This window comes from Bacteroidota bacterium, from assembly GCA_036522515.1.
Classification (GTDB): domain Bacteria; phylum Bacteroidota; class Ignavibacteria; order UBA10030; family SZUA-254; genus VBOC01.
The window spans coordinates 1-57671 of record DATDFQ010000007.1; the positions used below are offsets into that span (position 1 = coordinate 1).

Below are 57671 nucleotides of genomic sequence, written 5' to 3' on the forward strand. Positions count from 1 at the left end.
CGGTATCGCATGAGTAAACCCCAGCTTGATGAGGTCCTGGCTCTCCACGAACGCTTCGATGAATCGGACGGGATTGTCCCCGGTGATGTAGTCATCCACCGACTCAGGAAACAGCATCCTTTGGCCCCGATCACTTCCTTCAACAAAGCCCATTGAGACTCCTTACGAATCGGTTTGAAAACGGAGTTTGGACACAGCTATGACTACAAATATAATACACTAACGAGCTTTTGCGAGGGGTACAGATAGATTTTTTCTCGCACGACCTCACCCCCCGAGCCCCTTCGACGGAGGAACACCCGGAGGGGTTTTCACACAGTCTGTCTGCGTGGGAACGCATACCGCGGCGCTCCGCGCCGCAACTGGTAGAATTAAACGAATATGAGAATCGCCCGACATAATCCCATATTTCTTTTCCTGTCCCTCTTTCTGATCTCAGCCCAGGGCCTGGCCCAGGACATCTCCTTTACCGCCTCCGTCGATAACACCCGGATCTCACTCGGCGAGCAATTCGAAATCACCTTCTCCCTCGGCGGCACCAGCGCGGGAAGCAATTTCCAGCCGCCCCCGTTCAACGATTTCCTCGTCGTCGGAGGCCCGAATCAATCGACGAGCATGCAATTCATAAACGGTTCGGTGTCGTCCTCGGTCTCCTGGAGCTACGTCCTCCAGCCCAAAGCGGAAGGGAAGTTCGCGATCGGTCCTGCCATGATCGAATACGGAGGGAAGAAACTCCAGACGAAGCCTATCGGGATGGAAGTCGTCAAAGGATCCGCACAGCCGGCCTCGCCGGGGGGGCAACAGCAGGCGCAGCAGCAGGGAAACGCCGACATCGACAAGCAGATCGGCGACAATCTTCTGCTCAAGGTCGTGCTGGACAAGTCGCGCGTCTATCAGGGGGAGCAGATTACCGCGACGTACAAGATCTACACCCGTGTGAACATCTCCAGTTACAATCTCTCAAAGGGATCGTCCCTCACAGGTTTCTGGAGCGAGGACCTCGAAGTTCCCAAGCAAGTCCAGCTTTCATCCGAAGTCGTGAACGGGAAACAGTACCGGGTCGGGATCCTGCGGCGGGCGGCGCTGTTCCCGCAGCGGAGCGGCACCCTCCAGGTCGATCCGATGGAAGTGCTGTGCGCCGTGCAGGTGCAAACCCGAAGACGCTCGAACGACATCTTCGATCAGTTCTTCAACGATCCCTTCTTCGGGAATGTGCAGACCGTGAATCACAAAGTCCGGAGCGAACCCGTCTCCGTTACGGTGCTTCCGCTTCCCTCCGCGAACGTGCCGAGCGGGTTCAACGGCGCTGTCGGAAAATTCACCATTGAGTCGTGGCTGGACAAGAAGCAGACAAAAGCGAACGAGCCCGTGACCCTCAAGGTGAAGATCAGCGGGCGCGGCAACCTGAAGCTCCTCGAGCCGCCCACAGTGACAGTTCCGCCTGATATCGAGCGCTATGACCCCAAGATTTCCGACAACATCGCGCATCAGGGGGATGAGATCGCCGGGAGCCGCACGTTCGAGTATCTCCTTCTGCCGAGGCGAGCGGGCGAGCTGAAGATTCCTTCATTTTCATATGCCTACTTCGATATAGAGAAGAAGAACTACGTTCCGTTCAAGAGTCCCGACTTTGTTCTCTCGGTCGAGAAGGGAAGTGAAATCGCTGGCGGCCCGGCGACCGGAATCTCGAAGGAAGACGTCAAGTTGCTCGGAGAAGATATCCGGTTCATCAAGAGCGACGATCTTTCCTTGCGCCGCAAGGGTGAGACCTTCGCGGGCTCCCCGCTCTTTTTCGCTCTTTCCTTCAGCTCGCTTGCCAGTTTTGTCGGGTTTATTTTCTTCGTGAAGCGCCGGGAGAGGGTCTTGGGGGATGTCGCAGGGCTCCGGAATCGCAAGGCGCGGAAGATGGCGCAACGGCGGCTCCAGGAGGCGAAGAAATTCCTCCATCAGAAGAAGGAGGAACAGTTCTACAGCGAAGTTTCCCGCGCGCTGTGGGGATACATCGGCGACAAGCTCGGGATTCCGCCTTCGGACCATTCGGTCGAGATCGTTAAGACGGCGCTTGAATCCCGCGGCGTCTCGACGGAGGCGGCGGGAAAACTCGGCGCCGCCATTGAACAGTGTGAGTTTGCGCGTTTCTCTCCTTCATCGGGCGGCGGGAAGATGGACGGGGTCTATCACGAAGCGCTCGGGATTATCTCCGAGATCGAGGACCAGCTTCGATGAAACTGTTGACAGCCTGCTTTGTGTTCCTCGTTGTGCAGACCGGCCTCTCTCAGGAAGCACGTCTTGAGTTCAACCAGGCGAATCAGCTCTACCGGGATGCGCAATATGAAAAGGCGGCTCAGCTCTATGAGCGGGTCTCGACGAACGGCTACGAAAGCCCTTCGCTCTATTACAACCTCGGCAATTGTTATTTCAAACTTCACAATTTGCCGGCCGCGATCCTCTCCTACGAGCGCGCCAGGCGGCTTGCTCCCCGCGACGAGGATATCGCGTATAACCTTCGCCTGGCAAACTTGCGTGTGGTCGATAAGATTGATCCGCTCCCGCAGCTATTTCTTCTTGACTGGTGGAACGGTTTCCTGGGTCTCTATTCTTCCGACGGATGGGCGTTGATCGTGATCGTCTGCGCCTGGGGCGCGGCTCTGGCCGGCGTGGCCTTCTTTCTCTTCAGGAGCGGGGTGATCCAGCGGATCGCTTTCGCCGTTGCGGCGATCGCTGTCATTAGCTGCGCCGTCAGCGTCACCGGCCTCTTTCAGCAACTGAAGAAGGAGGGTCGCGAGCGCGCTGCGGTTGTGTTTTCACCCTCTGTTTCCGTCAAGAGCGCCCCCGACAACCAGAGCACAGACCTCTTCGTTCTCCACGAAGGCGTGAAAGTGGAATTGCTCGACGCGGTGGGCGATTGGAGGCAGATCCGCCTGCCTGACGGGAAGGTTGGATGGCTTGCAGGGGAGAGCATTCAGACCATCTAGTCTGGTACCGGCTCAGTTTCGTTTCTTTCTCGTTCCGCGAGCTGAAGGTCGCAGTTATCGATCCCTCGGGCCCGGTAGCCGCAGCCTTCAGGCTGCGTTTGTTTGGTTCGGCAATAAAATTCAATCCCCACTTCACGTCTTTGACATTCCCGCCCTAAAGACGTACTTTCCATACTACCATAAGTTTATCTCTGGAGGTGCTCCATGTCCCAAGCAAAGCTTCCCGCGCCACGCTCCCTCTTCGTTGTAATCATCTTTCGCAGGGACGCGTTCTCGTAGACAGCTTCCGGGCAACAAGCTCATGGGCCATACTCCCCGGGTAACGTACTTTCACTTTCTCTTAGCCCCTAGCGGTAAATTCATGCAACTCGAGAAATAGAATGCGTTTCGGCCAAGTTATCCCAAAGGTATTGGTGTGCTGGTGCTTGTGTTTGACCCCTGTATGCGCCCAGTGGGTGCGAACCAACGGCCCCCCGGGGTATTCCGGAGACATCCATTCACTTGCGACCGATGGCTCCACCGTGCTCGCCGGGTCCAATGGACTCTTTCTTTCAACTGACGATGGCTTGACTTGGAAGCCCGTCAACGCGGGCCTGCCGAATGGCACCGCTTACGCTGTTGCTGTCAGTGGCAATCGCCTCTTCGCGGGTGTCTCCTCCAATGGAGTGTATATTTCTACAGACAACGGTGTGAGCTGGGTAGCAAACAACTCGGGCCTGCCAAGTTTTGTATCAATTTATGCGCTTACTTTCCACGACGGCAGTATCTTTGCCGGCACTGATCACGGGGTGTTCCGATCGACCAACGTTGGTGCTAGCTGGACAGGGGCAGGATTGCAGGGGAGTCCCGGCTCGTTTACGTATATTTGGGCCCTAGCATTCATTGAGAACACTTGGTTTGCGGGAACTCAGGCCGGAGTATTCCGATCTATCGATAGCGGTGCGACCTGGACGCCCGCAGACACAGCCTCCCTCAAAAGAGAGGTCTATGCTCTCTCGGCAAGAGGCACTCAACTCTTTGCCGGAACCGGCGAGGATGGTGTCTATCTATCCAGCAATAACGGCGACAGTTGGACTGTGGCCAACACGGGCTTGACGACTCCGTACATTAGGGCGCTCACGGTCGTCGGCACGAACCTCTTCGCCGGGACCAGCGGCCCGGGAGTCTTCATCTCGTCAAACGATGGAGCCAAGTGGACCCAGGTTGAGTCGGGCCTGATCACTCCGGTAATCATATTTGCTCTGGCGGCAAATGACAGCGCCTTGTTTGCTGCAACGAGCGGAGCAGGGATCTTCCGTTCAAAGAATAACGGGATGGACTGGATGCAGGTTGGGCCATCCGAATCCTTCACTACCAGCCTCCTCCCCCATGCCAGCGAGATGTTTGCTGCCACCGACCATGGAGTCTTTTCGTCGAGCGATAGGGGTGAACACTGGTCTCAAACCAGGCTTTGGAACACCTTCGTATATGATCTGGCTGCCGGTGATAGTGGCATCTTTGCGGGGACAGGCGGGAGCGGCGTCTACTTCTCCAGCGACGAAGGGACGAACTGGTCTCAGGCCAATGCTGGCTCGGGGATGAGTTATGTGTACTCAATTAGGGTGCGTGGAATCGACGTCTTCGCAGGGGCCTATGGCAGCGTATTTGTTTCCACTGACAATGGGAGGGCCTGGATACCTCGGCTGTCCTCCACCATTCACACCTTCGCATTCGATGGTGGAAATCTACTGGCAGGTGGCGAACTATTGACCAGCGGGGGCGGGCTATTTTTCTCCAGCGACAACGGCGTCACCTGGGTGTCCAGTAGTACCGGTCTGTATCAGTACACTGATGTCTGGGATCTTGTGGTCGGAGACAGCGACATTTTTGCGGCAACCGGCTCACCACCCACCTTCCAGGGATCCAATGGAGTATTCCATTCCACCGACAACGGCTTAACATGGGTCCCGGTTTTCTCCGGTTTGCCGAACAGCCCGGTCTACACACTTGCATCTGAGGGTGCAAATCTCTTCGCAGGAACTCTAAATGCCGGAGTCTTTCTGTCAACAAACAGGGGTGCAAGCTGGAATCCGATCAACACCGGGCTCACGCATCTCGGAATCTGGGATCTTGCCGTTATAGATAGCGACCTCTTCGCCGCGACTCCTTCTGATGGCGTTTGGCGTAGACCGCTTTCGGACATTGTCCTCTCGGTTCCGGCAATTTACAAGGGAGTGCCATCCCAGTTCGTCCTCGAACAGAACTATCCGAACCCGTTTAACCCGAGTACCAGATTCCGGTTCTCACTCCCTCACTCCGAATTTGTGACACTGAGCGTCGTCAATCTTCTCGGAGAACGCGTTGCCACCCCTGTCATTGGCAGACTCTCAGCCGGAGCCCATGAAGTCGAATGGAACGCCGAGGGTTTGACAAGCGGCGTCTACTTCTATAGGCTACAGGCTGGTCCTTTTCTTCAATCGAAGAAATTGATATTGCTCAAATAGATCCGGGACCCGACGTAAAACGCGGAAGTAGGGTGCTCAGGGGAATGGGCGAAAACGGAACAGCTCTCTGAAAAAAATCTGTCCAAACTTGCTCGATTCATCTGAATGAGACTATTGCTTCCCGGTCTATTACTCGCCGTTTCAGGGTCTGTGACCTTCACGCAACCCACTCCTCAACCCACCCCAGTTCCGGGCACGAACCGTATCGAATATGATTCGGTCTCCGCGACGTGCAGTTTTAGTGTCAACGGATCCGTTCTCTACAAGTATGAAATCAGAAGCGGGACAGCCAACGGCGGCACCTTTTCCGTACTCCGTGCTGTCGACGGACTCGGCGGGGCCTTCACACCGAGCTTAGGAGGCGGAATTGCGGCAATCCTTCACGGTGAGAAGAAATTTCCCTGGAATCCGGACGGGGATATTGTTTACGCGTGCAGGGCTGTGCACGTTGAGGGAACAACCCTCCACGCGCTTTGGACGATGGTTGCGAATAACGATTCGCTGCGCTATGAATATTCCTTCAACATCTCCGGCAGGACATTAATCATCCGTGTCGAGGAGGATAGTCTGTTCCGGAACGCAGCGGAATTGAATCTCGGCAGGGCAGAGGCGATGGAGCCTGTCACGATCGGAGTTCCTTACCTTACGCTCTGCAATATCCTGCAATCCAACAATGGCTCCTTCACGTCCATGCTTATCGATTGGGAATCGACATCCGCTTCGACGCTGGAACCCCTTTATGATCCTGTCTCAAGGACGACTGGTTATTTCGCTTCCCTGGCCCGATATCTCGAGCGAACCGATCGTCTGAGGAACCGAATGCGGGAGGTAATCTATCTTACTGTTTCACCAGATTTACAGGATGTCTTGCCGAATATACCGAATCCCCCGGCCCTAAGGAAGAAGGATTCGGCTCAGCGCGTCATTTGGTACTATCCCCAGCCCATGAATCTATGCGGGCAGTATCTGGATAGTCTCTACAGTAATGGGATTCGCAATCTCTGGCTCCAGATCCATGATTGGCAAAAATGGGGGTCCGACCGGGGATTGCCGGATGTTGTCCCCGCACGTTGTAATCACTGCGATTGGCCCGATACCAATTGTGCCTACACGCCCACCACGCTTCAAGGGGACAGCCTCCTCAAAGAGATCAGCTCACGGGCTGCCAGGTACGGGTATCTGCTGGGGCTTCATGAGAATTATGTCGATTATCATGCCCCGGTCTCTTCGGCTCCAAACAAGTACTATGACCGGAAGGACGAGGCATTGCGGGGCGACGGTTCGCCTGTTCTCAACTGGGTCAATCGATGCGGCGACACCGCGCATGTCTTGAAGCCGACGCGGGCCGCCTTCTACGTTGACCTCGTCGCTCCCGAGATCCACACCCGATATCAAACGACCGCATCATATCTCGATGTTCACTCCGCGGCCAATCCCTCGGATTTTGTCGATTATGATGTTTCATCGCCCGGAGCAGGTTCATTCCACGAAACGCTCGTTCGCTACCGGGAACTTCCCGCGCGCCTTCGGTCGATACACCAGGGACCGGTTCAGGGGGAGGGGCATCATCATTTCCTCTACACGGGATACTTCGACGACATCGAAGCGCGATTGACGATGGCGGAAACCACGACACATGGCTATACAGCTCCTCTCCTTGTGGATTTCGACCTTTTGAAGTTGCACTCAAAGACGCTCGTGCACGGCCTTGGGAACTGGGAACAGTATTATAACAAGGATTTTTATGGATGGTCTATCGGGCCGTTTTCGCGAGATTCCGTGCTCAGCTACATTGCGACCGAACTGGCCTATGGGCATGGGGGTTTCCTTCCTCCCACATACGAGCCCTATAACTTTATCGAAGCCGCAACGTTGACACAGCGATACCTCTATGAGATGCAGTTGGCATATGCGGACGCAACGCCCGTGAGGATCCTCTACAACGATAATGATTCTCTCAAGACTGCGTCGCAATACATCCGGGATCATCCACGGACGTATGGAGAGATCAACAACCCGGAGTTTATGAGCCAGGTCCGGATCGAGTACGACAATGGCGTCGTTATCTGTGTGAACAGGAATCTCTTCAGGAGGTGGTCGGTCTCGGCCGGCAGGATGGATGGATGGTTCGATTATCACGCCCTGGTCTCGGGTCGAGATACATTGGCCGTGGGGTCGTCATCCCAGAACCGCTTCACGTTGCCTGTCATGAACGGTTGGGTCTGTTACATCCCCTCCGGGCTGGTCCCGAATATCAGGCGGTGATTTGCTGGTGAATTCGGGGATTCGAAGAGCCTGATTGCTGTTCAGCTAACGACTCTCTCTACCATTCCGGGAATTCTCAGAGCGAGGGCAGGAACACGAGGTGGCCGAAATTCCCCGGTTCGTGAAAGCTTTGAGAGGTCTCGCTCCAGCTGCTCCGCTCAATTAACCGGTACTCCTGCCTGTGCGCGTTGAACCCCCAGATGGCTCCCGGTTTGGGTGCGGATACACCCAAGGTCACGAAGGGCAGGGCGATCTCAACGCTCCATCCTCCCGGGATGACTGCGGTTGCGACTTTCCACGCCGCGTTCCAAGATGCCGGATTGGGATGTGGACGCCCCACGGTACCAACCTCGTCAAATCTCGTGCCGTCCACATTCGTGATGAGGTGAAAGTACGATGAATGCGTATGATGCACATCGAGGAATATTTCGACGCAATCATCCCACCAGATTGGGCCGTCTCGTACGTGACAGTGAGTTTGGATTCCCTCGAGATCAGACTCCAGACAGACAAATGCGATGTACAGGTTCTTCCGGTCGTACGCGACCATACACCTGGTCTGCTGCGTGGCTTTACCCCGATGATCCAGGAGAGAAAACCCGGTGGCAGCCTCGGCTTTCCTCCAACACTCCTCGTCCAGAATTCCGTCGATCACCGGCTTTGTCGCACAAAGGCGACAGGAAAGCCGCGGAAGCATCTCTTCATCCGGAGGGTGGGATGCTGTTTGGCGGAGGAAGAGGGTTGGTACGAGTATGAGAATGGGGATGCGCATGTCTGATCAATGATACAAAAAAAGCTCCACTCTTTCCGACGAGGGACCACCAAGGAATAATTCACGGCATTTGCTATTGGATGCGCAAAATCTATATTTCGAATAGCTGCTTTCGGAAGGGAAATCACGATGAGACGCTTCTCCCGGTTTCTTTTCTTCATTGTCTGCGCGAATCTTGCGTCGTGTACGCTTCCCGATCAGGTTGATCAGGCGGTAGCCAACGACCCACCAGTCGTCACATTGACCGTCGATCGAACAACTCTGCAAGTGGGGGACACCTTGCGACTGGCGCTCCATGTTGCGGACCCAACATTAAAGAGCGGTATGGTGGATTTTAAGGATGGCAATGTAGTGGGATGGGAGAATCTTAACCGTGTTCTGGATACTACGCTTCTTCATTGCTTCAAATCGGTGGGATCGTATGATATCACAGGCGTTTTTACCGATGGTAACAAGAAAACGACGGAACGCCTCGGTGTCCAAGTCTCACACTCTTCTCCCACAGTGACGATTTTTCCGAATAGAACGGCGCTTAGCATTGGCGATACGTTGAAGGTGACGATCCACGCGGCGGATGTTACATTGTCAGATGGAAACGTCGCCTTTGGAGATGGAACGATGATCACATTTTCAAATCTGAGTCGTGTTGTCGATACAACCGTCGATCATGTGTATTCATATCAGGGGGCGTATGTGGTGACTGCGACATTTAGCAACGGATATAATTCGAGAAGCGCGTCGTTCTCCATTGCGCCAAGCGGCCATTATTTTTCACTTTCCCTTTCGGTTGGAATGATGTGGCGATTCTCTTATAGGTTTTCCTCCGACGTCCCTCCTTCAGCCGTATCAGATAGCCAGGGCGGGACTCATGTGTGGAGAACAATTTCTTCCGTCGTACTCGGTCAGGATACCTCCTTCACGGTACAACAAATCAGAAATGACACACGGCATCTGCTCTTCCCCTCGAACAACCAATATGTCGACACGACGTACAACATTTCTGATACCTTGGAATTCCCCATCTTAGTATCTCACGGCTATATACAATTCAATTGGCCCCTGCACTACGGCATGAGAACGGATACCGTCCCCAACCATGCGTTTGTGCCTCGTTATCCTTATTATGCGACGCAGATTGGCGGAGGTGCAACCGCGACCTACGATGATAAGGTGGGGCCCCTTGAATACTCCTATGACTTCTCGACGATACACAGCATATCCTCAAGCGAACACATGACTTTAGTTGCGTTCACCAAGCCTTAATCCACCGATCGCAAAATCGTTATCATGCGGCCCATCCTCTCTCTCTCGAGAGGAGTCCAAGGGTGCAAAGGACCCCAGGGTTTGCCACCAGGGAGTCAATATGCCAACGAGGACCGAACCATCTTGTTTGACTGATTGACTTTGGAGGCCCATTTTCGTAGATTTGATGATGGTTTTTGCCAAAATCGCGCAAAAAGTGCCCATCTACTGCCGATAGAGGCGTGCGGCAAGTGAAAAACCACCCTTGACGGAAACAAACTCCTCACACCAAAGGGTTTTCCCCTCACAGTTGACGGATTACTGGTAGCTGATGACAATTCTAGTGACCGGCGGCTGCGGCTTCATCGGCAGTAACTTCGTCCAGTACATGCTGGAAACGCACGCCGGCGAGTCTGTTGTTAATCTCGACAAACTCACCTACGCGGGAAATCTCGAGAACCTTCAGAGCATCCAAGGCCATCCAAGGTATCATTTCATCAAGGGAGATATCTGTGACCGGTCGGTGGTCGAATCGGCCATTCGGAAGCATGCGGTCGATGCGATCATCAATTTTGCCGCAGAATCGCATGTCGATCGAAGCATCGTCGGGCCCGCGGTGTTTATCGAGACAAACGTGGCGGGAACCGGCGTTCTCCTGGACGTTGCGCGGGAGTGCGGCATCAAACGGTTTGTTCAGATCTCCACCGACGAAGTTTACGGGTCTCTCGGAACGGAGGGGGAGTTCACCGAAACTTCTCCCCTCCAGCCCAATAGCCCGTACGCTGCCTCCAAAGCATCCGCCGACCTGCTTGCTTTTGCATATTATCACACTCATGGACTCCCTGTCGTTGTTACCCGGTGTTCTAATAATTACGGTCCCTTTCAATTTCCGGAAAAACTGATCCCGCTTCTGATTGCGCGTGCGTTCGACGGAAAGCCGGTGCCTGTTTACGGGGATGGGTTGAATGTCCGGGACTGGCTCCATGTGAAGGATCATTGCTCCGCGATCGATCTCGTGCTCAGGAAGGGAATCGCCGGTCAGGTCTATAACGTCGGAGGCAACAACGAGCGGCAGAACATTGAAGTGGTCCGGTTGGTGTTAAAAGCGCTCGGAAAACCCGAATCTCTGATTTCGTTCGTCAAGGACCGATTGGGGCACGACAGGCGGTACGCAATCGACGCCTCCAGGATCACCCGGGAGCTCGGATGGCGGCCGAAGATCTCATTCGAACAGGGCCTGGGTGATACTGTACAATGGTATCTTCGAAATGAATCATGGTGGAGAAGGATCATCAGCGGCGAGTATCAACACTACTACAAGACGATGTATGAGCAAGGATAGACGGGAGGATTTTCCAGCAACGCCGGCCCGGTTCCCGTTCCATGCATCGAGGTTCTGGTCGATGTTGGTCCTGCTCCTGATCATCGCGGCGGGTTTCTCCCCCGGTCAGACCCAACGCAGCGCAAAAAAACCTGACACGATAGATCTGCTCCCGGAGGCGGAGAAGAGCCCGCTGAGCATTATGCAGCCTGCCGGGGTCGCTCTCGAGTCCACGGTCAAGCCGGAGGATTACTATCTGGGACCGTCTGATATCATCGCCGTGAACATATGGATGAGCCCCCCGTTGAGTTTCCCCCTCACCGTGACGCCCGAGGGAACATTGATTATTCCGTCGGTGGGCGAGGTCATGGTGGCGAATCTCACCCTCGCGCATGCAAAGGAAAGAATCCTCGCGGAGATAAGAAAAAAATACTTGAGGGCCGACATCACGGCCACACTGGTCAAACCGCGGCCGATTATCGTGAGTATCGTGGGAAACGTTCTGCATCCCGGATTGCTTTCTCTCACCGGCGCCGATCGCGCCGACAAGGCGATCGAGGAGGCAAATAAGCTTTCGAGGCTTGAGTCACAGGATGACTTAAGGCCGATCCTGAACGCCATGTCGACACGATATGTCGTCCTGAAACACCGGGACGGTTCACAGGACAGGGCGGACATTCCAAAGTATCAGGCCACGCATGAGAATCGGTGGAACGCATACCTCCGGGAGGGAGATCTGATCGTCGTTCCGAAGAAGAGTTTTATCACCGGAACGATCGCAGTCTACGGCCAGATCAATTCACCCGGACGATTTGAATTCGTTGAGGGAGACAGTGTCCTCGACGCGATTCGCTTCGGCCATGGAGTCACCGAGCGTGCGATTGGGGAGAAAGCGATACTTTCCCGTTTCAATGAGGATGGAAAAACGATCTCCACGCGGATCATCAATGTTTCAGAGATCATGGCCGGCCGCGAGCCGAACTTTTCGCTCCAGCCGGGCGACCGCATCGTCATCCAGCAGAAGGCTGACACGAGGGGGGATTATAATGTCGATATCGGAGGGGAAGTGATACAACCCGGTACCTATCCGATTACGATCGATGCGACGCATCTCTCTGAAGTGATCCGGCAGGCGGGTGGATTCACCGACGCGGCGGCGCTGAATTCCGCCCAGGTGTTGCGTCAATCGCAGCATCCCGAAAATAATGACTATGAGCGTCTCCAGAGTCTCCGGGGGGAGCCGGCCGGCAACGACAGCGGAGGGTACACGGTAGAAACCGACCTTCGGATCAGCCGGGCACCGGTAAGCGTCGATTTTGAGAAGCTATTTCTCCAAAAAGATTCCACTCAGGATATCATACTGCAGGCGGAGGATCAAATATTTGTTCCTTCGCGTCAGAAAACCGTGTATGTGTTCGGGCAGGTTGCGCTCCCCGGCCATATCCCTTTTGTTCGGGGCAGAGAGTCGAAATACTACGTCGAGAAGGCGGGGGGCTTTACGGGCCGGGCAAATTCGGGGAGCCTGAAAGTCATCAAGGCCAAGACGAAGCAATGGCTGGAGCCCGGTTCCACGACGATCGAGGAGGGAGACCTTGTTTGGGTTCCGCAAGAGCCTGACAGACCTTTCTCCTACTATATGACGATCGCCAGCCAGTCGGCTGCCATTCTGAGCGTAATTATCGGCGTCGCGTTCATTGTCCAACAGGCCAATAAATAGGTCTTGACGAATGGGAGATGTTCATTCACATATCGAAGAGAGTGCGGTGCGAGAAGGATCATCGGTGAACAATAACGGGACGGTCAAGACTCTCGGCGAGACATTCCTTGATTTCTTCGTTGTTGTCTCAAAGAGACGGAGGTTTATATCCTGGTTCGTCCTCTCCGCGACACTCGCCGCCACCCTGTTCGCACTTCTCTCCCCCAAATGGTATAAGTCCACGGCATCCGTCTTTCCGGCGGAGCAATCAAGCATTCTGACCGGACTCGAGGGAGTCTCCTCGCTCTTTAAATCACTCTCACCGAGCAGAGCGCTGAGTTCCCTGACGGGAAGCTCGGAGGCAGATCGATACCTTGCAATTCTGAAGAGCGATCGGGTCGCTGACGCGATGATCAAGAAATTCGATCTTGAGCACGTCTACGATTACGCAGGCTCGTCTTACCCCCTGGAAAAATCAAGGAAAGAGCTCTCGGGCAACACGCAGATAGAGTTGCAGGACGAAGGGAATCTCACGGTCGCGGTTTATGACAAAGACCCCCGGCAGGCGGCGGCGATGGCGAATTATTACATCGGCCTCCTGAACGAAACGAACTCCGAGCTTCACGTTCAGAATGCCAGAAGCAACCGCGAGTACATCGAACAACGGTACAACAAGAACCTTTCAGACCTCCGGGATGCGGAAGAAGCCATGAAACAGTTTCAGGTCCGGCATGGAGTGTTTGCCGTGCCGGAGCAGGCTGAGGCCACGATCAAAGCAGGGGCTGAGTTGTATGCCATGCTTGCCGAAAAGGAGATCGGTCTTGCCGCCTTGAAGAGGAGCCTTTCGGAGTCTCATCCAACCGTGGCCGCTGCCGAGGTTGAGGTCCAGGAGATCAGGAGAAAGCTGGACGACATGAACTCCGGTGCCGGCAAGCAGAATGATGACGTCAAGATTCTTGTGCCCTTTAAGCAGGCCCCCGACCTCGGAATCCAGTACGTCAGGCTTTATCGAAACCTTGAAATCCAGAATAAGATACTTGAGTTTCTCACGCCGCTCTATGAGCAGGCAAGAATTGAGGAACGGCGCAGCACACCATCCGTCGTCGTACTTGACACCGCCAGTGTGCCGGAAAGAAAGGCGAAGCCAAAAGTGGCTCTCTACGGTCTTCTGGCCTTTGTCGTTTCGCTTCTCCTGGCGCTCTTCATCGCCCTTGTAGCGGAAAGCTTGACCCGGCTCCGTGATGCGCACCCCGAGAAAATGGAAGCCGTTCGGGGCGCGTTATGGTCTGATTGGTTCGGCCTGCGGCCCGGCGGTTCATCAGGCAAGGGCTTCCTCCGGAGAGACCGGAACCAAAATTGAACCATGCCGGGGCTGGCCTCACGTCTCAAACGAAATTCCATCCTTTCCCTCCTGTCATCGGGCACGAGACTTGTCGCAAATTCCCTCATGTTTATCGGCATCGCCCGATTCTACGGGCCCGAAGTGTTCGGGAGTTTTTCTGCTGCATATATTCTCGCCTCGATATTCATCGTCGTCGGCGATTTCGGTTTCGATAATCTTCTCACGATCGAAGTTTCACGAAGCCCGGAACGGGTTGCGGAATCCGTCCGGGAGTATTTTTCGATAAAGTTGTTGTTTTGCCTGTTCGGACTTGCCGCGATCTGGTCGCTTCCTCTCTTCGAGCAGCTCAGCCCGGTCACAGAGACCCTGCTCTTCCTCCTGAGTTTCAGCGTGGTGTTCACCTCGCTGACAAATTTTTTCTTCGCCTTGTTCAAGGGGATCGAACAATTCCAACACGAATTCAGAATATCGTCCATTGTGAATGTGGCCCTGCTCATCGCACTGGTTGTCATCGGACTCCTCCGGTTGTCGTTTTTCTACGTGGGCCTGGCGTTCGTGGCAAGCCGGGGCTTGGCGTTGCTGCTGGCGGTCCTAAAGGCCCGGAGCACCATCGAACTTTCCCCTTTTCACTTTACCCTCGAGGGGTGGAGAAAACGGTGGCGGCTCATCCTCATCTTCGGTTTCTCCCTGGTGTTCGGGAACCTCTTTTTTCAATTAATCACCCCGATGCTGGTTTTTTTGAAGGGCGATTACGACGCCGGAATTTACGAGTCGGTTTTCAAATTGGTCGCCGTCATCTGTCTCATCTCCGATATCGGCGTCAACGCCATCCTGCCGACTCTCTCGCGTGTTCGCATCGAGAATGTGGATCGATGGGTCACGCTGAACCGCTTGTTCAACCGGACCCTGTTCCTCGTCTCGCTCCCGATCGCGCTCGCGTTCCTGGTATACCCCAGGCAAATTATTGATTTACTCTATGGCGTCGACAAATTTGGGGAGGCCGTAAGCATCATGCGTGTTGCGGCAGCCGTGATCCTCGTTCGTTTTGCCTCCGAGACGTATGGCCTGATGCTGACGACGTCGGATCGGCAGGATGTGCGGATGAAGATTACGATTGCGGGGACGGTGCTCACCGTCCTGTCTTGCTGGTATTTCATACCAAAGTATGGGAGTCTCGGAGCCGCGCTTGCCGCGCTCAGCGTCAACGTTTGCGTCGGACTCGGCTACATGATAGCGGCGAGGCCGTATTTCTGGCGCTGGATCCGGGAGAAGCACCATCTCCTGCCGGCTTCATTGGCGGTGATACTGGGTGCAACGCTCCATCTTGTCGGAGATAGGTTCTGGATCCTCACGCTGTGCGCCTCCCTCATTACCTATGGGGTCCTCACCTATTATCTCGGATACAGCAAATACGAGAGAGAATTGTTGCTTGGGATCGGGAGGCAGTCATGAGCTCATTCCACCCCCGGAGGTGTTTTCGTTGACTGTCGTCTCCTTACTGTGCTTCGCAATTGCGCTCGCGATCATTCTCTCCTGTTTGAGACGCGGAGCGGATATCCTCTCGCCCGCCCGGGTATTCGGATTCATCTGGAGCGTTTCGATCGGGCTTGCGGACCTGAAGCTAAGCCGGCTTCAGCATGACTGGGATCTGGTGGAGTGGATTCTCCTGCTCACCGGGGTCTCTTCCTTTCTGATAGGCATCTCGTATGCCAACATGTTGGATCAAGGGGACCGGCACTTTTCCCTGAAGCAACGGCGACTCGCGTTGCGCGCAAGACCGATCGAAGATCGCGTTCTGTTTCGGCTCATCGTCATTACGTTCCTCATCTATGCGGTTTCATTCTCCGCAAGCGTTTGGATCAACGGGTTTGTTCCGCTTTTCAGCAGAAATCCGACGATCATGCGAACAAAATTCACGGTGTTCGGCATCGGATTGTTGAATCATGCGGCACCCTCGATTCTGTTCTTCATTGTCCAGTACATCTTCCTTGTGAAGGACAGGAGGCCCGAGAAAATTACCCTGGGCATCGTATTCCTGACGACCGTGACAAGCTATTTCCTTCTCCTGCAGCGCTTCGATTTCGCGATCGCAGCGGTGGTAAGCCTTGTGTTTATGTATTATTCAAGCAACGTTCTCCGTGTCCGCAACGTGGTCGTGATTGGCCTGGTATTTGTCGGTTTGTTTTACGGGATCAGCTCTATTCGGCTCGTCGGACATATTGCCAATTACGGTTACATTGTTGCGAAAATGAAATTCCCGGTCCAATACGCCTTCATTACCGAGCCTTATATGTACATCGTTACCAATCTTGAGAATTTTGTGCATGCGGCGTCCAGGTTGGACCAGTTCACGCTCGGGTATTATACGTTTGACTTTATCACGGCCCTCACCGGCTTGAAGCACTGGGTCGCTGATTATTACCAGCTGGTCGAGAGCCCCTATATGATCTCCGGATACAATACGTACACCTTTTTGTGGCCATTCTACCGGGATTTTGGGATTCTCGGGCTTCTTCTCCTTCCCCTTGTGGAAGGATTCATCATTTCGCGGATGTATTCTGTCTTGAGGCGTGATCCGTCGATTCTCAGGGCGGCGATGTATGGTATCGCCGTGTTCGTCATGCTGATCTCTTTCTTTAATCATGCACCCTCTCTGTTGCACTTCGTGTTCAATATGGGGTTGATTTATTTTGTGAATAGATCGGTCATGAGGCAACCCGTCACCAACGCAACGGTTTCTCCATGACGGGCCACTACGGTGTCCGTCGCCATCGGCCGGGCGCGGCCTTTACAAACGGCATCAACACTGGATGCGGATGAGAGTTCTCATCGACGACGGGTTGATAACGAAGGATAGACTCTCAGGGATCGGCCACCACGGCGTCCAGCTCTGGTTGCATCTCAGGAAGCTGATCGACTGTGAATTGACCGACTACTCTTACTTAAAACATCTCCCGCGGGTCGGTCGCAGGGTCGCCTATATCGCCCTGGCGAACGCGCAGTCCGTGTACAGACAATTCGACCTTACGCACTATCAAAACCACTATGCCCCATCTCTCGGCGGACGCGGCAAAAAGGTCATGACCATCCACGATCTGGTGGCATTCAGGTATCCTGAGACGCTTCCGGCTGTCTACAGGCTGTACAATCAGCATGCGATCTCGAGTGCGATTCGTCACTGCGACGCCATCGTTACGCGATCGGCCGTGGTGAAGGAGGAGGTGTTGGCCATGTTCCCGAACATGGAGGAAGAGAAAGTGTATGTCTGCGGTGGCGGCCTCCGAGAGGTTTTTTTCGACAGCCACGCCGAGGAGGGGGCCGTGCGAGGCCTGGGCCTGGAGCCCGGAGGATACTTCCTCTTCGTGGGGGATCTCACAGCACGAAAGAATCTCAAGTTTCTGTTGGAGGCTTTCCTGAGAGCGAAGACGGAAGGCATGCTTTCCAGGTCCACGTCATTGGTTCTTGTGGGTAAACAAGCCTGGGGGTCGTGGGATTTCAAGGGGCTGTTGAGAAAAGATCTCGATGTCGTTGCCCTCGGCTACCAATCGGATGAAATTGTCGTGTCGCTCTACAAATATTGCAAAGCCGTCGTCTCTCCGTCTTTGTATGAAGGTTATGGCTTGCCTATTCTGGAGGCGATGTCTCAGGGAGCTCCGATCATTGCGTCGGAAATCCCGGCAACCATCGAACTCAGCCGGGAACACAGTAATCAGGTCCTTCTCTTCGAGCTCGGTAGTCAGGAGCAGCTGCTTTCCCAGCTCGGCCTCGTCGATCGGAATTGTGACACCATACGCTCAAAGCTTCAATACGGCAGTCTCGACATTTATCGTTATGATTCCGTCGCAAAGAGGCATGTCGAGGTTTACGATCGCGTGCTTCATCCTCATGATGGCGCAGTATAGGATGAGAATACTGCTTGTAACACCCCGCCTGCCTTATCCGCCTCATCGCGGCGACAAATTGAAAATCTTCAATCTCATTCGACAACTCTCCCGCAGGCACGAGATCACTCTTCTCTCATTTGTTTCATCAAGGAAGGAATTGAGGGATGTCAGGTTTCTTCAGGAGTATTGTGCCAGGGTATTTCCGATTCTGCTTCGCCCGACGCGTTCGATTCTAAACTGTATCTCGGGTCTGTTCTCGAAAACGCCGTTTCAGGTTGCCTATTACGCTTCGAGGCGGATGCACCGTGCGATTGAGGAAGCGTTGGAAGGGGGGGACTTTGACCTCATGCATGTCCATCTGATCCGGATGATGCAGTACTCGCCGGGGGCGAATGGAAGAATACCCCGTGTGCTGGACCTTACCGACGCAGGATCCTTGTATCTGAAACGGTTCCTGCAATCGGAGAAACAACTTTTCAAGCGCCTGTTTCTTTCGGAAGAATTGAAGCGGTTGACCCTGTACGAGCGAAAGCTTGAACAATTCGAGATGAACCTCGTCTGTTCCCAGATCGATCGGGAGGTGCTTCTGAATCATGCTCCCACCGCCAGGATCGAACTCCTCTATAACGGAATCGACCTCGATTATTTTACCTCTGACGGAACAATCCACCCCGACCCGCTGCGCATCGTCTACACGGGCAACATGAAATATTACCCCAACCTTGATGGCGTATTTTACCTCGTGAATGAGATCCTGCCGAGAATCAGGGACCGCGTGAGCGGTGTAAAAACATATATTGTCGGCAAGGATCCCCCCGCAAGTGTGCGGAGGCTGGCGACCTCTGATATCGTAATCACCGGGTTTGTTCCCGACATCAGGGAGTATTATCTTCGGAGCACAGTGGCGGTTGCGCCTGTCCGCTTTGGCGCTGGAACACTGAACAAGGTGCTCGAGCCAATGGCGCTTGGCGTGCCTGTCGTCGCCTCGTCGATCGCGGTCGGAGGCCTGCCCGTCAAGAATGGCCGTGAGCTCCTCATTGCAGACTCCCCGGAAGAGTTTGCAGATGCTGTGGTCCGCCTGTTCCTCGACAGTCCGTTGCACGAATGCCTCGCCCAGAACGCGATGAGGCTCGTCCGATCTTCCTATGGATGGGAAACTATTACGGCCCAGCTTGAGAGATACTATGAATCGGTCAGCGAGAAACGGGATAAGTGATGAAGCATAAGAGTCAGGTAATTGTCCTTCTGATCGATTTGCTCACGGTCTCGGTCGCCTGGTCGGTTTACTACTGGCTCCGTATCAGGAGCGGCTGGCTCGCACATACGATCGAGCCCGAATTCTGGCTCCCGATGCTGGCAATATGCATTTTTTGGGTGATAGTGTTCTTTTTCTTCGGACTCTATCGCGCTTGGTATGCCCAGTCGAGATTTGATGAATTCTCAACGGTGTTTAAGGCTGCAACGTTTGGCGCACTCGTACTTTTCTTTACCATCTTCCTGGACGATCGCGGAATTACATCCCCACTCCGTTCTCGTTTCCTGATACTTCTTTACTGGGTGCTCGTTCTGGTCTGCGTCGGCTTTGGCCGCATGCTCCTGCATTCGTTCCATCGCCGGCTGCTCAAAGCCGGAATCGGGCTTCATAACGCTCTCATCGTGGGTTGGTCCGACAAGGCAAGGGATCTGTTCAATGCGATCCAGCGGTATCCGGCCCTCGGTTACAACATCGTGGGGTTCGTCTCTGTCACTTCGCACGGTGAGCAAGAGACGTCGCACCAGAGTATTCCGATCACAGGATCCATCGCCTCTCTGCCGGAGCTCATTGAACGGCACGGGGTACGAGACGTGCTGATCGCGCTTGATACCACGGAGCATAATAAATTGCTGGGTGTCATTGCATTGTGCAACGGGCACGAGGTCAGTCTCAAAATTGTGCCGGACCTCTACGATATTATCAGCGGTCAGGCGAGGACGAACCAGATTTATGGATTCCCCCTCATCGAGATCATGCCGGAGATCATGCAGCCGTGGGAGCGCGCAACAAAGAGGGCGATCGATCTCATGATTTCCTTTGCGACTCTTTTTGTGGGACTCCCGGTCTGGATTCTTACCGCTCTCGCCATAAGGCTCGAATCGAAGGGTCCGGTGTTCTATACTCAGGAACGCGTGGGGAAGGATGAGCGGCACTTTCGGATTCTCAAATTCCGGTCGATGGCGCATGACGCTGAAACCGAATCCGGCCCGGTCTGGGCCGACAAGCGGGACCCGCGCGTGACGCGTGTCGGCAGGATACTGCGGAATCTCCGGCTTGACGAAATCCCGCAGCTCATCAACGTCCTCGACGGCGACATGAGCCTCGTCGGCCCGCGTCCGGAACGTCCTTTTTTCGTCGAACAGCTCTCCAGAGAAATTCCTCTCTACAAGCGCAGATTGAAGGTCCGTCCCGGTATCACCGGATGGGCACAGGTGAAACACAGATACGATCAAAGCGTCGACGACGTCAGGAAGAAATTGGAATACGACTTGTACTATATTGAGAACATGTCCTTGAGAATGGATTTCAAGATCCTTCTGAATACCGTCTCGGTTGTTCTGCTCGGGAAGGGTCACTGACGGATGCGAACACCCCTCTGGCTTTTTCTTGTGGCCGGATCGTTGCTGATCCCGGCAAGGGAGGCGTCCGCCCAGGTAGAAAACGTCCCTGTCAGCAATCAGGTCTATGAATTTCTGAACCGCATGGGTGTGAAAGGAATTCTTCCCCTCTATACGAATGCGATGCTCCCCCTTTCGCGCCGCGACGTCGGGGAGTTCCTATCGCAGGTGGCGGCGAAGAAAGAGGAGTTGAGTCATGCGGAGTCCGATTTCCTTCACAAATTCATTCGGGAATTCAGCCACGAAATCAATCCGCCCGGAGAGGATGCCGCGGTTCTCCTTCGGGACGGATTCAAGGACCTGTTTACACAAAAAGAGAAGTATCTATACGACTATACCGACTCGACTCTTTCACTCTATGTCGAGTTCCTCGGATCGCTTGAATACCGGAACGTTACCGGCGATTCGTACGGGGGGACCCACGTTTCGCTCGAAGAGCATGGCGGCCGGATCCGCGGAACGATCAAGGATCGGTTTGGTTATTTCCTCGAGGGGACTGATGGCACGATATTCGGAGACAAGGTTTTTGCCCTCTCAGACCGCCGCCTCGCCGGAAGTTTCAAGCTGCGCCTCCCCGGTTCGACGAACTTCGATAATACGAGCGCATACCTGCGCGCCGATCTCAATTGGTTCAATATTGAGTTCGGGAGAGAGCGGCTGTTGGTCGGGACCGGATATGGGGACCGCCTCCTGTTATCGGACAACGCCCCGGCGTTCGATGCGATCCGGATCGACGCCCATTACAAGGCGCTGCGGTTTGTCTTTATTCATGGCTCACTTGTACAGGACTCGGCTTCGTTCCCCGGAACAATTGTTGAAGAGCCGCCGGGTTCCAATAAATATCTCGCTCTCCACCGGGTTCAGCTCTCGCTCGTTAACACGCTGAATTTCGGCGTTTCAGAAATGACGATCTACCAGCGGTACAGCCCCGAGTTCGCTTATCTGAACCCGATCAACTTCTACAAATCTGCGGAACATTCCCTCGGGGACAGGGATAATTCCTTCCTGAGTTTCGATCTGGAGCTCTTTCCCTGGAAAGGGTACAAGTTCTACGGGGCGTGGCTTATCGACGATATTGACTTCTCCCGGTTCGGTACCGGTTGGTGGGGCAACGAGTTCGGCTGGCAGGCGGGGGTCTACAGCACGGACGCAGTTGGAATCCACGACCTTGATGCCGATCTGGAGTTCACACACGTGGAGCCGTACGTGTATAGCAATAGAACAAGCGGCAATGATTATACGAACGGTTCACTCGGCTTGGGCAATCACCTCGAGCCCAATTCAGACGAATGGATGGCGGAGCTCAGCTACCGGCCGTGCAGCAGCCTGCGCACGTGGATCAACTGCGCCCGGGAGCGGCATGGCGAAAATATCACGGTGAACGGCGTCGTGGTGAAGAACGTCGGCGGGAGCGCGTTGCAAGGACACCGGAGCGGCGATTCGGAGGTGGCGCCATTTCTGGATGGAAATCTCGTCCGGACCGACCGGCTCGGACTTCGGGCGGCATACGAACCCTTTACCAATTTTTTTATTACGGGGTCCTTCGAGATCCGGGAAACAAAGCGATATACTTCCGGCGAGACCCTGGACGATCACCTCTTCACCATACAAGCGAGGGTCGAATATTGAAGAATGATAGAGAAGCAGGGGGGCTCTGAGGCATGCCGAAGATCCTCGTAGTGACGCCGACATATAACGAAGCCGAGAACGTCGAGTTGTTCATCTCGCAGGTCCTCTCGCAGGTCCCCGGTCTCGAGATTCTCATCGTCGACGACAACTCGCCCGATCACACGGGCGACATCGTCGAGAAGCTGAGGAACGGTAATCCGCGCATCCACTTGCTCCGGCGCGCCGGGAAGATGGGACTCGGAACCGCGTATGTGGAGGGATTCAGATTCGCGATCGCGAACAAGTTCGATTTCGTGTTCGAGATGGACGCCGATTTCTCCCATAATCCGGAGGAAATCCCCCGGTTCCTCTCCCGGATGGAAGAGTGCGACCTGGTTGTCGGATCGCGCTACACGAACGGGGTGCGGGTCGTCAACTGGCCCATCCGCCGCCTTCTTCTGAGTTACGCGGCGAACGTCTATACGCGCGTCATCACCGGAATGCCCCTGAAGGACGCGACCGGAGGATTCAAATGCTTCCGGAGAAGCGTTCTGGAATCGATCAACCTCGACAGGGTTAAATCCAATGGCTACGCCTTCCAGATCGAGATGAATTTCAAGGCGTGGTCGAAGGGGTTCAAGGTGTGCGAGCACCCCATCATATTCGCCGACCGGCAGTCGGGGCATTCCAAGATGTCCAAACAAATCGTGCGCGAGGCGGTCTTCATGGTCTGGAAACTCAAGCTTCGCAAGATTCTGGGCAGACTATAAACGATCATCCGGCTTGAAGCTCTCCGTCATCATAGTGAATTACAACGTCCGCCCGTTTCTCGAGAGCGCGCTCGTCTCCGTACAGAAAGCGATGAAAGGGATCGAGGGAGAGGTCATCGTGGTCGACAACGCTTCGGACGACGGGAGCGCGGAAATGGTCCGGCAGAGATTTCCCGACGTCCGGCTCATCGTGAACGAGAAGAATGCAGGGTTTGCCGCCGCGAACAACGCCGCGCTCGGTGAATCGAAGAGCGAGTACATTCTTCTCCTGAACCCGGATACTCTGATCCAGGAGGATACGATTCGTGTCATGATCGACTTCCTGGACGATCGCCCCGAAGTGGGGTTGGCCGGATGCAAGGTGCTGAACTCCGACGGCACGTTTCAACTCGCCTGCCGCCGCAGTTTTCCGACGCCGTGGGTGGCCTTCACGAAAATAGCCGGCTTGAGCTCCATTTTTCCCTGGTCTCCCCACTTCGCCCGGTACAACCTCACCTATCTCGATCCCGAGCAGGCCTACGAGGTCGATGCCGTGAGCGGATCGTTCATGTTCGTCCGGCGGAAGGCGATCGAACAGGTGGGGGGGCTTGACGAGCAGTTTTTCATGTACGGCGAAGACCTCGACTGGTGTTACCGGATCAAGCAGGAAGGGTGGAAGATCTACTACACTCCGGCGACCCAGATCATCCATTACAAGGGACAGAGCGCGCGCCGAAGCGACATCGACGAGGTGAAGCTTTTCTACGAGGCGATGCATCTCTTCGTCAAGAAGCATTTCAAGCGCGGTGTCGTTTCCCCGCTGCTTCTCACCGCCGGGATCGCCGCACGGGAATGGATCGCCTTTCTGATCCGGATCGCCCGCCCTCTTCGGGCAGCCGTCCTGGACCTGTTCTTCGTCAACCTGGCGCTCCTTCTCGGAGAGCTCATCTGGTTCGGCGAGCTCTTCCGGCTCCCCGCCTATGCGTATCCGGTAACGACCACCATTCCGTGGCTGATCATCGCCGTTGCGATGTACTCCATGGGCGCCTATACCACGCGAAAACTTTCGATCTCTCGCGCGGCCGGTGCAGTGCTCGTGGGATATGTCGTCATCTCGGCGCTGACTTTCTTCTTCAAGCAATACGGGTTCAGCCGCATGGTCGTCCTGATCTCGGGCGTGATCAGCATGATCCTGCTTCCGGGCTGGCGCCTGGCGGCGAGCGCCCTGCTTCGATCGCCGGAGCGCCGCCGCGGTGGCCTGTTCGGCCGCCGCACGATCATCGTCGGCACCGGGACCTCGGGACAGGAAGTGCTCCGGAAGCTCCGGGCGCGAATCGACGACGGGTACGATGTCGTCGGCTTCATCGACGTGAACCGCAGGCGCGTGGGGGAGAGCCTCGCAGGGGTTGAAATTCTGGGAAGTATTGACAATATTGGAAAAGTTATCCAGGAACAAAAGGCGTCTGACGTGATTTTTTCGACCGATAACCTCTCCTATACGGACATCCTCTCCGTCATAGGGCGGGCGCGGAACAAGTCGGTGAATTTCCGCCTCGTCCCGAGCAGCCTCGAGGTGATCATCGGCAAGACGCACATCGATCAGCTCGACGACATACCCCTGATCGAGATCGAGTACAACATCGACCGGACGCTCAACCGCGCTCTGAAGCGATGCTTCGACATCGCGGGATCGTCGATCCTTCTCTTACTGGTTTATCCCTGGGTGGCGATGGGGAAGAGAGGGGAAACCAAGGCGGGGCAATTTCGGCAGAAGGTGCTGTTCCTTCCCAGGGTACTGGACGGATCGATGAGCCTGGTCGGGCCGCCGGCAGATTCATCCGGCGCCTCGCGGAACGGCTCTCTCGGCTCGCATGCCTACCTCGGGAAGCCGGGGTTGACCGGATTGGTTCAACTCAATTACCGCGCGGACCTGACCGCGGAAGAATCTGAAAAGTACAACCTCTACTACGCAAAGAATCAATCGCTCCTGCTTGATTTCGAGATCATGCTGAAGACCTTCCTCGGAAAAAGGAAGCCGTAAGAAAAGGCCATGGCGAAGACTGTCCTGAACTTTGAAAAACCGATTATCGATCTGGAACAGAAGATCGAGGAAATGAGGAAATACTCCGATTCCCTTCTGATCACCGACGAGATCAAGATGCTCGAGGAGAAGGTGCAACAGCTCCGCAAGAGCATCTACGACGGGCTTACGCGATGGCAGAAGGTGCAGCTCGCGCGGCATCCCGACAGGCCGTACACGCTCGACTACATCTCGCTGATGCTGACCGACTTTGTGGAGCTGCACGGCGACCGGGGGTTCCGCGACGACAAGGCGATCGTCGGCGGACTGGGACGCCTCGGCACGGAACCGGTGATGATCATCGGCCACCAGAAGGGGCGCGACACGAAATCCAATGTCTACCGAAACTTCGGGATGCCGAACCCCGAGGGGTACCGGAAGGCGCTGCGGCTGATGAAACTGGCGGCGAAATTCGGCAGGCCCGTGATCACGATGCTCGACACGCCCGGCGCTTATCCCGGCCTGGAAGCCGAGGAGCGCGGCCAGGCGGAGGCGATAGCCCGGAACCTCTTCGAAATGTCCCACCTCCCGGTCCCGATCATCGTCGTGATCATCGGCGAAGGCGCGTCGGGCGGCGCGCTCGGCATCGGCATCGGCGACCGCATTCTCATGCTGGAAAACACCTGGTATTCGGTCATCTCGCCGGAATCCTGTTCCAGCATTCTCTGGCGGAGCTGGGATTTCAAGGAACAGGCGGCGGAAGCGTTGAAACTCACGGCGCCCGATCTCCTGGCGCAGGGGATCGTCGATAGAATCGTCCCCGAACCGCTGGGCGGCGCTCACCGGAATCCGGCCCAGTCGGCCGAGATTCTGAAGCAGATCCTCCTTGAGGAATTGAAGAAGCTGAAAAAACTCAAACTCGACAAGCTGATCGAGAAACGGATCGAAAAGTTCGGATCGATGGGAGAGTATGACGAATAAGGCCGCGCCGCCCGGCGAGGATCCGGACTCCTTTCGATCACTCTCCTCCCGGCACGCTAGAACCCGGGCATGATCTCCACAGAAACGAAGGTCCGCGTCCGATACGCCGATACCGACCAGATGAAGATGGTCTATTACGGCAAATTCTTCGAGTACTTCGAACAAGGGCGGTCTGATCTCCTCCGGGAAATCGGCCTTTCCTATCCTGAGATCGAGCGGATGGGTTACTATCTCCCCGTGATCGAGGCGCACGCCCGCTACCTCAGGTCCGCGCGCTATGACGATCTTCTCACCGTGAAAACCATGCTCTCCGAGCTGCCGCAGGCGCGCGTGCGCATCGAGTATGAAGTCTTCAATGAGGGAGAAAAGGATCCCCTCGCCTCCGGTTATACCGTCCACACGTTTGTCAACGCCGCCTCCGGAAAACCGGCGCGCGCTCCGGGCCTGTTCCTGGAAACACTCGGGAGGTCGCTCACCTCCGCGAACCGGGACCCCGTTCGGGGAACAAAGCAATCATGATCTCGAAGGAGCTTCTTGAGTTGCTCTGTTGCCCGGCGTGTCGCGGGGAGCTGGAAGGCGATCCCGCGCGGAACACGCTCACCTGCCGGGCATGCGGCCGTTCCTATCATGTGGAGGGGAAGATTCCGGTGATGCTTGTCGAGGAGGAGCCCAAAAGGACATGATGACCGGCGTCCACTCCGACAGCAGGATCGAGAGGCTCATCGAGGAGGCGTTGATGGAAGATCTCGGGATCGGCGACATCACCACGGATGCAATCGTTCCGGGGGATGAGCGCGGTCTCGGCGAGATCCGGGCGAAGGAATCCGGCGTCATCGCCGGAGTGGAGATCGCCTCGCAGACGTTCCACTTTGTCGACCCGAACCTGGCGTTCACATCCGTGGCGGCCGACGGGTCTTCTATCAAACCGGGAACGGTCGTCGCATCGATCGAGGGCCCCGTTGCCGGAATCCTGAAGGCGGAGCGGACCGCCCTGAATATCCTTCAGAGGATGAGCGGGATCGCGACACTGACGAGGAAGTTCGTCGACGCGGCCGGCGGCACCAAGGCCAGGATCACCGACACCCGGAAGACGGCGCCCGGATTGCGCGTGCTCGACAAGCTGGCAGTCCGGCTTGGAGGGGGCACAAACCACAGGTTCGGACTGGATGACATGGTCCTCATTAAGTCCAATCATGTCGTTTCCGCCGGCGGGATTTCCGCGGCAGTGGACCGTTGCCTCCGCTTCCTGAAGGAGAAGAATTATCGCGCGCGGGTGGAAGTGGAAACGCGGAACCTCGACGAGGTGCGCGAGGCGTTGCGATGCCCGGGCGTCGACCGCCTGATGCTCGATAACTACTCCATTCCCGACATGGTTCTTGCGGTGAAGCTCATCGACCACGCCATGGAGGTGGAGGCGTCGGGGAACGTCACGCTCGACACCGTTCGCGCAATCGCGGAAACAGGCGTCGATTACATTTCCGTCGGCGCGTTGACTCATTCGCCGAAGGCGCTCGATCTTTCGTTGAAGATCCTCCCACCGGGTTCCTCCTCACAACCGGCCCCCTAGGGCGATGCTCCAGCAGCTGAAGCGTCTCGGAGGCGAGACGATCATCTACGGCACGAGCACCATCATCGGCCGGTTCCTGAATTTCCTGCTGATCCCGCTCTATACGAACGTGCTTCTTCCCGGCCCGTACGGGATCATCGCGGTCGTCTATTCCCTCATCGCCTTCGTCAACGTCGTCTACTCGTACGGGATGGAATCGGCCTACTTCAAGTATTCCTCGACGCTGGAACTCGGCACGCCGAAAGAGAATTTCACCACGCCGTTCGCCGCGCTCCTGGCGTCCTCCATCTTCTTTTCTCTGCTGATCGCGGCGTTCGCGAGCCCGCTCGCCGCGGCGATGAGCCTTCCGCCCGGGTTCAAATCCATCGTCTATTACGCGGCGGGGATCCTCGCGTTCGACGCGCTTGCGATCATTCCGTTCGCCACCCTCCGGATGGAGCGGAAGGCCGTGCAGTTTGCCTCGCTCAAGTTTGTCAATATCGTCGTGAACGTCGGGATGAACGTCGCTCTTCTTGTGGGACTCCACATGGGGGTCGAGGGGATCTTCATCAGCGGACTCACGGCATCGGTGCTGACCTTCCTTCTTCTCATTCCGACGATCGTCCGCCATCTTTCCCCGGGCTTCCACCCGGGCCTCCTGAAGGCGCTCCTGAAATTCGGGTTACCCTCGATCCCGGCGGGCTTGTCCGCCACGGCGGTCCAGGTCATCGACAGGCCGATCCTCCGGGCCCTCACCGACGACGCCACCGTGGGAATCTACCAGGCAAATTACCGCCTCGGGATTTTCATGATGCTCATCGTTTCGATGTACGATTACGCGTGGCGGCCTTTCTTCTTCTCCATGGCGAAGGATCCGAGGGCGAAGGAGATCTTCGCCCGCGCGCTCACGTATCTGGTCCTTCTCATGTCGGTGATTTTCCTCGGGGTTTCGTTGTTCGTGGGAGATATCGTCAAACTGAGCATCTTCGGGAGGCATATCATCAGCCCCAACTACTGGGACGGGCTTTCCATCGTGCCTGTTGTGCTTCTGGGGTATCTGTTTTTCGGAATCTACATCAACGTCTCTGCCGGGATCTACATCGAGAAGAAAACGTACTACCTGCCGGCGATCATGTTCTTCGGCGCCCTGGTCAACGTGCTCGCGAACTACCTCCTCATCCCGTCGTATGGGATGATGGGCGCCGCCTGGGCGACGTTCTTCGCTTACCTCGCCATGGCCGTGGCCGGTTACTTCGTCGCCCGTCGCGTCTATCCGGTCCCGTATGAAGGGGGGAGGCTCTTGAAGATCGGGGGGGCGGTCGCCGCCGTCATGTTGTTGTACCCGGCGCTCCCCGTCTCCCCGGGCACGCCGGTTCTCCTCTGGAAAGCCGGAATCCTCGTCCTGTTTCTGGGCCTGATGTTTGTGATGAAGTTTTTCGATGCGAGGGAGCTCTCGGTTCTCCGCCAGCTGACAGCAGCCGCGCGGACCCGCAAGGAGGTTGGGGCGGAGCAGGAACCCCCCGTCGAGGAGTCGGGAGCGAGCTGAGTGCCGGGGAATGTCTCGGTTTGTCATCCTGAGCACATTCGCTTCGCTCAGTGTAAACTCCGCGAAGGATCTTGCAGGCCGATGTGGAAGATCCTTCGTTCGCTACGCTCACTCAGGATGACATATCCGTTGAAATCCAGCCACCACTGAGTGCTATTGCAACTCCACGCTCGAGTGAGTATATTACAATCGGAGAAATTGACAGGTTCCCGTTCGTTTTCATCAACTAAGGAGCGTTACTTGCCCGCGGAAAATCAACGACTGAAGTTCGATCCCAACAAGCCCCTGCAGGTGGGGGGCCAGGCGGTGATCGAGGGGGTCATGATGCGCGCCCCGGGGCGCATCGCAACGGCGGTGAGGCGCTCCAACGGCGAGATCGTCGTGAAACGGCGCGAGTACGTTTCGCTCGCGGAGAAGAACAAGATATTCAAATTGCCCGTGCTTCGCGGCGCCGTCGGTCTCGTGGAGATGATGTTTATCGGCATCGACACGCTCAATTTCTCCACCGAAATCGCCATGCAGGACCTTGCGAAGAAGGAGCCCGCCAACGGCAACGGCGCGAAGCCTGCCAGGAAGACCGCCTCGAACCTCCGGATCGCGTTGACCGTGATGTTTTCGCTCGCGATGGGCGTCGCGATTTTCTTTGTGACGCCGCTTGTCCTGACGACAAGGGTATTCCACGTCGAACAGCAGGCTTTCTGGTTCAATTTTATCGCGGGCGGAATCCGCATCTCGATTCTTCTCGCCTACCTGCTCGCGATCTCGCTGATGAAGGATGTAAAACGGCTGTTCGAGTATCATGGCGCCGAGCACAAGGCGGTGTTCACCTTTGAATCGATGGGGGATCTGACGGTCGATTCCGCGAAGGGATTTACGCGATTTCACCCCCGCTGCGGCACGAGTTTTATCCTGATCGTGATGGTCGCGTCGATGCTCTTTTTCTCCGTGCTCGATTCACTTCTCATTCTCTGGCTCGGGACAATCTCCCTGCCCATACGGATGCTCACCCATCTCCCCCTGATCCCGCTCGTGGGGGGCATCGCCTACGAATTCATCCGCTGGTCGGCCCGCCGGAGCAACACTCCAATCGGAAAAATCCTCGTTGCGCCGGGCCTCTGGCTCCAGGGGATCACAACCCGCGAGCCCGACGCTTCCCAGATTGAAGTGGCGCTCGTCGCCCTGAAGTGCGCGCTCGGGATCGACGAGCCCGGGGCGCCCGCGTATGTTCTCCACCCCTCGGAACTCGCCCTCAACTAACGCATGTTTGATCGGTTGGAAAAACTCGTCGAACGCTACGACGAGCTGACGAACATGCTTGCCGATCCGGCTGTGACCGGCAATATGGAGCGCTACCGGGACCTCTCGAAGGAACACAGCGGGCTCACCGGAATCGTTCGAACCTACCTTTCCTACAAGAAGACCCGTGCCGATCTCGCGAACCTGAAATCGCTCGCCGAGTCCTCCGACGATCCTGAATTGCGCCAGCTCGCCTCCGCGGAGCTGGGCGAAACGCAGGCGAAACTCTCGAAGCTGGAAGAGGATCTGAAGGCGCTTCTGATCCCGAAGGATCCGAACGACGACAAGGACTGCATCGTCGAGATCCGGGGAGGAACAGGGGGGGACGAGGCGGCTCTCTTTGCGGCCGATCTCTACCGGATGTACACGCGCTACGCGGAACGGGCGGGGTGGAAGACCGAATTGCTCGACTGGAGCGACACCGGGATCGGCGGATTCAAAGAAGTGACCTTCTCGCTCAAGGGAATCGGCGCCTACGGGGCGCTCAAGTATGAAAGCGGTGTGCACCGCGTCCAGCGCGTCCCGGAAACCGAGGCCCAGGGACGCATCCACACCTCCGCGGCGACCGTCGCCGTTCTCCCCGAAGTCGAAGACGTCGAAATTGAAATCAATCCGGCGGACCTGGAGTTCGCCTCCTACCGCTCAGGCGGCAAAGGCGGTCAGAATGTCAACAAGGTGGAGACCGCGGTCCGGATCACCCACAAGCCGACCGGCATCGTCGTGGCTTGCCAGCAGGAGCGGTCGCAATTTCAGAACCGCGAGCGCGCGATGAAGATGCTGCGTGTGAAGCTCTATGAGAAGAAAATGTCCGAGCAGACCGCCTCGATCACGGCGCAGCGGCGGCTCATGGTGAAGAGCGGCGACAGGAGCGACAAGATCCGCACGTATAATTTTCCGCAGAACCGGGTTACCGATCACCGGATCGGATTGACTCTCTATAACCTCTCGGAAGTCATCGACGGGAAGCTCGACGAACTGATCGAGCAATTGCAGGTCGCGGACCGCGCGGAAAAGCTTCAGGGAAGCGGTTAACCGGCCCGCCCCCGCTCACTTCCTGTGCGCGAGGAAGAATTCCTTCAGGATCCCCCCGCATTTCTCCTCCAGTACCCCTCCGACCGTATGCACCCTGTGGTTCAGCCGGATGTCGTTCGTGATCGTGTAGAGCGACGAGCAGGCGCCCGCCTTGGGGTCGTACGCCCCGAAGACCAGCACGGGAAGGCGTGAAAGCACGATGGCGCCGGCGCACATCGGGCAGGGTTCGAGAGTGACGTACATCGCGCACTCCTGGAGACGCCGGCTCTCAAGATGGGATGCGGCGGCTGTCAGGGCGATCATCTCCGCGTGGGCCGTCGGATCCTGGAGCATCTCGATCTGGTTTGAGCCTTTCCCGATGACGACGCCCCGCCGGACGATGACCGCGCCGACGGGAACCTCCTTCCGCTTTCCGGCGATTTCGGCCTCGCGCAGCGCCAACTCCATCCAATAGCTGTGATCCTTCGTGTCTGCAATCACCTCAGTTTACCCCGGGAAAGGATATCATAATGAAGCGAAAGTATATCGAAATATTGAATAATGGGCAAATGAGGGTTTCATCGTCATCCCAACACCTTTCTTCTCGTTCCGCCGCTCCGCGGCGGAATGCCTACGGGGACGCTCCGCGTCCCAACCTCGTTGCGGCGCAGAGCGCCGCGGTCTGCGTTCCCACGCAGAGCGTGGGAACGAGGGGTAAATTCAGACGACAGCCAAATCTATTGATTAAGGATCATCATTTGATTATCTTGTAACCGATGAAGAACCGCCTCCCAATCTTCCTCGCACTCGTATGGGTGTGTGGCGGGCTCACGTGCGCGCTCGCGCAGAGCCCGTACAACATCTATTTCGGTGATTTCCATTCCCAGACCTGGTATTCCGACGGAAACAAGGAGCAGGATACCAACACCTATAAAAAACCGGTCGCGAAGGCGATCACCTACGCCCGTGACAATGCCAATGACATGGATTTCCTCGGGGTGAGCGACCACAATCATCATGAGAGCTCCGACCTCCACATGAACCTGGGATACTGGCGCGCCGGGAATGCCGAGGCCGATTCGATGAACCAGGACGGAGTGTTCGTCGGCATGTACGGGCAGGAATGGGGGACGATCGGCGGGGGAGGGCACGTCCTTGTCTACGGGACAAACAAATTATTCGGATGGGAAGCCGGAAATTACGACGTCTACGTCCAAAAGTCGAATTACTCCATGCTCTTCGATTCAGTCAAGAAATACGGGGGGTTCTGTTATTTCGCCCATCCGCAATCGACCGATTACAGCGGGATCTTCTCGAATGCGCTCAACGCCGCGTGGGATAGCGTCGTCGTTGGGACCGCGATGAAGAACGGCCCCGCGCTCGACGCCTCCTATACCGAAACCGACCCCTCGAGCACCGACTATACGTCCCGTTACCACGATCTCCTGAGGCAGGGATACCATGTCGCACCCTGCGCGAACCAGGACAACCATTACACCAATTTCGGCCACCTGAACCAGCAGCGGACGGCAGTGCTCGCGACCTCCCTGACCAGGGCCAATGTTGTCGAGGCGCTCCGGCACCGGAGGGCATACGCCACCGAGGATCATAACCTGCAGCTGCGGTTCGAAGTGGGCGCGCATCAGATGGGCGAAAAGTTTACGATGTCGGGCTCTGTCCCTCTTCGCGTCAAGGTGGTCGAGCCCGACGGCGACGCGATGTCGACGATCGAGCTCCGGTATGGCGTCCCCGGTTCCGGCAGCGTCCCAACGGCCCTGGCATCGGTCGCCGGCCAGGATTCTCTCGTCGTTTCACAGCCGCAGCCGATTGGGACCACCTACTATTATTATGCGTATGTCAGGGAGACCAACGGCAGGGAAGCCTGGAGCGCCCCGATGTGGATCACAGTGACGCAGTTGAGCGCACCGGCTCAGTTCTCGCAATTGTCGCCGGCGAACAGTTCGGCGGGACAGGAGATCTCCGGGACGCTCACCTGGCAGGCGTCGTCGGGAGCCGTCCAATACGACGTCTACCTGGCGACCGACACGGCATTCTCCACCCCGGTCAGCGCGAATCAGGCCGGTATCTCCTATTCCTATTCGGGTTTGACGTACGGTGCCTCTTATTTCTGGAAAGTGGTTGCGAAGAACGACAGCGGGCAGGTGACGGCATCGGGCGCACCCTGGTCCTTCGTCACGCACGGCCCGCCCCCCGGAGGGTTTATGATGGTTTCGCCGCCGAACAGCGCGACGTCGCTCCTTCTTTCGGGGATGCTGAACTGGAATTCTTCTCCGAATGCGGCTTCGTATGATGTCTATCTGGATCAGGTGAATCCCCCCTCAGTCCGCGCCGATTCCAACCTGGCGGATACGTCGGCCGCGTACGATGGCCTCCTCCCGGGGACGACCTACTATTGGAAGGTGGTCGCGAAAAATCCGAACGGTTCGGTGGCCGCATCGAATGCCGTCAGCAGTTTCACCACGGCGAATGTCCCCCTGCCCCCCTCGAACGCCGCGGTCGATAATGTGACCACCAACAGCATTCTCTTCCATTGGACGGACGTCGCCACGGATGAGAGCGGGTATCGCATCTATCGTTCGCTCGCGCCGGGCGGACCGTTTGCTCAGATTGGGACGGACCTCCCCCAGAACTCCGTTTCATTCACGGACACAGGATTGCAAGTCGACCAGCGATGCTACTACCGGATCGTACCGTTCAACGGGCAAGGAGAGGGAGGGTTCATAGGGCTGAACCGATCGACGCTCGCAGCTCCCCCCGGACAACCGCTGCTCTCGAATGCGTCTTACCGGTCTGTAAACATCACGCTCGATCCCGGGCCAAATCCCTCAACGACACAGTTTTCGATCGCCGGCGGATGCGATTCGACCCAGCTCTTCGTGCAGCAGGATGGAACTCTCGGCCCCCTTCCGGTATGGAGGACTATGGCCGGATGGGGAGGCGGCAGCGGCCTGCTGGCGAACAGGCTCCACCAATGCCTCCAGTATACCTTCGCGGTAACCGGCAGGAACGGCGATAGCGTGCTGACATCACCGGGAGCGGAGGCCAGCCAGACCCTTGCCTGTTTTTCAACCGCGAGGACGGTCGGGGGCGGCTGGGAGATCGTTTCCCTTCCGGTCGGGGAGACCGGCTCGGCACTCGCATCGTCCTTCCCGAACGCTCGATCAAAGGCGTTTTCGTACCAGGGAGGGTATGTCGGGAACGAAAACCTGGTCAGAAACGCGGGCTATTGGATCAAGTTCGATTCGAGCGCGATGTATGAATTCGCCGGAGACCCCGACATTGAGGATTCCATCCCCGTGGTCGGAGGATGGAATCTGATCGGTTCCACCTCGGTTGCGGTCGACGTCGCGGCCATCCAATCCGAGCCGGCCGGCATCCTGAATTCCCCCTTCTTCGGATACGACGGGGCCTACGCGATCGCGGATTCCCTCAGGCCGGTGAACGGGTACTGGGTGAAGGCGAAGGGAAGCGGCAAACTGGTTCTCTCTTCTTTATCGGGGAGCGCGCCTTTGGCGGCAAAGCAAGCCGCGAATTTACCCGAACCGCCGAACATTTTTGTTTTTGAAGACCAGCTGGGTCATCGCCAGGCCCTGTCGATCGGCGAGGCGGACGCGCGGAGTGAATCGGGGTACACGCACGAAGTGCCGCCCGTGCCCCCTCCGGAAGCGTTCGATGTGCGGTTCCAATCGCAACGCTCCGCCGAGACGCTTCGCGATCGGGGAATTCCCACGCAGAGGTTTCCGGTAGCGCTTCAGACCGGCGGGCATTCCGTGAAACTCTCCTGGCGAATCGAGGAAAAGCAGGATCGGAGGTTCAGGCTCTTGTCCGATGCGAAAAACATCGTGCTCCCGGCAAGCGGTTCGACGCAGTTATCGTCGGGCACCAGGAGAATTGTGATCGAAGTCCAGAACTCGCAATCGCAACCTCTGCCCTCGGAATTTGCCCTCCACCAGAATTATCCGAACCCGTTCAATCCCTCCACTTCGATCCGTTACGATCTCCCGGTCGAAAGCCGTGTGAGCCTGACGGTGTATAATCTTCTTGGAATCATGGTGGCCAAGCTTGTCGATGAGGTGCAGCCCGCCGGGTATCATGTTGTTCTCTGGGAGCCGGCCGAAGCGAGCGGGATTTACCTCTATCGTGTCGAAGCGACGGGCACAGAAAATTCCTCCCAATCATTCCGCGGAGTCAAGAGGATGGTCATCGTCCGGTAGCCGCGACCTTTAAGTCGCGAATCGACCAGGCGGCGAAACTCCGCCGGTACCAATTCCCGCCCTTGCGCTGTAATCCCCCCTTACCCGATTTTCCCGTTCTAGCTCGCGCATTCCTGCGTAGTTACTCAATTCTTACCCAGCTTCCACCCGAATCTCTTCCCCTCCAACTTTCAAAATTGCCGATTCTGTTAAGGATAAGCCTTTTTTTGATAGGAGAAATATAATGTGTTAAAAAGCACTTTCTCTCTTGACAATACGACCCGAATTGTTTACTATTGCACTCGCAAAAAATTTAAGATATTGCGAGCAGATAGACGGTTCTGGGTTTTTCGATCTTTTTGGCTCTATCTGGGGAGTAGGTTACTCGGCTACCGAATGAAGGCAAATTGCAATTTTGAAAGAAATAGCTCGTTTCACCAGTTTAGGCCACTTTTCATCATATTCAGCAGAGGGGTTCATGCATAAAAGCTTACAGAGGGTTCTTGTCGCTTCAGCACTCCTTTTCACGTTCGTCGCCGGCTTGTCGGCAGGACAAAGACACTGGGTAGGTTCCGGCTCGGGAAACGGCCGGTTCTGGGATCGGGCGGCCAACTGGAGTTTGACACAGGGTGGAGCCGGAGGCGCGGGAGTGCCGACGGCCGCGGACGACGCCTTTAACGACGGCGGCGGCGCACTTCAGGTGAACACGAACGCGGTCTGCTTATCGTTTACGCAGTCGAGCGCTCTGGGCACAAAAGACTTTATCAATAATGCGACGCTCACCGTCGGAGCCGGTGGACTGGCCCTTCTCGGCGGCCAGCTCGGAAGCACCACATCGGGCAATGTCGTCACTGTTGCCGGTAACTGGACCGAGAACGGCGGTACGTTCTCTCCGGGGACCATGCTGGTGGTGCTGAACGGCACGACGGCACAGACCGTCACCACGAGCTCATCCTTCGGCGCCCTTACGGTCAATAGTTCGGGCGGCGTAACTCTCGCCTCCAATCTTACGGTCACCGGTGCGCTTACGCTGACCTCCGGCGTGGTCTCGACGGGAGCGTCAAGCCTGATCCTTGCCTCGACGGGCACTCTTACCCGGACGGGCGGATGGGTCAGCGGTAACTTCCAGATGCCGGTCGGAACCGGCGCGACTTCTGTGACGTTTCACGTCGGCGACGCGTCAAATTATTCGCCTGTCGTGGTCGCCTTCGGAAACGTGACGACAGCCGGCAGTCTCACCGGAAAAGCGACGGCCGGAGATCATCCGAACCTCGGCACCTCCGCGATCGACGGATCGAAGAGCGTGAACCGGTACTATACCCTTGCGAACAGCGGTGTCGTGTTTACGAATTACAACGCGACGTTTAACTTTGTCGCCGGCGACCTCGACGGCGGCGCGAACACGGCCAACTTTATCGTCGGCAAGTACAATTCGCCGAACTGGACTCTGCCCACGGTCGGGACGAAGACGGCCACAAGCACGCAGGTGACGGGTTTGACGACGTTCAGTGACTTTGCGATCGGCGATATCAGTACGCCCACCATCAACGCCAGCGCGGGCCCGAACGGATCGATCACCCCGTCGGGTGCCGTTTCGGTGACCTATGGCCAAAGCCAGTCTTTCACGATTTCGCCAAACGCAAACTACTATGTCTCGGACGTCGTGGTGGACGGGGTCTCCCAGGGGGGTGTGACGAGCTACAATTTCCCGAGCGTCACCGCAAACCACACCATCGCCGCGAGCTTTTTGGCGGACACCGTCACGGTAAACGCGTTGGCCGGAGTGAACGGCTCGATTTCGCCCTCCGATGCGGTCAGGCTGGCATCCCACTCGAACCAGTCCTTTACGATCACCCCGGACGCACATTTCCATGTCCTGGACGTCCTGGTGGACGGGGTATCGGTGGGAGCCGTAACGAATTACAGCTTTACGGACTTGATTGTGGATCACACGATTGTGGTCTCGTTTCAGATTGATACCGACACGATCACGGCCTCGGCGGGAGCCAACGGATCGATCTCCCCGTCGGGAACTGTGGTCGTGGATTACGGGTCGGATAACACGTTCACGCTGACCCCGTCGGCCGGCTATCATGTCGCGGACGTGCTTGTCGACGGCGTTTCAGTCGGCGCCGTTCCGGAGTATACGTTCACAGGGGTGGCCGCGAATCATACGATCAGCGCGAGCTTCGCGATCACGACGTACAACGTCGTGGCGGGTGCGAATGCGCACGGGTCGATCTCTCCCTCGGGAACGGTCCCGGTGGATTCGGGCGCAAACCAGTCGTTTACGATTACACCGGACCTGGGATATTTCATCTCCGATGTGCACGTGGATTCTGTGTCGGTGGGCCCGGTGCCCGGATACACGTTCACAAACGTCACGGCGAATCACACGATCGAAGTGAGTTTCGCGATCCAGACCTTCGCGGTAAAGGGGATCGCCGATGCGAACGGTTCCATCTCACCGTCCGGGTTGGTTCTCGTGGACTATGGGTCTGATCAGACGTTCACATTTACCCCCGACGCAGGGTATCTGGTTTCCGACGTCCATGTCGACAGCGTTTCCGTGGGCCCCGTTTCGAACTACACGTTTACAAGCGTGACGGCACCCCATGTCATTGAAGTGTCCTTCGTGTCCCAGACCTTTACGGTGAACGCAAGTGCGGGCGCCAACGGATCGATCTCTCCCTCGGGTGCGGTCTCGGTCAATTACGGCGCGAGTCAGAGCTTTACGATCACGCCGGATGCCGGATACCTTGTTGCCGACGTCCATGTCGATAGCGTCTCGGTAGGCGCGGTCCCGAACTACACCTTTACGAATGTCACTGCGAACCACACGATCGAGGCGAGCTTCGCCCTCCAGGCCTTCACGGTCTTCGCGAGCGCTGGCCCGCACGGAACGATCGCTCCCTCGGGAGCCGTCCCGGCCTCGTCCGGCGGGACTCTCGTGTTCAACATAACTCCCGATTCGGCTTACTTCGTGGCTGATGTCCACGTCGACAGCGTGTCGGTGGGTGCCTTGAGCAAATATACGTTCACCAACATCCTTGGGGACCACACGATCGAGGCGTTCTTCGATACCCATCCCCTGCCGCAGTTGAAGACTGTGTCACCGCTGGCGGCGTTCAGGGGCCAGACGCTGGATCTGGTGCTGACAGGTTTGAACTTTGTGAACGGCGTCAGCACGCTGAACGGGGGAGCGGGGATCACGGTCAATTCGTTTGCCGTCCATACTTCCGACACCATTCTGGCGAATGTCAGCGTGGGCGCGGGTAGCGCTCTCGGGAGCACGTCGTTTTCGGTGACGAACAGCGCTCCTGGCGGCGGGACGTCGGGGCCGGTGGGGTTTACCGTCCTCAATCACGCGCCGGCAGCATTCGGTTTGACGGGACCGCTCAACAGCGACACCATTAAACTGAAGTCTCCGGGAGTTCCAATCGAGTTCAGCTGGCATCCTTCGACCGATCTCGACGCAGGGGATACGCTGAAATACTTCGTCATCGTCCAGTCTCCGTCGCCCATCCTGGTCGGGGTGACGACCGATTCGTCGTTCTCGTCTTCGGACCTGATGAGCCTTCTCGTCCCGCAGACGGCGTATACCTGGAACGTGCTCGTAACGGACGGATCTGATTCGGTTCTGTCGACCGAGACCTTCACGTTCACGACGTCTGATTCGGTGACAGCGGTGACGGAAAAGGGGAAACTCGTACCGAAGGAATATGCCCTGCATCAGAACTATCCGAACCCGTTCAATCCGAGCACGACGGTCGAGTTCGACCTGCCGCACCAGTCGGTGGTGACCCTGGCTGTGTATAACCTGCTCGGCCAGAGGGTGGCCACCCTGATCGACCACCGGTCGATGGATATCGGGTATCTCTCGGTGAAATGGGATGCGTCGAGCGTTCCGTCAGGAGTGTATCTCTACCGGATGTCTGCGGACGGAGCGGACGGCAAGAGCTTTGTGCGGGTCAAGAAAATGATGCTCATGCGGTAGCTGCAAGCTTCAGCTTCCGGATTGGTGGACGCAGCCTGAGGCTGCGGCCAACGAATCCTCGAGGGCAGCGGTGGGTGTAGGCTTCAGCTTGCGGGGGTGACTTGCAACGAAGAGCCGGTTCCGAGGCAACGGAACCGGCTTCGTTGCTCCCAGGCCCACCGGATGCCATCACCGGCCCGGTTAGGCCTCCGGGAGGGCCTCCGGCGCTCGGATCCGGGACGAATGGCTCCAAACGAGCGAGAAATGAAGCCTTTTGAGGGTTGGATGGGATGTGGATAACTCTTCTTCAGAATCGGAAATCACTTGCAAGTGTCATTGGAAATAGTTAATATTGCACCTCAATTAATCAAGCTAACATATTGAATTATATTATGTTTAAAAAAGAAATTGTCCGGTTTACCCATTTATTCCAACTCTCATAACATACTATAGAGGAGTTCATGCATAGACGACTGCTAGAGGTTTTCTTCGTTTCGGTACTTTTCTTGACCCTTGTTGCCACCGTATCGGCTGGACAAAGACACTGGGTCGGTTCCGGTTCCGGAAACGGCCGGTTCTGGGACAGGGCAGCCAACTGGAGTGTCACGCAGGGTGGAGCCGGGGGTGCCGGGGTACCGACGGCCGCAGACGATGCCTTTAACGACGGGGGCGGCGCGCTTCAGGTCAACACGAACGCGGTCTGCCTTTCGTTTACGCAGTCGAGTGCCCTGGGCACAAAAGACTTTATCAATAATGCGACGCTCACCGTCGGGGCGGGGGGACTGACGCTTCTCGGCGGTCAGCTCGGCAGCACCACATCGGGTAACGTCGTCACCGTTGCGGGCAACTGGACCGAAAACGGGGTCACCTTCTCTCCCGGGACCATGCTGGTTGTGTTCAATGGGACAGTCAACCAGACCGTCACTTCGAGCTCGACGTTTGGCGATCTTACGGTAAATAGTTCCGGCGGTGTAACCCTTGCCTCCAATGCGACCGTAGACGGAGTTCTCACACTCACAGCCGGCGTGGTTTCGACGGGAGCAAATTCCCTGATCGTCAGCCCGACCGGGTCGGTTGCACGTACGGGTGGCTGGGTCAACGGAAACTTCCGGTTGCCCGTGCCAACGGGGGCTACGTCTCTGACGTACCATGTCGGGGATGCCTCCAATTATTCGCCTGTTGCGCTCGCCTTCGGAAATGTGACCACAGCGGGCAGTCTTACGGGAAAAGCAACGGCAGGAGATCATCCCAATCTGGGCACCTCGGCGATCGACGGATCGAAGAGCGTCAACCGGTACTACACGCTCGCCAATAGCGGCGTCGTTTTTACGACCTACAGCGCAACATTTAATTTTGTCGCCGGCGATGTTGACGCCGGAGCGAGTACGGCCAATTTTATTGTCGGCAAGTACAACTCGCCAAACTGGACGTTGCCCACCGTGGGGACGAAGACGGCGACGAGCACCCAGGTGACCGGATTGACGGCATTCAGCGACTTCGCGATCGGCGACATCAAGTCGCTGACCATTACCGCGTCGGCCGGTGCGAACGGGACGATCACCCCTTCGGGCGCCGTGTCCGTCGTCTTCGGCGCAAGCCAGGGCTTCTCGATTGCGGCGAACACAAACTACTATATTTCGGATGTCGTCGTGGACGGCGTCTCGCAGGGCGGGGTCACGAGCTATAACTTCCCGAGCGTCTCCGTCAACCACACCATCTCCGCAAGCTTCCTGGCCGACAGCGTGGTGGTCGCCGCGACGGCGGGAGCGGGCGGAACGATCTCGCCCTCCGGGAACGTCAAACTGGCTTCCCACGCGAACCAGTCGTTCACGATCACCCCTGACGCCCATTATCATATCTCGGACGTCCTGGTGGACGGGGTGTCGGTCGGAGCAGTGACCAACTACAGTTTCACGAACCTGATCGTGGATCACACAATCTCCGCGTCGTTTGGCATCGATACCGACACGATCACGGCGTCGGCCGGAGCCAACGGGTCGGTCTCTCCCTCCGGCGCGACCGTCGTGAACTACGGCTCCGACACCACATTCACGTTTACGCCGGCACTCGGCTACCACGTGGCGGATGTGCTGGTCGACGGGGGCTCGATCGGGGCCGTCTCGAGCCATACGTTCACGAATGTGATCGCCAATCACACCATTTCCGCGACCTTTGCGATCGACACATTTACGATTACCGCGTCGGCCGGCGCGAACGGTTCGATCTCGCCCGCCCTGGCCGTGGTGAATTACGGATCCGACACCACCTTTACGATCACTCCGGACGCGCACTACCATGTGGCGGATGTGCTCGTTGACGGCAGCTCGATCGGCGCCGTCTCAAGCCATTCGTTTACGGGCGTCACCGCGAATCACACCATCTCGGCGACGTTTGCGATCGACACCGACACGATCACCGCCACGGCGGGAGCAAACGGATCGATCAGTCCGTCGGGCGCGACAATTGTGAATTATGGCGCTGATACGACCTTTACAATCACCCCCGCGCTCGGATATCACACGCTGGACGTCCTCGTCGACGGTGTGACGGTCGGGGTGGTTCCGACCTACACCTTCACCGGGGTCGTCGCGAATCATACGATCAGCGCGAGTTTTGCCATCAATACGTACAGCCTGGTATCGACGGCCGGCGCCCACGGGACCATTTCTCCCTCGGGGAAAGTGACCGTGAACTACGGGGATAACCAGCCCTACACGCTCACGCCGGATACCGGTTATCACGTCGCCGAAATCCTTGTGGACGGCGTTTCCGCCGGAGCGGCCACGAGCTTTACTCTCACGAACGTCACCGCGAATCATACGGTCGATGCGAGTTTCGCGATCGACACGCTGACCATCACCGCGACAGCCGGCGCTCATGGAACGATCACTCCCTCGGGCGCGGTCCTGGTGACGTACGGCGGAAGCCAGTCCTTCACCGTGACTCCGGACGCGGGTTATCATGTGGCCGACGTCCTGGTGGACGGTGGATCGGTGGGACCCGCGGGGAGCTACGACTTTAACGGCGTGACGGCGAACCGGACGATTGACGCGTCGTTTGCAATCAACCAGTTCAGCGTCGTCGCGCTCGCCGACAGCCACGGCGCGATCTCGCCTTCGGGGAAAGTCTTCGTGGATTCGGGGGCGAGTCAGCCCTTTACGATTACCCCCGACGTGGGATACTATATCACGGATGTCCATGTCGATACGGTCTCGGTGGGCGCGGTGCCGGTGTACAAGCTGGCCAACGTCGTCGCGAACCATACGATCCAGGCAAGTTTCGCGATCCAGACGTTTGCCTTGAAGGCGATCGCCGGCGCGCACGGCACGATCTCGCCGCCGGGCACGTCCATCGTAAACTATGGATCGGACAACACGTTCACCATCACGCCCGATACCGGTTATGCGGTCGGTGACGTTCGTGTCGACAGCGTGTCGGTGGGCGCGGTTCCAACCTATACATTCACCGGCGTGACGGCGCCGCACGTCATCGAAGCCACATTTGTCCTGCAGGCATTCACTCTGAACGCGGTTGCGGGATCTCACGGTTCGATCTCTCCCTCGGGCTCCGTCCCGGTCGGCTTCGGGGCCGATCAGAGCTTCACGATCACGCCCGACACGGGATACCTGATTGCCGATGTTCATGTCGACAGCGTCTCGGTGGGTGCCGTTCCGAAGTACACGTTTACGCACATCACCGCGAATCACACGATCGAGGCCAGCTTCGTCATTCAGACGTTCGTCATTACCGCGACCGCAGGCCCGAACGGGAGCGTCTCCCCGTCGGGCGGTGTCGTCGTAGAATACGGGGCGGATACGAGTATCACGATTTCGCCGGATGCGCACTACCATGTCGATAGCGTGGTGGTGGACGGGGTGTCCATCGGAGCGGTCGCCAAGTATACGTTCGCCCATGTGACCGGCGGCCATACGCTGAATGCCACCTTTGCGATCGACCAGATTGCGATTACTGCGACATCCGGCGGCAACGGAACGGTGTCTCCTTCGGGCGTCGTCCTGGTGAACTACGGGTCCGATCAGACCTTTACGATCACGCCCGATATCGGATACTTCATCTCCGACGTTCACGTCGACAGCGTCTCGGTCGGCGCGGTGCCGAAGTACACCTTTACGAACGTGACGGCGGCCCACGTCATTGAGGCGACCTTCGCCATCCAGACCTTTACCGTGAACGCCGGCGCGGGGGCCAACGGATCGATTTCGCCCTCAGGGGCGGTATCGGTCAACTATGGCGGCAGCCAGAGCTTCACGATCACCCCGGACACCGGGTACTTCATCACCGACGTCCAGGTCGACAGCGTCTCAGTCGGCGCGGTGCCGAAGTACACCTTCACAAACGTCACAGCGAACCACACGATCGAGGCGAGCTTCGCGCTCCATTCATTCACCGTCTTTGCGAGCGCGGGCCCCCACGGATCGATCGCTCCCTCGGGTGCGGTGCCGGCTTCGTTCGGAGGGACGCTCGTCTTCAACATCACGCCCGATTCGGCCTACTTCGTTTCCGACGTCCATGTCGACAGCGTATCGGTGGGGGCGGTGAGCAAGTACACGTTCACCAATATCGCTGCCGACCACACGATCGAGGCGTTCTTCGATACGCACCCGCTGCCGATACTCACGACCATGACGCCCCAGAATGTGTACAGGGGTGAGACTGTGAATCTGGTCCTGACAGGTGCGAATTACCAGAGCGGAGTCAGCACTCTGAACGTCGGTTCGGGGATAACGCTCAATTCCTTCAGCGTGTTCACATCTGATACGATCTTCGCGAATATAACAGTTGGAGCGGCGACAGCGCCCGGAACCCGGCCGTTCTCGGTGACGAACAGCCCGCCGGGTGGCGGTACTTCCAGTCCCATTTTGCTCTTTATTCACAATCACGCGCCGAGCGATTTTAGCCTGGCCGAGCCGCTCAATGGCGACACCATTAAGTTAAAGTCTCCTGCGGTGCCGATCGAATTCAAGTGGCATCCGTCAAGTGATCCGGATGTGCCGGACACGCTGAGGTACAACGTGTGGCTGGTGACGCCGGTCGGAGATTCGATCGGGGTGACAACGGATACCTCGCTGTCGAGTGCGGATCTGATGAGTCAGCTGGCGCCTCACACCGTCTACACCTGGAGGGTGTACGTAACGGACGGATTTGATACGGTGTTGTCGTCCGAAACGTTCACGTTCACGACCTCCGATTCGGTGACGGCCGTTGCGGAGCAGGGGAAACGCGTCCCGAAGGAGTTTGCCCTGCACCAGAACTATCCGAATCCGTTCAATCCGAGCACGACGGTCGAGTTCGACCTGCCGCACCGATCGGTCGTCACGCTGGCTGTGTATAACCTGCTCGGCCAGATGGTCGCCACGCTCGTCGATCACCGGTCGATGGATATCGGATATCTGTCGGTGAAATGGGACGCGTCGAGCATCCCGTCAGGGGTGTACCTCTACCGGATGTCGGCGGAGGGAGCGGACGGGAAGAGCTTCGTGCAGGTGAAGAAGATGATGCTGATGCGGTAGGGGTAGGCGCAAGCTTTAGCTTGCGTGTATAATCAGTAACGAAGAGCCGGTTCCGAAACAGCGGGACCGGCTTTTTTTATGATGTCATCCTGAGGGAGCGGAGCGACCGAAGGATCTCGTTTTTCCGACCTGCAAGATCCTTCGCTTCGCTCAGGATGACAGAACAGGGAGTGGCCGGATGCGATAAGACCGCAGCCTAAAGGCTGCGGCTACCCCTCCCTAGGAGGATTGAAATATCTCCCGCAGCTTCCGGACCGTCTCGTCGATGTGATCCTCCCCGATGGTCAGGGGCGGAAGGAACCTGAGCACGTTTTGATTGGTGCAGTTGAGCAGAATACCGCGGTCGCGCAACTCGCCGACGATCGTTTCTCCCTCGCGGGCCAGCTCCATCCCGACCATCAATCCGTATCCTCTCACTTCCTTGACGATCGCGGGGAACTCCCGTTTCAACTCCAGCAAGCGTGCGTTCAGGATCTTCCCCATGGCCGCCGCATTGTCCATGACCCCGCGCGCGAGGACCTCCTCGAGAACCACGATCCCGGCAGCGCAGGCGACGGGATTGCCCCCGAAGGTCGTGCCGTGGACGCCGGGCTCCAGGACCCCGGCCACCGCGTTTCCTCCGAGAATCGCCGCGAGGGGAAGGCCGCCCCCGAGCGGCTTCGCCAGCACCACGATGTCCGGCGAGACCGGGTAGTGCTGGAAGCCGAACAACTTTCCGGTCCGGCCGATCCCGCACTGGATCTCGTCGGCGATCAGGAGAAAACCGAAACGCTTCTGCAGCTCCCGGATCTCTCCGGCGAATTCCTGCGACACCGGACAGACGCCCCCCTCGCCCTGAATGAACTCGAGGGCCACCGCCGCCGTCTTCGAATCGACGGAGGCGCGGAGAGCCGGCGCATCGTTGAACTCAACAATGCGAAAGTTCTCGAGGAAGGGCTCATAGCCCTCCCGGTATTTGGGGCGGTCCATCATCGAGAGCGCCCCCATGGTCCTCCCATGAAACGCGTTCGTGAAGGAAATGATATCCGTCTTCCCCTGTTTGGAGCCCCACTTTCGGGCGATCTTGATCGCTCCTTCGATCGCCTCGGTGCCGCTGTTCCCGAAGAAGACCCTGGAATACCCCGAGTGTTTCACGAGCAGCTCCGCCAGCTTCAACTGGGGCTCCTGCAGGTAGTAATTGGAGAGATGGATGTACCGGCCCGCCTGCTTCGAGATGGCTTCAAGCACCCCCTGATGTCCGTAACCGAGCGCGTTGACGGCCAGGCCCCCGAACATGTCGAGATATCGTTTCCCATCCTTCGTGAAGAGGTAAACCCCCTCTCCGCGATCGATTTCGAGGGGAATCCTCTTGTACGTGTGAAAGAAATAAGCGGCTTCGCGCTCGAGAGATTTCATACGGCTCCTTTCAGCCTGCAGATCTGAGATTAAAAAAAATAAACGCCAACCGGTCAAAAAGTTCTTGCATAATAATACAAAATAATGTATACTTATGCAATTCCATGATCACAGCCGCCATCATCGGTGCCTCGGGATATTCCGGCGCGGAGTTGCTCCGCCTGCTGTCGGGCCGGCCCGACGTACAGGTTAAGAAAGTCACGGCGCACACGTTCGCCGGAAAAAAGGTCGAAGAACTCTACCCGGTCTTCTCCGGAAGGGTGGGGCTGGAGTACGAGACGTTTTCGAATCATCTTGACGGTGTCGAGATCGCCTTCGTCTCCCTGCCGTCGGGCGAGGCGATGAAGATCGTCCCCCAGCTTGTCTCCTCGGTCGGGCATATCATCGACCTGAGCGGCGATTTCCGCCTGCAATCGGCGTCCCTCTACGAAACATACTATCATCAACCGCACTCCGCGCCTTCGATGCTCGGCCAGGCGGTCTACGGCCTCCCCGAACTATTCTTTTCGTCGATCAAATCGGCCCGGTTCGTCGCAAACCCGGGGTGCTACGCGACGAGCGTCATCCTTGCTCTCGCGCCCGCCCTCCGGCACGCGGCCGTCGCACCGGACGGGATTGTCGTGAATTCCCTTTCGGGGATTACCGGCGCGGGGCGAACCTCCTCGACCGAATTGAGTTTCTCCGAGATCAACGAGAACGTGCGGGCCTACAAGATCGGCACGCACCAACACACCCCGGAAATTCAGTCGATCCTCGAACAGGCCACGGGGAAGCCCGTGTCGCTCTCGTTCGTTCCCCATCTTGTTCCCCTCAACAGGGGAATCTACACCACCATCCACGCCCGGTTGAGCTCGCCGATGAGCGAATCCGCGCTCATCGAGCTCTACGAATCGTATTACGCGGACGCGCCGTTCGTCCGGATCAAACGCCGGATCCCCCAGATCAAGGACGTGCTCTATACGAACTATTGCGATATCGGGTTGGCGGTCGACCGCCGGACGAACGATCTCATCATCATCTCGGTCATCGACAACCTCGTGAAAGGCGCCGCCGGGCAGGCGGTCCAGAATATGAACATCATGTTCGGAATTCCACAGGAACAGGGCTTACATTTCTAAGGAGAGTACGATGCACAACGAGTGTCCATGCGGCATCACCGGCCCGAAGGGCTTTTACGCGGCCGGAGTCCACAGTGGAATCAAGAAAGTAAAAAAGGATCTCGCGCTCGTTTTTTCGACCGAGCCCGCCCGCGTCGCAGGGATTTTCACGACCAACAGGGTTCCCGCGGCTCCGGTTCTGGTCGACAAGCTGCAATTGGGGATTTCGAGCTCCTTCCGCGCCATCCTGATCAACAGCGGAAACGCGAACGCGTGCACCGGAGAACGCGGGCTGAACGACGCGTGGTCGATGGTGAGCACGACCGCCTCCGCCCTGGGGATACACCGGAGCGAGGTGCTAGTTTCATCGACCGGGGTCATCGGGCAATACCTCCCGATGGAACAGATCACAACCGGGATCGCGGAAGCGGCCTCGATGCTCGACGCGGGGGCCCACACCTCCGCCGCCGAGGCGATCATGACGACGGACAAGTTTCCCAAAGAGCTCGCGGTACGGGTGGTCCTTGACGGCGTCGACGTGACCATCGGAGGGATGGCGAAGGGTTCGGGGATGATCGCCCCGAACATGGCGACGATGCTGGCGTTCATCACGACCGACGCGGCAATTTCGAGCGAGCTGCTCCAGGCGTCCCTGAAGGATGCCGCCGACCGGTCGTTCAACCGGATATCGGTCGACGGGGACACCAGCACGAACGACATGGTGCTGATGCTCGCCAACGGCGTCGCGGGAAACAGGGAGCTGAACGATCCCGCCGACCCCCGCTACGCGGCTTTCTACGAAGCGCTGGAGTACCTGCTCGTTCGCCTCTCCAAGATGATCGTCGTCGACGGCGAGGGGGCGACCAAGTTCATCGAGATCGAGGTCAGCGGCGCCGCCACGGAACAGGCCGCCGTCCAGGCGGCCCGGGCGATCGCAAATTCCAACCTCGTCAAGACGGCGATCAACGGGGAGGACGCGAACTGGGGAAGAATCCTCGCCGCGGTGGGTTACTCGGGGATCGAGTTCGATCCCGCCGGAGTCGAGATTTATTTCGGGGACGTCCCGATTCTCCGAAAAGACTACCTGATCGATTTCTCGGAAGAGGCGGCCAAGCGCGTTCTCATGGAGCGAGAGATCAAGATCTCCGTCCATCTCCACCAGGGCGCCGCCTCGGCGTCCTTCTGGACCTGCGACCTCTCGAAGGATTATGTGGCGATCAATGCGAACTACAGGACCTGATACCCCCTGAAGGCCCGGCCCATGCGCTCCATCAAGGAAAAAACCGAAGTCCTCATCGAAGCTCTTCCGTACATCCGCCGGTACGAGGGGTCGGTCTTCGTCATCAAGTACGGCGGCGCCGCGATGATCGACGAGGGGCTGGAGGAAACGTTTTCACAGGATGTGACGATCCTGAAAAAGGTGGGCATCAAGATCGTGATCGTCCACGGAGGCGGCAAGGATGTCACCGAGATCGCCGACAAACTCGGACTCCCGTCGCGTTTTATCGACGGCCAGCGGTACACCGATGAAGCGATGATGGGGGTCGTCCAGATGGTGCTGGCGGGCAAAACCAACAAGGATATCGTCGCCCGCATCAATCGCCACGACGGCGAGGCTGTGGGGCTCTGCGGCATCGACGCGGATCTCATCAGGGTCAGGAAGGCCTCGAACGGGCAGCACGATCTCGGCCTCGTCGGCGAGATTGTCGGGGTGAACGCGGCGCACCTGAAACTTCTCCTCGACAACGGCATCATGCCGGTGATCGCGCCGATCGGAGTCGACGAGAAGGGACAGGCCCACAATATCAACGCCGACGTTGCGGCTTCCGGGATCGCGGCCGCGCTCAAAGCCGAGAAGCTCGTCTTCCTGAGCGATGTGGAAGGGGTGATGGCGCAGGGAGAGCTCGTTAACAGCATGAACCGGGACCAGGCCCACGGATACATCCGCGACGGGGTCATCAGCAACGGAATGATCCCCAAAATCCGCTCCGCCTTTACGGCGCTCGAGGCGGGCGTGAAAAAGGTTCATCTCATCGACGGCCGGGTCGTCCATTCGCTCCTTCTGGAAATCTTCACCGACGCCGGCGTCGGAACAGAATTGCTCGCATTGTAGCCGAGGGGAATTACCGCCATGGCCAAAGCAGCAAGACATTTCGCGATCAGGGAAATCCTGAGCTCCAGGCAAATCGCCAGCCAGGACGCCCTGCGCCTCGAACTGAAGAAAAAGGGATTCGCGGTCACGCAGGCGACGCTCTCCCGGGATTTGCAGGAACTCGGCGTGGGGCGCGTCTCCTCCGGCGAGGGAGCTCACTACGTGCTTCAGCCCGAGGCGGAGGTCCAGATCCTGGGCCCCGTGGTCGGCGCCCAGGTGCTTTCGATGCGGGCAAACGAAAGCGTGATCGTCGTCCGGACGCTTCCGGGGTGCGCGAATGCGGTCGGGGAATACCTCGACGCCCAGAACCCCGGCGACATCATCGGAACCATCGCGGGGGACAACACGCTCCTCGTCATTCCGCAATCCCAAAACCGGACGAAAAACGTCATGGAATTTCTGCGCAACAAACTGATAGAAGGAAGGCAATGAAGAAACCCAGGATTGTCGTCGCCTACTCGGGGGGTCTCGATACCTCCGTCATGGTGAGGTGGCTCAAGGAAAAGTACCAGGCGGAGATCATCACGGCCACCGGAAATCTCGGCCAGGAGAAGGAGCTCACGGGAGTTCGTGAAAAGGCGCTGAAAACCGGCGCGTCGAAGGTTTACATCCGCGACCTGACGGAGGAGTTCGTGGAGCACTACTGCTTCCCGGCCCTGAGGGCCGGCGCTCTCTACGAGCAGTCCTACCCGATGGCAACCTCCCTCGGCCGGCCGTTGATCGCCAGGATGCTCGTCGAAGTTGCGCGCAAGGAGCAGGCGGATATGATCGCCCACGGCTGTTCCGGCAAGGGAAACGACCAGGTGCGGTTCGAAGTTTCCATCGGGGCCCTCGCGCCGGAGTGCACGGTGATCGCCCCCTTGCGCGACTGGGAATTCAAGTCACGCGAGGAAGAAATCGCGTACGCCAAAAAGTATTCCATCCCCGTTTCCGCAACCCGCTCGAACCCCTACTCCATCGATGAAAATATCTGGGGAACGAGCATCGAGTGCGGCGCGCTCGAAGACCCCGCCCGCGCGCCCCTCGCGGATGCGTACCAGCGCACTGTCGCCCCCGAAGACGCGCCGGACAAGCCCGAGCACGTATCGATCACGTTCGAGAAGGGGATTCCGGTCGAACTCAACGGCAAGGGAATGGGATCCGTCCCGTTGCTCAAATCGCTGAACCGGATCGGCGGAGCCCACGGAGTCGGGCGGATAGACCTTGTCGAGAACCGCCTCGTCGGGATCAAGTCCCGGGAGATTTACGAGGCGCCGGCGGCGACGATTCTCCACCTCGCGCACACGGAGCTGGAGCGCCTCACGCTCGACAAGATGGTCTTCGACCTGAAGCACCGGCTGTCCCAGGAATATGCGAATCTGGTCTATAACGGATTGTGGTTTTCCCCCCTCAGGAGCGCCCTCGACGCGTTCGTCGAAGAGACCCAGACCCATGTCTCCGGGACCGTGAAGCTCAAATTGTTCAAGGGATCGATGGCGGTCGCGGGACGGACCTCGCCCCACTCCCTCTATCATGCGGGTCTCGCGACCTACACGAAGGAGGACCAGTTCGACCATCGCGCGTCCGAGGGGTTCATCAAAATTTTCGGGTTGCCTCTGAAGACGTTTTACCAATCGAGGACGAAGGGGCGGAAGCAGCGTGCCACCAAGATCGCTTCCTGACCGCTGATCCGGGATGGCTCTCTGGAACGGACGATTCAAGTCGCGGCTCGATCCCCGGGCCCTCCGTTTTTCCTCATCACTCGGGGTCGACCGAAGGCTCTTCCGGGAAGACATCGAAGGAAGCATCGCGCACGTCACGATGCTCGCCCGCAGAAAGATTCTCACGAAAAAGGAAGCGTCCGTCATCATCCGGGCCCTGGGGCAGATCCGGAAAGAGATGGAAGAAGGGAAGTTTGCGCCCGGCGGCGGCCGGCGCTTCGAGGGGGAGGATATCCACATGGCGATCGAGAGCCGCCTCATTGAGAAGACCGGCGCGACCGGCGGAAAGCTTCACACCGCCCGAAGCCGCAACGACCAGATCGCCCTTGATGAACGCCTCTTCCTCCGCTCGGCAATCGACTCGACGAACCGGCTGATCTCCCGCCTGCAACAAGGTCTCCTCCGCAAGGCGGTGAAACACCAGGATCTCGTCGTTCCGGGCTACACCCACCTGCAGCACGCCCAGCCCATTCTGTTTTCGCACCAGCTGCTCTGCTACATTTCGATGCTCGACCGCGACCGGGAACGCTTCACCGATTGCCTGAAACGCGTCAGCCGTTCGCCCCTCGGCGCGGGCGCCCTCGCCGGGACTTCGTTTCCGATCGACCGTTCCCATGCCGCGCGGATCCTCGGCTTCCCCGGCCTTGTGCTCAACAGCATCGACGCGGTGAGCGACCGGGACGTGCAGATCGAGTTCCTGGCCTGTTGCGCGATCACGATGATGCATCTCAGCAGGTTCGCCGAGGAGCTCGTCCTCTGGAGTTCCCCCGAATGGGACTTCGTCGAATGGGGGGATGCCTTCGCCACGGGAAGCAGCATTATGCCCCAGAAGAAAAACCCCGACATGGCCGAGCTGGTCCGGGGAAAGACGGGCAGGGTCTACGGCGATCTGCTCGCCCTGTTGACGATCATGAAGGGACTGCCGCTGGCCTACAACCGCGACATGCAGGAAGACAAGGAACCTCTCTTCGACGCGGCGGACACCGTCTCCGCGTGCCTCGGCATTCTCGCATCGTTGCTCGGCGACGTGAAGTTCAGGACGAAGCGCCCAGCGGCGGACTCGCAGGCGGACCAGATGCTCGCGACGGAGCTCGCGGATTACCTTGTCCGCAAGGGATTGCCATTTCGCAAAGCGCATTCGATTGTCGGTTCGATCGTTCGCACCAGCCAGGCGAAGAACCGCGCACTGAAGGACATCGAATTGAAGGAGTACCGCCGGTTTTCGCGTCTCTTCGGGAAGGACCTGTACCGCTACCTCGATCCCCGGACATCCCTCCGAAACAAGAAATCCTCCGGTTCCACATCCCCGGGCGAGGTGAGGAAGGCGCTCCGTTTCTGGGGCAAAAAACTGACCGCGAGGCATCGGTAGCCGCAAGCTTCAGCTTGCGGAAGCCCGCGGCTACCTCGTCTTGTCATCCTGAGCGAAGCGAAGGATCTCGCAGATCGGAAATACGAGATCCTTCGGTCGCTACGCTCCCTCAGGATGACATGGTCGGTGAAATTGAGACACCACCAACCCCCTACTTGACACGAAGGTTTCCCTTTTTTATATTACTTCCGCTTTCCACCAATCATACACCGTATCATCTACCATCAAGGAGGAGTTCCGATGCAGAGGCTCACAGGCGGTCTTGCGGTTCTCATAGTGCTCGTTGTAGCGGTCGCCGTACAGATCCACGCTCAAACCCCGGCGGTCAAAGCCCAATCGTCGCTGGCCGAGAGGGGAAAATATCTCGTGACAATTTGCCTCTGCAACGATTGCCACTCCCCGAAAGCATTCACTCCGAAAGGACCGATCATTGACACCTCCAGGCTTTTATCCGGCCATCCCGCCGACGCTCCCATGCCGACCGTATCGGCAGATAGCGTCATCGGAGTGACGCCCGATCGATGGGGAGCCGTCGGTAACGCTCATTTCACCGCATGGAGAGGCCCGTGGGGGACTTCGTTTACGATGAACCTGACTCCCGATACAGCGACGGGGCTTGGAAGCTGGACTGAAGCCATGTTCATAAAGGCTCTGCGCACCGGCAAGCATATGGGGAAGGGGCGCGATATTCTCCCTCCCATGCCGTGGGAATTCGTCGGAAAGATGACCGACCGCGACCTTAAATCGGTGTTTGCCTATTTGAAGACGCTCAAACCGGTGTCGAACGCCATACCTGATCCGATCCCGCCGCCCGGAACCACGAAGAAGTAATGCGTTCGGAATCGTCTCGGATGAGAATGCGAAATGATACGCGGGCGGCGCTCCTCAGATCTTTCCTGAAGTCTGCCGCCCTCTTCCTGATTCTGGTCTTCGGACCGGGAGCAGGTGTCCGGCTGATCTGCCAGGCAGCCTACACCCCTGTCCTGGTGCATGATGGGGGGACGATCACCGGAAAGGTGAGGCTCGAAGGGAGCTCGACAAAATCCGATCAGATGATGTGTACACAGGATAACAGGTCGTGCGGGAAGTCGAAGCATTCACCGCGGCTCTGCATCGGGAAGGATCGAGGTCTTGCGGATGCGATTATCTACCTGCATGGTATTTCCAAAGGCAAGAAATTTCAGGATGATCAACCATGCTTGATCGACCAGCATAATTGCGAATATCATCCTCACACCCTGATTGTCCCGGTCGGCAGCTCTCTCCGGATAGTCAATAACGACCCGATTCTTCACAACGTTCACTCGTACGAAGCAGCGAAGGAGCCGAAGACGGTGTTTAACATCGCGCAACCGATCAAAGGCGTGAAGTCCTCCACGCGGCCCCTCACGAAGCCCGGAATCATTAATCTCACCTGCGATGCCGGCCATCCCTGGATGTCAGGAACCATCATGGTGGCGGAGCACCCCTACTACGCAATAACGGACAAGGACGGCAACTTTTCGCTTGCGGATGTTCCCCCGGGGTCGTACACTCTCCGGATGTGGCATGAGGGAATTACGATCGTGAATAAGGAACTGGAACACGAGAAAGTCAAGAAGTATGAATTCGAACAGCCGTATGAGGAGAGCAGGCAGGTGACGGTGGAGCCCCAGTCAACAGTGACGGCGAATTTCGAGCTTAAGCTGAGATAGGAACCCGATTCTCCGGAAGGAGAGGGGAATTTCGCTGGTGTCTCATTTTGTCATCCTGAGCGAAGCGAAGGATCTCGCAGATCGGAACCACGAGATCCTTCGGTCGCTATGCTCCCTCAGGATGACATGTTCGGTGAAGCTGAAGCTTGCGGCTACCCCTACCTCACCAGCATCATCTTCCCGACGCGAACGAATCTCTCCCCGTCCCTGTCGTCCGCGGAGAGGCGATAGAGATACACTCCCGACGGGAACGTTGAGGCGTCAAAACCCGCCTGCCGGTATCCCGCTTCCATCGGCCGCTGATCGATAAGGGTGGCCACTTTTTCGCCGAGCAGATTGTAGACCAAAAGCGTCACAACCGACCGGTGGGGAAGGTCGAATCGAATCGTCGTCGTTGGATTGAACGGATTCGGATAATTCTGACGCAACGCGTACTCCGCCGGTATTCCCGACAAGCCCCCCGAGACCCCCGTCACCGTGTCCGACGTCCGGAACGTGAATGTTCCCGTCGAGGCGACCGTGTCGAACCCGTCCGTCGCGCTCACGCTCCACGAATAGGAGGAGTGGGGAGTCAGAAGGCTCATGAGCCCCTCCACAGAAACGGCCGTATCTCCCCTCACCGTTACAGAATCCCCTAAAGGGGTTCCGGGCAGGTGCAGGATATAGGTCACGGTATCGAAGGCATCGAGGTCGGCGGAGGGATGCCAGGTAAAGGTCACAGGATGCGTGATCGTCGTCAGGCGGACCGTGTCACCGTCTGCCGGGGTCGCGAGGCTGAAGTTTCCCGGAACATGGTTCAGGATGGTGAACGCGACGGATTCCGACGTGCCGCCCCCCGGGCCGCTGTTCGTGACCGAGAAGTTCCTTGGTCCCGGAGTTGCCGACGGTCCGATCGTGAGGTTCGCAATGAGCGTATCGGGGGAGGGGACGATGAGCGTGTTGACGGTGATGCCCCCGCCCAGATTAAGCGAGGTGATCCCGGAATAGAAATTTGAACCGGCGAACACGAAATCAAGGGTTTGCCCTCTGTACGAGGAGGAGACCGGCCCGACAGAGGTCAGATGAGGCGCCGGGTATCCGAAGACCGCCTGGATGGTGTGGTTCTTCTTCACATTGGTAAACGCATAGTTCGCCTGCGGCCCCACCGAGACCGAATCGACCACGAGATCGATCCTCAGGAATCCCGGATCGGGCGTGATCGTGAAGCTCGTGTCCGTTCCGTAAAGGACGCGGACCGGCCCCGACGGCGTGATTGTCCCGTGCGTATTGGAGGTCGCAAAGATCGTGTCGTGTTTCAGAATCCCAAACGCGAAATCGCTGAACGAAGTCACGCCGGTGACCTGCGTGCTCGTTGCCGTCCGCACACCCACGGTCGCAAATGACCACACCGACGTGTCGAGCTTCTGCGCGATGAAGAGACTGGGATCCGCTCCCGGATCGACATCGGACGGAGCATAATTGAACGTCGCATCGCACGCCGAGAAGACGATCCCGCCGTTCGTCAGCGACCAGGAGCGATTGACATCCAGATTCGCATCGACCGCGGAGGAGGAGATGCCCGGATGGTCGCCGGGGGCGTCTCCCGCAGTGAGGTTTCCCGCAGAAGTGACGCTCGCGAACGATACCGCGACCGGCGCGTAGACGTTCGCATCGCCGATCTCGAACAGCGCGGAGGTGGGCCCTGCGGCGATATACTTCTGGAGGTTGCCCACCACCTGGCCGCTCGCTCTCGACACGCTTCCGGTCTGGCTGATGATGACCTTGTTCGCTCCGGTCACGATATTTCCGGAGGTGAAGGTGAGAAGACCGTCCACGGTGAAGCTGGTCCCGGCAGTGCATGAGCCCGACGGTTTGTTCATCGTCATGTTGTTGAAGTGGCCCGTCGAGCCGATCGTTTGACCCAACGTTCCGTTGAACTGAATCGTTGTGCCGGAGTTGGCAAAGGTTCCGCCGGTCATGCTCCAGTTCCCTCCGACGAGATGCGTGAGCGCTCCTCCGGTAAATGTCCCGCCCGAGATCGAAATGCCGCCGGCGACGGTGAGCGCGCCGTCCGGGGTTCTCGTGCCGGTGTTCGACATGGCGAGGTTACCATACACCGGAGAAGAAAGAATTGTTTGAGACCCCGTTCCGTCGTAGAGCACGGTGCTTGCGGTGTCGAGCAGGTACTGGTCGAAGGTTGGAAGGGTATTCGATCCGCCGACGGCGAGCGTCGCTCCCGCGTTGACCGATAGCACCCCTCCAAGAACGTTTTGCGTCACGGCAAACGTGAGGAGATCCAACGTTCCGCCCGCTACCGTCAACCCGCTGACTCCCGTCAGGTTCGCCGCAAGCGCGGCCGTCGCGGAACTCTTGGCGACAGTCAGGATGTCGAATGGCACAGGCGTCGTGGTTCCTCCGATGGTGGAAGCCGAAGAACCCGTGAAGGTGACCTCAACCCCTGTCGCGTCGAATGTCCCGTTGTCCGCAAAATCCGCGGCGACGTTGAAGGGTGAGAACGCGGTAACTATCCCGGAGATCGTGAGTCCGTTGAAGGTCGTGTTCCCGTCCCCCGCCAGGGAAGAACCGGACCCGCTGTTCAGCGCGACGGTCGACGTCTGACCGTTGAAGGTGCCATTATCAGTCCAGTTTCCCGTCACGGTATGAGTAAGCGCCGGGCCCCCGTTCAGTGTCGCCCCCCCGCCGATAAGAAGATCCCCGGAGACGATCCAATTTGAGAGGGGCGTGACGCCGTTCGCGCTTGTGTTCGAGACGATGAGCGAGGAAAACGTCGGGGCCCCGCCGTTCACCGAGATGTCGCCGGTTCCGCCGATCTCCACGGCGCCCGAGCTGGAGAAGGATGTGCCGAGAAATGCGAGAGTGGCGGCGGCGGATGGGTTGTAGACGAGGATCCCGGTACTGCTTACGGCTCCGTTGTTGGTAAAGTTGGCCCCGAAGGTGTGCGTGAAGGCGCCGCCCGTAAACATTGCCCCGTTCGCCACGGTGAACGTGCCCGCGACGGTCCAGCCGAGATCCGGCGCGACCCCGGCGGTATTATTGATGTTGACTCCGGCGAGCGAAGGAGCCGCTATGTCGGAGAACGACGGCGCCACGGAGCCGTTGAAATTCACCATGCCGGAGTTGCTGAACCCGGAGTTGAGTCCGATCGACTGGGCTC

General features: G+C 57.6%; 39 protein-coding genes (1 of these 39 running past the window's edge). 34 read left to right on the top strand and 5 right to left on the bottom strand.

The window, feature by feature from the left end; genetic code table 11:
- Window positions 1-153 (bottom strand): IS5/IS1182 family transposase (locus VI215_00920; protein HEY6190867.1); only part of this gene is annotated, 153 nt, incomplete at its 3' end.
- A 228-nt stretch (window positions 154-381) separates the two neighbouring features.
- Here VI215_00920 and VI215_00925 point away from each other — a divergent pair.
- The 4 genes from VI215_00925 (at window position 382) to VI215_00940 (ending at window position 7723) form a co-directional block, all read left to right on the top strand.
- The gene (locus VI215_00925; GenBank protein ID HEY6190868.1) at window positions 382-2226 is read left to right on the top strand and encodes a BatD family protein; all 1845 of its coding nucleotides are present in this window, start codon (window positions 382-384) and stop codon (window positions 2224-2226) included.
- The gene (locus tag VI215_00930) at window positions 2223-2975 is read left to right on the top strand and encodes a tetratricopeptide repeat protein (GenBank protein HEY6190869.1); all 753 of its coding nucleotides are present in this window, start codon (window positions 2223-2225) and stop codon (window positions 2973-2975) included. Before VI215_00925 ends, VI215_00930 begins: the two co-directional genes overlap by 4 nt.
- A gap of 455 nt (window positions 2976-3430) precedes the next feature.
- Window positions 3431-5458 (top strand): T9SS type A sorting domain-containing protein, encoded by a 2028-nt coding sequence (locus VI215_00935; protein HEY6190870.1) that lies wholly within the window; start codon window positions 3431-3433, stop codon window positions 5456-5458.
- A gap of 105 nt (window positions 5459-5563) precedes the next feature.
- Window positions 5564-7723: a hypothetical protein gene (locus VI215_00940; protein HEY6190871.1), complete on the top strand. Its 2160-nt coding sequence runs from the start codon at window positions 5564-5566 to the stop codon at window positions 7721-7723.
- 76 nt (window positions 7724-7799) lie between these two features.
- Here the strand turns inward: VI215_00940 and VI215_00945 are convergent, their stop codons facing one another.
- Window positions 7800-8420, bottom strand: a complete 621-nt coding sequence (locus VI215_00945; GenBank protein ID HEY6190872.1) for a carbohydrate binding family 9 domain-containing protein — start codon at window positions 8418-8420, stop codon at window positions 7800-7802.
- 204 nt (window positions 8421-8624) lie between these two features.
- Here VI215_00945 and VI215_00950 point away from each other — a divergent pair, with 204 nt between their 5' ends.
- The 19 genes from VI215_00950 (at window position 8625) to prfA (ending at window position 31410) form a co-directional block, all read left to right on the top strand.
- Entirely contained in the window at window positions 8625-9758 is a 1134-nt protein-coding gene (locus VI215_00950) for a hypothetical protein (GenBank protein HEY6190873.1), read from the top strand.
- A 310-nt stretch (window positions 9759-10068) separates the two neighbouring features.
- Window positions 10069-11079, top strand: a complete 1011-nt coding sequence (rfbB, locus tag VI215_00955; protein ID HEY6190874.1) for a dTDP-glucose 4,6-dehydratase — start codon at window positions 10069-10071, stop codon at window positions 11077-11079.
- Window positions 11066-12775 carry an SLBB domain-containing protein gene (locus VI215_00960; GenBank protein ID HEY6190875.1) on the top strand — a complete coding sequence of 570 codons (1710 nt, stop codon included), beginning with the start codon at window positions 11066-11068 and terminating at the stop codon, window positions 12773-12775. The genes rfbB and VI215_00960 overlap by 14 nt, the downstream gene beginning before the upstream one ends.
- 46 nt (window positions 12776-12821) lie before the next feature.
- Window positions 12822-14114, top strand: coding sequence for a Wzz/FepE/Etk N-terminal domain-containing protein (locus tag VI215_00965; GenBank protein ID HEY6190876.1), 1293 nt, complete (start codon window positions 12822-12824; stop codon window positions 14112-14114).
- Between the two features lie 3 nt (window positions 14115-14117).
- A complete protein-coding gene (locus tag VI215_00970; GenBank protein HEY6190877.1) occupies window positions 14118-15548 on the top strand; it encodes a flippase in 1431 nt (476 codons plus the stop codon).
- Between the two features lie 28 nt (window positions 15549-15576).
- Entirely contained in the window at window positions 15577-16842 is a 1266-nt protein-coding gene (locus VI215_00975) for an O-antigen polymerase (protein ID HEY6190878.1), read from the top strand.
- 70 nt (window positions 16843-16912) lie between these two features.
- Complete coding sequence (locus tag VI215_00980; GenBank protein ID HEY6190879.1) at window positions 16913-17998, top strand: glycosyltransferase family 1 protein; 1086 nt, start codon at window positions 16913-16915, stop codon at window positions 17996-17998.
- Between the two features lie 280 nt (window positions 17999-18278).
- Window positions 18279-19196 (top strand): glycosyltransferase family 4 protein, encoded by a 918-nt coding sequence (locus VI215_00985; GenBank protein HEY6190880.1) that lies wholly within the window; start codon window positions 18279-18281, stop codon window positions 19194-19196.
- Complete coding sequence (locus VI215_00990) at window positions 19196-20593, top strand: sugar transferase (GenBank protein HEY6190881.1); 1398 nt, start codon at window positions 19196-19198, stop codon at window positions 20591-20593. The genes VI215_00985 and VI215_00990 overlap by 1 nt, the downstream gene beginning before the upstream one ends.
- 3 nt (window positions 20594-20596) lie before the next feature.
- Window positions 20597-22261 carry a capsule assembly Wzi family protein gene (locus VI215_00995; protein HEY6190882.1) on the top strand — a complete coding sequence of 555 codons (1665 nt, stop codon included), beginning with the start codon at window positions 20597-20599 and terminating at the stop codon, window positions 22259-22261.
- A 32-nt stretch (window positions 22262-22293) separates the two neighbouring features.
- The gene (locus tag VI215_01000) at window positions 22294-23010 is read left to right on the top strand and encodes a polyprenol monophosphomannose synthase (protein ID HEY6190883.1); all 717 of its coding nucleotides are present in this window, start codon (window positions 22294-22296) and stop codon (window positions 23008-23010) included.
- Between the two features lie 13 nt (window positions 23011-23023).
- Entirely contained in the window at window positions 23024-25030 is a 2007-nt protein-coding gene (locus VI215_01005) for a glycosyltransferase (protein HEY6190884.1), read from the top strand.
- Window positions 25031-25039: 9 nt separating this feature from the next.
- Window positions 25040-25990, top strand: coding sequence for an acetyl-CoA carboxylase carboxyltransferase subunit alpha (locus VI215_01010; protein ID HEY6190885.1), 951 nt, complete (start codon window positions 25040-25042; stop codon window positions 25988-25990).
- Between the two features lie 69 nt (window positions 25991-26059).
- Window positions 26060-26509, top strand: a complete 450-nt coding sequence (locus VI215_01015; GenBank protein HEY6190886.1) for a thioesterase family protein — start codon at window positions 26060-26062, stop codon at window positions 26507-26509.
- Window positions 26506-26673: a Trm112 family protein gene (locus VI215_01020; protein HEY6190887.1), complete on the top strand. Its 168-nt coding sequence runs from the start codon at window positions 26506-26508 to the stop codon at window positions 26671-26673. The genes VI215_01015 and VI215_01020 overlap by 4 nt, the downstream gene beginning before the upstream one ends.
- Window positions 26670-27557 carry a carboxylating nicotinate-nucleotide diphosphorylase gene (nadC, locus tag VI215_01025; protein HEY6190888.1) on the top strand — a complete coding sequence of 296 codons (888 nt, stop codon included), beginning with the start codon at window positions 26670-26672 and terminating at the stop codon, window positions 27555-27557. The genes VI215_01020 and nadC overlap by 4 nt, the downstream gene beginning before the upstream one ends.
- A gap of 4 nt (window positions 27558-27561) precedes the next feature.
- Complete coding sequence (locus VI215_01030; GenBank protein HEY6190889.1) at window positions 27562-29082, top strand: oligosaccharide flippase family protein; 1521 nt, start codon at window positions 27562-27564, stop codon at window positions 29080-29082.
- A 240-nt stretch (window positions 29083-29322) separates the two neighbouring features.
- The gene (locus tag VI215_01035) at window positions 29323-30339 is read left to right on the top strand and encodes a DUF1385 domain-containing protein (GenBank protein HEY6190890.1); all 1017 of its coding nucleotides are present in this window, start codon (window positions 29323-29325) and stop codon (window positions 30337-30339) included.
- 3 nt (window positions 30340-30342) lie between these two features.
- Window positions 30343-31410, top strand: a complete 1068-nt coding sequence (gene prfA, locus VI215_01040) for a peptide chain release factor 1 (GenBank protein ID HEY6190891.1) — start codon at window positions 30343-30345, stop codon at window positions 31408-31410.
- A gap of 15 nt (window positions 31411-31425) precedes the next feature.
- On the opposite strand, the gene tadA is transcribed toward prfA, so the two are convergent.
- Window positions 31426-31890, bottom strand: a complete 465-nt coding sequence (gene tadA, locus VI215_01045) for a tRNA adenosine(34) deaminase TadA (GenBank protein ID HEY6190892.1) — start codon at window positions 31888-31890, stop codon at window positions 31426-31428.
- Between the two features lie 275 nt (window positions 31891-32165).
- Between tadA and VI215_01050 the strand changes: the two genes are divergently transcribed.
- From VI215_01050 to VI215_01060, 3 genes are all read left to right on the top strand, one after another.
- Window positions 32166-35624, top strand: coding sequence for a CehA/McbA family metallohydrolase (locus tag VI215_01050; GenBank protein HEY6190893.1), 3459 nt, complete (start codon window positions 32166-32168; stop codon window positions 35622-35624).
- 457 nt (window positions 35625-36081) lie between these two features.
- Window positions 36082-39600, top strand: coding sequence for a T9SS type A sorting domain-containing protein (locus VI215_01055; protein ID HEY6190894.1), 3519 nt, complete (start codon window positions 36082-36084; stop codon window positions 39598-39600).
- Between the two features lie 485 nt (window positions 39601-40085).
- On the top strand, window positions 40086-45110 hold the full coding sequence (locus VI215_01060; protein HEY6190895.1) for a T9SS type A sorting domain-containing protein: 5025 nt from the start codon (window positions 40086-40088) through the stop codon (window positions 45108-45110).
- 219 nt (window positions 45111-45329) lie between these two features.
- Here the strand turns inward: VI215_01060 and VI215_01065 are convergent, their stop codons facing one another.
- Window positions 45330-46505: an aspartate aminotransferase family protein gene (locus tag VI215_01065; GenBank protein ID HEY6190896.1), complete on the bottom strand. Its 1176-nt coding sequence runs from the start codon at window positions 46503-46505 to the stop codon at window positions 45330-45332.
- Window positions 46506-46609: 104 nt separating this feature from the next.
- Between VI215_01065 and argC the strand changes: the two genes are divergently transcribed.
- The 8 genes from argC to VI215_01105 all read left to right on the top strand — a co-directional run bounded on the left by argC (window position 46610) and on the right by VI215_01105 (window position 54517).
- Entirely contained in the window at window positions 46610-47623 is a 1014-nt protein-coding gene (gene argC / locus VI215_01070; GenBank protein HEY6190897.1) for an N-acetyl-gamma-glutamyl-phosphate reductase, read from the top strand.
- A gap of 10 nt (window positions 47624-47633) precedes the next feature.
- On the top strand, window positions 47634-48842 hold the full coding sequence (gene argJ, locus VI215_01075; protein ID HEY6190898.1) for a bifunctional glutamate N-acetyltransferase/amino-acid acetyltransferase ArgJ: 1209 nt from the start codon (window positions 47634-47636) through the stop codon (window positions 48840-48842).
- A 21-nt stretch (window positions 48843-48863) separates the two neighbouring features.
- The gene (gene argB / locus VI215_01080; GenBank protein HEY6190899.1) at window positions 48864-49715 is read left to right on the top strand and encodes an acetylglutamate kinase; all 852 of its coding nucleotides are present in this window, start codon (window positions 48864-48866) and stop codon (window positions 49713-49715) included.
- Window positions 49716-49733: 18 nt separating this feature from the next.
- Window positions 49734-50186 carry an arginine repressor gene (locus VI215_01085; protein ID HEY6190900.1) on the top strand — a complete coding sequence of 151 codons (453 nt, stop codon included), beginning with the start codon at window positions 49734-49736 and terminating at the stop codon, window positions 50184-50186.
- Window positions 50183-51415 (top strand): argininosuccinate synthase, encoded by a 1233-nt coding sequence (locus tag VI215_01090; GenBank protein ID HEY6190901.1) that lies wholly within the window; start codon window positions 50183-50185, stop codon window positions 51413-51415. The genes VI215_01085 and VI215_01090 overlap by 4 nt, the downstream gene beginning before the upstream one ends.
- A gap of 13 nt (window positions 51416-51428) precedes the next feature.
- Window positions 51429-52823, top strand: a complete 1395-nt coding sequence (gene argH, locus VI215_01095; GenBank protein HEY6190902.1) for an argininosuccinate lyase — start codon at window positions 51429-51431, stop codon at window positions 52821-52823.
- 240 nt (window positions 52824-53063) lie between these two features.
- Entirely contained in the window at window positions 53064-53654 is a 591-nt protein-coding gene (locus VI215_01100) for a diheme cytochrome c-553 (GenBank protein ID HEY6190903.1), read from the top strand.
- A gap of 26 nt (window positions 53655-53680) precedes the next feature.
- Entirely contained in the window at window positions 53681-54517 is an 837-nt protein-coding gene (locus tag VI215_01105; GenBank protein HEY6190904.1) for a carboxypeptidase regulatory-like domain-containing protein, read from the top strand.
- Window positions 54518-54675: 158 nt separating this feature from the next.
- Here VI215_01105 and VI215_01110 read toward each other — a convergent pair whose 3' ends face one another.
- Window positions 54676-57671, bottom strand: partial view of a T9SS type A sorting domain-containing protein gene (locus VI215_01110; protein ID HEY6190905.1) — the final stretch only. 4225 nt of this gene lie beyond the right edge of the window; the window shows 2996 of its 7221 coding nt (coding positions 4226-7221); its start codon lies off the right edge, out of view; its stop codon occupies window positions 54676-54678.

Excerpts from the sequence above, each read along its gene's own strand:
- nadC (HEY6190888.1), top strand. The coding sequence starts at position 26,670 with ATGATGACCGGCGTCCACTCCGACAGCAGGATCGAGAGGCTCATCGAG.
- VI215_00990 (HEY6190881.1), top strand. The coding sequence starts at position 19,196 with ATGAAGCATAAGAGTCAGGTAATTGTCCTTCTGATCGATTTGCTCACG.
- VI215_01030 (HEY6190889.1), top strand. The coding sequence starts at position 27,562 with ATGCTCCAGCAGCTGAAGCGTCTCGGAGGCGAGACGATCATCTACGGC.
- VI215_00925 (HEY6190868.1), top strand. The coding sequence starts at position 382 with ATGAGAATCGCCCGACATAATCCCATATTTCTTTTCCTGTCCCTCTTT.
- VI215_00930 (HEY6190869.1), top strand. The coding sequence starts at position 2,223 with ATGAAACTGTTGACAGCCTGCTTTGTGTTCCTCGTTGTGCAGACCGGC.
- VI215_01105 (HEY6190904.1), top strand. The coding sequence starts at position 53,681 with ATGCGAAATGATACGCGGGCGGCGCTCCTCAGATCTTTCCTGAAGTCT.
- VI215_00970 (HEY6190877.1), top strand. The coding sequence starts at position 14,118 with ATGCCGGGGCTGGCCTCACGTCTCAAACGAAATTCCATCCTTTCCCTC.
- VI215_00940 (HEY6190871.1), top strand. The coding sequence starts at position 5,564 with ATGAGACTATTGCTTCCCGGTCTATTACTCGCCGTTTCAGGGTCTGTG.
- VI215_01100 (HEY6190903.1), top strand. The coding sequence starts at position 53,064 with ATGCAGAGGCTCACAGGCGGTCTTGCGGTTCTCATAGTGCTCGTTGTA.
- VI215_01090 (HEY6190901.1), top strand. The coding sequence starts at position 50,183 with ATGAAGAAACCCAGGATTGTCGTCGCCTACTCGGGGGGTCTCGATACC.
- VI215_00995 (HEY6190882.1), top strand. The coding sequence starts at position 20,597 with ATGCGAACACCCCTCTGGCTTTTTCTTGTGGCCGGATCGTTGCTGATC.
- VI215_00985 (HEY6190880.1), top strand. The coding sequence starts at position 18,279 with ATGCACCGTGCGATTGAGGAAGCGTTGGAAGGGGGGGACTTTGACCTC.
- VI215_00980 (HEY6190879.1), top strand. The coding sequence starts at position 16,913 with ATGAGAGTTCTCATCGACGACGGGTTGATAACGAAGGATAGACTCTCA.
- argB (HEY6190899.1), top strand. The coding sequence starts at position 48,864 with ATGCGCTCCATCAAGGAAAAAACCGAAGTCCTCATCGAAGCTCTTCCG.
- argJ (HEY6190898.1), top strand. The coding sequence starts at position 47,634 with ATGCACAACGAGTGTCCATGCGGCATCACCGGCCCGAAGGGCTTTTAC.
- VI215_00950 (HEY6190873.1), top strand. The coding sequence starts at position 8,625 with ATGAGACGCTTCTCCCGGTTTCTTTTCTTCATTGTCTGCGCGAATCTT.
- VI215_01055 (HEY6190894.1), top strand. The coding sequence starts at position 36,082 with ATGCATAAAAGCTTACAGAGGGTTCTTGTCGCTTCAGCACTCCTTTTC.
- VI215_00945 (HEY6190872.1), bottom strand. The coding sequence starts at position 8,420 with ATGCTTCCGCGGCTTTCCTGTCGCCTTTGTGCGACAAAGCCGGTGATC.
- VI215_01085 (HEY6190900.1), top strand. The coding sequence starts at position 49,734 with ATGGCCAAAGCAGCAAGACATTTCGCGATCAGGGAAATCCTGAGCTCC.
- VI215_01050 (HEY6190893.1), top strand. The coding sequence starts at position 32,166 with ATGAAGAACCGCCTCCCAATCTTCCTCGCACTCGTATGGGTGTGTGGC.
- VI215_01020 (HEY6190887.1), top strand. The coding sequence starts at position 26,506 with ATGATCTCGAAGGAGCTTCTTGAGTTGCTCTGTTGCCCGGCGTGTCGC.
- rfbB (HEY6190874.1), top strand. The coding sequence starts at position 10,069 with ATGACAATTCTAGTGACCGGCGGCTGCGGCTTCATCGGCAGTAACTTC.
- VI215_01010 (HEY6190885.1), top strand. The coding sequence starts at position 25,040 with ATGGCGAAGACTGTCCTGAACTTTGAAAAACCGATTATCGATCTGGAA.
- VI215_01000 (HEY6190883.1), top strand. The coding sequence starts at position 22,294 with ATGCCGAAGATCCTCGTAGTGACGCCGACATATAACGAAGCCGAGAAC.
- VI215_00960 (HEY6190875.1), top strand. The coding sequence starts at position 11,066 with ATGAGCAAGGATAGACGGGAGGATTTTCCAGCAACGCCGGCCCGGTTC.
- argC (HEY6190897.1), top strand. The coding sequence starts at position 46,610 with ATGATCACAGCCGCCATCATCGGTGCCTCGGGATATTCCGGCGCGGAG.
- prfA (HEY6190891.1), top strand. The coding sequence starts at position 30,343 with ATGTTTGATCGGTTGGAAAAACTCGTCGAACGCTACGACGAGCTGACG.
- VI215_01065 (HEY6190896.1), bottom strand. The coding sequence starts at position 46,505 with ATGAAATCTCTCGAGCGCGAAGCCGCTTATTTCTTTCACACGTACAAG.
- argH (HEY6190902.1), top strand. The coding sequence starts at position 51,429 with ATGGCTCTCTGGAACGGACGATTCAAGTCGCGGCTCGATCCCCGGGCC.
- VI215_01015 (HEY6190886.1), top strand. The coding sequence starts at position 26,060 with ATGATCTCCACAGAAACGAAGGTCCGCGTCCGATACGCCGATACCGAC.